Origin of the sequence: Phocaeicola oris (assembly GCF_021295095.1) — a bacterium.
Classification (GTDB): domain Bacteria; phylum Bacteroidota; class Bacteroidia; order Bacteroidales; family Bacteroidaceae; genus Phocaeicola; species Phocaeicola oris.
Genome location: NZ_JAJLQX010000016.1, coordinates 1 through 57,671, shown reverse-complemented (window position 1 = coordinate 57,671; position 57,671 = coordinate 1). Strand labels below are relative to the sequence as shown.

Here is a 57,671-nt window from a genome sequence, read left to right as displayed (position 1 = left end):
GCTATTCCCGCATGTCACAAGAATTGCATCAATTGAGCAGTGGAAATCTTTCTGTGCCGTCCGACCTTTGGGTTCCCATGACAAAAGATTTGGATGTGTCCTTATCCGATCTGTTCTCTTTGGGATATTACCATAACCTGACGGACCATATTCAACTCTCGGTGGAAGGCTATTATAAAAAGATGTCTAATTTATTGGAATATCGCGAAGGAGCATCTTATTTAAGGGGAAATGCCAATTGGTCGGAATTGGTTGCTCAAGGGAAAGGAAGATCATACGGCATAGAATTACTATTGCAAAAAAGCAAAGGGAATACCACCGGATGGATAAGCTATGCGTGGATTAGAAGTTTAAGAACGTTTGATAATCCGGGGATGGAGATAAGTGGTGGCAGAGAGTTCAAAGCCTCTACAGACCGTCCGCACAATTTTAATATCGTTGTTTCTCATCAAATGGGAAAACATTGGGATTTCTCTTTGTCATGGACTTATCAGTCCGGAAGAAGGGGAACACTGAGCAATATATCTTTCTACGGAGGACTGCTTGATGAATATAATAGTTGGGCGTATCACTATGAGGGAGGTGCCTTAGGCGCATATTTGCCTTTAGGCATGCATGGGTTAAACAGACGATATTCGCCGTACGATGAATCGTATGCCTATTTGAGAAAGTATGTCAGAGTGGCTTCATACAAAGAACGAAACGGGTACAAATTGCCGGATGTGCATCGATTAGATGTCAGCTTAAACTACCATATTAATCACGGTTGGGGAGAGAGTATTTGCAATCTTAGCATTTATAATGTTTATAATCATCAAAACATATCGAATGTATATGTCGGGTATGATAATAATCGAATGGTATTAAAGGGTATTTGTCTTTTTCCGTTGATGCCTTCTGTTAGCTATACATTAAAATTTTAAAGATATGAAATCGACGATAATAATATTTTTACTTCTGATGGGAACCTTGTTCTGTTCATGTGAGAAGACCCTGCCTTTTGAGACTCAAGAACAAATAGGCAATGAATTGGTGTTGAATAGTGCCGTCGTCGCGGACACTACGTTGACAGTGACCGTATCACGTGCTTTTCCTCTTTCTAAGGTACCATTATGGGAACATTACACATTCTGGCAGATGGAAACGTCTGAGGATACGTTGGATTATAAATGGGCGGTGATTGATGACGCGAAAGTGGAAGCTACGGTGAACGGTGAACGTCATTATGGTTTTATGTACGATGAGGAAAATTTATATTATAAATCGGATTATATACCTAAAGAAGGCGACAGGGTAGAAATTAACGTACATTCGGATTTGTATGGTGATTCTCGAGCCTCTGTAACGGTCCCGATGAAACAGTCCATAGAAATCATAGACCATAAAGTCCTTTTGGACAATTCTTTCAATGGCGTGTTGGATGAGAGCACAGATACGTATGATTCGTGTACTACGGATACGGTCATGCATATTACTTGTTCTATCACCGACCCATCCGGTCCGAATTATTATAGGTTAATGGTTCGCTCTATTGGAAACCAGAGACTCAACTCCAAAGAAGCGCTTGCTCATGCCGATTCTACGGGAATCGATATCAGCCGCAGTGACGGACTTTTCAGGTCGGATATATTTTTCTCCGACGATCTTGTTTTTGTGGATCATGGCTTGCCCGAAGCCTATGGAGGATGGCCGGCTTATTTCTCTAATGTTTTTGACGATCATCTTTTTGACGGACAATCTTTGACGTTTTCAGTCAGGATACGTGAAAGAATGTATGTTAATAATCCTCGGGTATATGTGGAATTGCAGTCTTTATCACGCGACTTCTATTATTATTTGAAATCCATTCAGCAGTATCGAATATTTCAGCATAGTGATTATTCCGAACCGATTCAGATCTATTCTAATGTGGAGAACGGTTGGGGGATTATTGGCGGTTTGTCGGGGTCTCGTCAGATAGTTCCGTTTTAAGATAGGCACAGCGTCTTTTTAGAACAACGGCCGTATGCCGTTGTTGCTTTGTGCGCAGGAACGCGAAAAGTGACGCGTATGAGTTGTTCAGTTCATGCGTATGAGTTGTCCGGTTCATGCGTATGAGTTACTCAACTGATGCGTATGAGTTGCTCGGTTCATGCGTATGAGTTTGACGAGTCATACGTATCGCTTTCCCAAATCTCTTTATGACCCATTAAAACTGTCTGACGACAAGATGAAAACATCGTTTCAACATGGTGTAATACCTCCTTTAGCGAAGGATAAGGTTTATTGCCTCCTTTCTGTTGACAAGATAAAAAATATCGTCAGTCGTGAGATATTACCGTGAAATAAGTTGCGTTATAAAAGTATGTGAAACAATACATCAAGCCTTTGCGCGATGACGTCCCCTTGCATACATGCCATAAAGAGACAGATAAAGGCGCAATTTTCAGGTAAACAAGCGGTTCTTTTCACTTTTTTTTGTTTCTTTGTGAAGAGAATCATTCCGATAGGACAAACATTGAAAGGCTTATGAAATATTCTTTTATCATTCCGGTTTATAACCGTCCGGAAGAAGTAGATGAACTGTTGAATAGTCTGATGCAACAGACGGTTCATGATTTTGAGGTGATTGTTGTTGAAGACGGGTCGAGTGTGCCATGCAAGTCGGTTGTTGAAAAGTATGCTTCCATCATTCCTATACATTATTATAATAAGGAGAATTCCGGTCCCGGACAGACACGTAATTTTGGCGCGGATAAAGCAGAGGGCGAATATCTGCTCATTTTAGATTCCGATTGCATTATCCCTTCCGGTTATTTGGCGGCTGTTGATGAAGAATTGAGTCGTGAACCGGCTGACGCATTTGGCGGACCGGACAGGGCACATGCTTCTTTTTCGGATATTCAGAAAGCTATTAACTATGCTATGACTTCGTTCTTTACCACCGGTGGAATTCGTGGAGGAAAGAAAAAGTTGGATAAATTTTATCCCCGAAGTTTTAATATGGGTGTGAAAGCGGATGTTTATAAGGCACTCGGCGGATTCTCAAAAATGCGTTTCGGAGAAGATATTGATTTTAGTATTCGTATATTTAAAGGAGGTTACCGTTGTCGCTTGTTTCCCGAAGCTTGGGTTTGGCATAAGCGTCGTACGGATTTGAAGAAATTCTTTAAGCAAGTTCATAATTCAGGGATAGCCCGCGTCAATTTGTATAAAAAATATCCTGAGTCACTGAAGATCGTACATCTGTTACCTATGGCATTTACCGTAGGTGTCGTTTTTCTTTTGCTTCTCTTTTTGCTTGGATTTATCAACTTTTTCTTTGGAACTACACACATGGAGGGAGCATTTGGCTTTGCTTGTATGGAGTTATCGTTGCTGCCTGTCATTCTTTTTGCCTTGATTATCTTTATTGACTCAATGATTAAGAATAAGAACCTAAAGATTGGAGTTTTATCCGTTGTTGCTGCGTTTATCCAATTAATTGGTTATGGCACCGGATTTATACGGGCATGGTGGAAGCGTTGCGTCTTAGGAAAGGAAGAGTTTACTGCCTTTACAAAGAACTTTTATAAATAACAGAAGGTACGGCGATGGTGGGAGGCGGGGAGCCTGTACCTTAATTATATCTTTTTTCAACTATGAAGGATAAACTGACTATTCGGGAATGGGCAGAAGAAGATCGCCCGCGTGAAAAGATGCTAAGCCATGGCATTCATTCGTTGTCGAATGCTGAGCTGTTAGCCATATTGATAGGGTCCGGAAACGGTGAAGAATCGGCTGTGGAACTTATGCGAAAAGTATTGGGCGATTTTCATAACAATTTACATGAGTTGGGGAAATGCTCGGTTGATGACCTTTGTCGATATAAGGGAATCGGGACAGCGAAAGCAATCTCTATACTTGCAGCATCGGAACTCGGGAAACGAAGGAAAGAAGAAGAGGTCAGGGAAAGGACGGTCATTCAGAGCTCAATAGACATTTATGATTATTTTTATCCTGTTATGTGTGATCTTCCTGTCGAAGAATGTTGGGTGCTTCTGATGAATCAGGCATCTAAAGTTATTGATAGCGTGAAAATGAGCATTGGAGGAATAGCCGCTACGGCAGTTGATATTCGTTGTGTGCTGCGGGAGGCCTTGCTGAAGCGTGCCGTTTCCATTGCTCTTTGCCATAATCATCCTTCGGGAAGCATTCGTCCCAGCAGGGAAGATGATAACCTTACCAATCGTCTTTCAAAAGCTGCGCAAGTCATGTGTATTCGCTTGTTAGACCATATTATTCTGACGGATGGCAAATTTTATAGCTATGCGGATGAAGGAAGAATTTAAATTTATTATCTTTGCAAAATAAAAAAAGATATGGACGAGAAAACGCGTTTGAATTTGGAAGAAAAGGTAGTAAAGATGTTGAAGACGGTTTATGATCCGGAAATTCCTGTGAATGTCTACGACCTCGGACTGATTTATAAAATAGATGTTAAGGATGATTCGTCGGTTGATATTGATATGACTATGACTGCTCCGAACTGTCCTGCAGCTGATTTTATCCTTCAGGATGTTCATCAAAAGGTTGCCTCTATTGAAGGGCTGGAGCAAGTAAATCTTAACTTGGTCTTTGAACCGGAGTGGCATCAGGATATGATGAGTGAGGAAGCCAAAGTAGAACTCGGTTTAATGTAATGATTATATGAAGAATGTATATTTCCTTTCAGATGCACATCTTGGCTCAAGAGCCATTGCTCATGGTCGTAATCAAGAACGCCGTTTGGTGAATTTCCTCGATAGCATTAAACAGAATGCTGCCGCTGTGTATCTTTTAGGTGATATGTTTGACTTTTGGTTTGAATATAAATATGTAGTTCCGAAAGGCTATTCCCGTTTTTTGGGAAAGATTTCAGAATTGACCGATTCCGGAGTTGAGGTACATTTCTTTACGGGTAATCATGATATATGGTGTGGTGATTATTTAGAGAAAGAGTGTGGAGTTATTCTACATCGTACTTCTTTAACTTGTGAGATTTACGGAAAAGAGTTTTTCCTTTCTCATGGCGATGGTCTTGGTGATAACGATAAACAGTTTAAACTTCTTCGTTGGATGTTTCATAATAAGACACTTACCCGTATATTCGCGACCATTCACCCCCGATGGAGTGTGAATTTTGGATTGGAATGGGCAAAGCATAGCAGAGAAAAGCGGGACGACGGAGGAGAACCACCCTATCTGGGAGAGGATAAGGAACCATTAGTGCTCTTTTCAAAAGAGTATTTGAGCAGTCATCCGAATATCAATTATTTTATATATGGACATCGGCATATTATGCTTGATCTGATGTTGTCCGAAACATCTCGAATGATGATTATTGGCGATTGGATTACGAACTATTCCTATGCTGTGTTTGATGGAGAGAATATATTCCTCGAACAGTATATAGAAGGAGAGACGAAGTTCTCATAATCTGCTGATTATTTAAAATAATATATTTGTAATTAAGATTTTGTCGCCATACGGTGACAATAAATATTGTTTATTATATGGAGAATGATGTTTTCTATATAAAAGTTTCAAAGCGATTCGATTGGCGGACATTAACGCTAATTAACTTTTCTTTATGCAGTCTTTTTCGATTATGTTCATTTATAATGAAAAGCTTAAAAATTGTATGAAGATAATAAGAATATAAATAACAAAAGCTTTGATTTTAATATTGAAAATAGGAAAGATTTAATATAGATTACGGATTGGCATGATTTTGAATATAGATTTCGTAACATATTTGGCCGATTCTCTGAAGAGAAATGCAGCACAACAGGCCTTTTGTATTAATGATAAGTTTTTTACTTATGCCGACTTGTTTAAAAGAATAAACAGCATCAGAGCAGAATTAGCTAAAGTGAGTGATCATTACATCGGGCTTGTAGTTAATAATGACCTCGATACGTATGCTTCTGTCATAGCTACATGGATGGAAGGAAAATGTTATGTACCTCTTCATCCTATGCAGCCTTTAGCCAGATGTCAAGATATTATTTCCCAAGTTGGCATAAGAGTCGTGTTGGACTCAAGTTCAGATTCCAGGTATAATGATGAAAAAGTGATTCAGATTGGTAATTTGCCGGATAATGAGTGCTTCGTGCCTGTTGTTTATCCTAATGTAGAAGAACCTGCTTATATTCTTTTTACTTCAGGGACAACCGGTCGTCCGAAAGGAGTGCCTATTAGTTTTGGCAATATTGATGCTTTTGTTCACGATTTTAAAGAGTTGGGTATTCAAATCAAAGAGGGAGATCGTTGCCTTCAGATGTTTGATTTAACCTTTGATCTTTCGGTTTGCTGTCTGTTGATGGCTTTGTTGAATGGTGCTTGTCTTTATACCGTTAGACCGGATATGATAAAATGGCTGGAAGCAGTTCGATTAATAAACGATTATCAGTTGTCTGTAGTTTTGATGGCTCCATCAGTGCTTCATTATGTATTGCCTTATTTAGATGAAATTGATGTTTCTCACATACGTTATTCTTTTTTTAGTGCAGAAGCTTCTAATGTGGAAGATGTAAAATGTTGGCAAAAGGTTTCGCGTTCCGAGATGTGGAATTTTTACGGACCGACAGAATGCACCATTTTCTGTACAGCCTATAAGTTTCCACAGTCGGATATTAAGAATGTAAATGGCATTATTGGTATTGGTCGTCCTTTGAGTAGAGTAAAGGCTATGATTGTTGATGACAATTATAAATTGTTGCCGAAAAACACGAAAGGAGAGCTGTGTGTGGCAGGCGACCAACTGTTTAAAGGGTATTGGAATAGTTCTGCGAATATAAATGCTTTCATAAATTATGATGGCGTAAGGTGGTACCTCACAGGAGATGTCTGTTCGGTCGATGCCGAAGGTGATATCTATTATTATGGTAGAAAAGACTCTCAGGTGAAGATTCAAGGTTACCGTATAGAACTTAGTGAAATAGACTGTATTGCACGTAAGTTTTTCAAGAACAAAGTAGCTGCTGTCGCGGTTCCTATTACCCATCAGGGAGCAACCATGATAGGATTGGCTGTTGAATGTGAGGATAATAGTCGGGATAAAGAACTGATGGATTTTATGAAACACTATTTACCCAATTACATGTTGCCATATAAAACGATTCATTTGCAAACATTCCCACAGAATTCGAATAATAAGATTGATAGAAATAAGATAAAAGAACTTTTTTAGTGATATGGAAAAAGAGGATATTCTAAAGACTTTGTCAAAAGTGATTTCTAATGTATTAAATGTAAATGATTTAGAGCTTAATTACAATATGTCCGCGAAGGATATTGATGGTTGGACATCTTTAACTAATATGCAAATTATTAGTGAGATAGAGAAAGAATTTAATATTCGTTTTAAGTTGCGTGATATTATTAAGATGCATTCTCTCGACGACATGTGTAACGAAATAAAGAATAAGCTTCAACAATAATTGCTCATGGAATTTTTATCAGCTCCGTTCGTGATATGTTTCATACTCACGTTCGTTCTTTATTATGCCAAGTCGGATAAACGCTGGCAACATGCTGTTTTATTATTGTCGAGCAGTGTGTTCATTGGTTATTATCATATAGTATATTTGGTAATAGCATGGTGTGTTACCTTTTTTACTTTTTGGGCTGGTAGGGTACTCCATAAGTATTTGAATACGTCCAAATCGGTTTGGGTGCTATGGGCGAGTATATCTATCTTGGTTGGCTTTTGGTTGATAGCCCGTTATTTTTCTCCATTGTTCCCGTTGGGAATCTCTTTTTATACTTTTCAGGCGTTATCTTATTTAATAGGTATCTATTGGGAGGAAGACCCTGAGAGAGATTTCTGGGATTTCTCTTTGTATATGATGCTTTTCATGAAATTCCTCTCCGGTCCTATCGAAAGGAGTTACGATATGTTGCCTCAATTGAAGACTGCGAAAACATTCGATTACGATAAAGTAACGAAAGGTCTGAAAATGATTGCTTGGGGTACGTTCTTGAAGCTTGTCATTGCCGACAGAATCGGACCGGCTTTAAATATCGTTTTTGATAATGTGCAAGACGCAACGAATATACAGATGATGGTTGCTACACTGCTCTATCCTATCCAGCTATATGCCGACTTTGCGGGATATACACTGATGGCTTTGGGACTGGGGCGTATGATGGGCTTTGAACTGAAACCTAATTTCAATCGACCTTTTATATCACAGTCAACGGGTGAGTTATGGCGAAGGTGGCACATGACGCTTTCTTTTTGGGTTCGTGATTATGTATTTTCTCCACTTAATATATTTTTCCGCTCTATTGGGAAATGGGGCATTGCCTTTTCTTTGCTTATTACATTTGTCGCCATAGGTGTATGGCATGGTGCTGGTTGGACTTTTGTATTGTATGGATTGTTTCAGGGAATAATTGTTATTTATGAAATGATGGCTGCGTCTTTTAGAAACAAGATGAAAGAATTTGTTGGTAACGGTGTCTGGAGTGTTATAACGATTCTTCGAACTTATTTCCTTTTTGCTCTTTCTCTTCTGTTTTTTAGGGTGAGCCGTTTGTCAGATGTTTGGTATATGTACCGTTATATGTTCCGTCCCGAGAGTTTCTCTATAAAAGAACTCCGGTTGGGTATGTCCGATTACGATTGGATTGTATTTGGAATAGCTGTGTTATTAATGTTTCTGATGGAGTATATTAATTCTAAACATGATATATTGGAACAGTGCGTACGTATGAAACCACTTACCCGATGGAGCTGTTATATAGGTTTGGCTTTGATTATATTCCTTTTTGGTGCTTTTGGCGTAGAGAATTTCATTTATATCCAGTTCTAATATGAAAAGAAATAGTATTCGCACATTTTATTTTAAGTGTTTTCTCGTTTTAATTCCGTTTATATTTCTTATTATAATATATATAGTGAAGGATCCGTTTAGAGTTGTGCGCTCTTATTCTGATTATGACCATTGTGAGGTGTGTCAAAGCGAGGGGAAGAGGAGCTGGGAAAAGTATAAGATGTATCGAAATGACATGTGTTACGATTCGTTTATAATGGGTTCTTCATGTACCAGAGCATTTCTGTGCACCGATTGGAATGAACATATACATGCTCATCCTTTCCGCTTTTTTTCGAATGCTGAGGGATTGGGAGACTTGTGCTTAAAGTTGAAAGCATTGGATAGTCAGCCTGATCAGCCGGTCAAGCATTTGCTTATTATTACAGAAAAAAGTTTTTTTCAGAAAGTTAATCCTCAACCGGGGATTATGCATATATTACCTCCGGACATTACGCATAAGAGCATGATCAGTTATCAGACAGCTTTCGCGCAAGGCTTTTTTAATCCTGTCTTCTTGATTCCTTATTTGCGTTATCAAATTACAGGAAAGTATGTGAAGTCTATGAATGGAGTCATTGGTACACCTTCTTCCGGTGTGGACAAGTATACGAATGATGCCAGTACATGTTTGGAAGATTCTATCCGCTTGGAAGGAGAGAACTATTGGAAGTCACGAGTTAATTTTAAGAAGATTGGACAAAGCCCGACTTCTTATAAATCGTTTTTTACTCCTACCCACTTAAAGCTTTTGCATGAGATTCGGGACTTTTGCCAGAAGCATCATACAGATATGAAGTTGGTTATCGGCCCTTCTCTTGAATTGAAACAGTTGAGTTCTGAAGATTTGACTATATTGAAAAATATATTGGGTAGTGATAATGTCTTTGATTACAGTAGTAATGAGTTGATGGGTGATTATCACAATTTTTATGACGGGTCGCATTATCGAGTTACAGTCGGCCGAGAAATTATGAATGAAATATATAATGCTTCCGCGGATAAAGTGAAAAGGCCGAAATAGAAATCAGCCGCGCTTAAGTGTCATCTGTTTAAGTGACACGTATAAGCCTCTTAAATCATCAGTATAAAGAGCGTAACTCATGCGGATGAGTTGTCTGTTTCATGCGGATGAGTTGCTCGATTCATCCGCATGAGTTGTTCGGTTCATCCGTATGAGTTGACTGATTCATATGCATCACTTTTATATATACTTCTGATTATTTTTTTTATTTATTTTGACGAATAAAAAGGATTATTTATTTTTGCTATAACCTTAAATCATAGCGGAATCAATTAATATTTAAATAAATTACCATGAAATTACTAAAGTATGTGATGGTTTTCTTGGGACTTATCCTCTGTATGGGGATGAAAGCTCAGGAATTTGAGCCGAAGCAAGGTTATACCATTCGCTCAGCGAATGGCTTTGCTATGGATAATCAGGAGAGTTACTCTATGAATATGCTCTCGTTGAATAAGTTCGATGCTGCACGAGAGGCTCAAGTGTGGAATATTATTTCTGTGGGCGAAGGCAAATATATTATTGTCAGCGCATTGACCGGTACAGGTCTGTCTACATTCTCGTTCGATAATATGAATGTACTTATCCAGAACACTATAGATAAGAAGCAAGTCAATAATCAGTGGACTATTGCTAAGCAGCCAAACGGAAGCTATGTTCTTTCGAGTGTCGGAATGGGTGGTATGAATGTGGGTATGCGCGATCAGGATATTTTCGGAGAACCGGTTGCTTTGGTGGAAGCTGACCCATCTAAGCCACTTCAACAGTGGACCATAGAGAGAACGAACCTTGTTATTCTTGCCGATCCGTTGAAGACTTCAAGTAAAAACGATTGGGAAAACCAGCATATTGTAGGTATTAATAAGGAACCCGGGCATGCTACCATGTTCCCATTTGCTTCAATGAGTGAGATGACAAGCGATGAATTTTATGCTAAGCCTTGGGTTCACACAAAGTCTTCTCGTGTTCAATATCTTAACGGAACATGGAAGTTTCATTGGGCAAAGCAACCGGAGGATCGTCCCGTTAATTTCTATAAGACGAATTATAATGTTGCCGACTGGGATAACATTCCTGTTCCATCGAGCTGGGAAATGCTGGGCTATGGCACGCCTATCTATACAAACATCACTTATCCGTTCCGTAACAATCCTCCGTTTATTCAGCCACAAAAGGGATATACTGTTGTTGAAGAACCGAATGCTGTAGGATCTTATCGCCGTGATTTTGATATTCAGAAGGACTGGGGTGATAAAGAAATCTTTATTCACTTCAACGGTTGTTATAGTGCCATGTATGTTTGGGTTAACGGACAGAAAGTGGGTTATAGTCAGGGTGCAAGCAATGATGCTATCTTTGATATCACCAAATATGCAAAGGTTGGGAAGAACGTGTTAGCCGTAGAAGTATATCGTTGGAGCGATGGAAGTTACTTGGAAGATCAGGATATGTTCCGCTTGAGCGGTATTCATCGTGATGTTTATTTGGAAGCCCGTCCAAAACTGATGCTTCGCGATTTGTTTTTGACAAGCGATATTTCTTCTTCTTTGGATAAGGCTGCTTTGAATATTGCCGGATCAATAAAGAGTTATGGAAAATCAGCCAATGGTTCTGTTAAAGTTACTTTGGTTGACGAAGAAGGAAAACAGCAGGGCACGGTAACTACCGGCACCGGTGCTGTCGGTAATAATCAGGAAGTGAAGATTAATAGTCAGATTACTTTGTCAAATCCTAATCTTTGGAGCGCGGAGATTCCTTATCTATATAATGTAAACGTAGAATTGCTTGACAAGGATGGTAAGACGTTGGAAGTTACTACTCAGAAATTTGGTTTCCGTAAGATAGAGCTAAAGAATAAGAAGGTTTATATAAATAATTCTTTGGTTTTGTTCAAAGGTGCCGATCGTCACGAGATTGACCCTCAGCATGGTAAGGCTGTTCCTGTAGAGACGATGATAAAAGATGTCATGCTTTATAAGAACTACAATCTGAATACCATTCGTATGAGCCATTATCCAAACGATCCGAAGATGTATGCTTTGTGCGACTATTACGGACTTTATGTAATGGATGAGGCTGATCAGGAGTGTCATGGCAATCAGTCGATTACCAATAATCCTACTTGGGAGACAGCGTATGTTGACCGTGCTGTCCGCATGGCTCAACGCGATAAGAACCACCCATCAGTTATCTTCTGGTCATTAGGAAATGAATCGGGTAAAGGATGTAATATCGTTGCCGAATACAAGGCTGTGAAAGAAATCGATCCGGGACGTATGATTCATTATGAAGGTCAGAATGAGGTGGCAGATATGGATTCACGTATGTATCCGTCTATTGAAGCTATGATGAAACAAGACCAAGAGCAGACCGATAAGCCATTCTTCCTGTGTGAGTATGCTCATGCCATGGGTAATGCCATTGGTAACTTGGAAGAGTATTGGGATTATATAGAGTATCATTCGAACAGAATGATTGGCGCATGTATCTGGGATTGGGTTGACCAAAGCATCAATCGTTATGGAGAGGATAAGAGTCATTTGTACTATGGAGGTAGTTTCGGTGATTTCCCCAATGATAACGATTTTTGTTGCAATGGTATCATTACCGGAGACCGCCGTGTCACTCCTAAATTGGAAGAAGTTAAGAAGGTTTATCAGTATATTGAATTCCACAACGAAGGTAACGGAACCATTTCTGTTAAGAATAAGTATGATTTCTTGAACTTGAATAATTTTGATTTGTATTATAAGTTTATTCAGAATGGAAAAGAAACTGCTTATAAGATGGTTAGCTTGCCAAGTTTGGGTACTGACCGGACAACAAAGGTTAAATTAGATATGCCTGCTGTAAATCAGAACGAAGACCTTTATCTTACTGTTGAGGCTCGTTTGAAAGACAATTGCCGTTGGGCAGATGCCGGACATGTGGTAGCATGCGAGCAATTCCCTGTCAATATAGCTAAGACTCAATTGGCTGCTGTCCAGACACAGGATGTTCTTCAGGGGTTTGTTGAGGAGAAGCGTTATCTCCATCTTCGTAACAGTAAAGTTGAAGTCGTATTCGATGATCAAGATGGTAGGATGTTGTTTCTTCGCTATGGCGGACGTCCGGTGGTTCAGAGAGAGCATGGACCGGTATTAAATACTTATCGTTCAATTGATAATGATAAACAGGAATGGTATGACGCAACAACCGTTATGAAGAGCTTCGAATGGCAGCAGGCCGCTGATATGCATTCTGCTACAGTAACTGTTAGTCTTGAGACGACTTTTCCTGTTGTAGCCGGTGGTGGACGTAGAGAGTTGTTTGGATCACAAACAAAGAAAGCACCTTCAGTGCTCGGACAGACAATCATTTATACTATCTATGCCGATGGTACTATTGATGTAGATGCTTCGTTTGAGACGGACGCTAATTTTGACAAGTCTCGCATCGGTTTGCAGATGGCTGTCAATAAAGACTTCGAGAATTTGGAATGGTACGGTCGTGGTCCGATAGAGAATTATCAGGATAGAAAGAACGCGGCGTTTGTCGGTCAGTATAAGTCAACTGTTACTGATATGCGTGAACATTATGTTCGTGCCCAATCAATGGGTGAACGAACAGATACTCGCTGGTTAACTCTGACAGACAATGCCGGAAAGGGAATTAAAATTACGGCAAAGGATCAGTTTGATTTCTCTGCTCTTCATTATTACGATAAGGAAATCTGGTTGGCTAAGTACGACCATGTATTGGATGATATTCAGGTTCCGGAAACTGTATTAAGTTTAGATTGTATTATGAGAGGTATTGGTAACGGAAGTTGCGGTCCGGGTCCTCGCCCGAAGTATGAGATTCAGAAAAATCATAACTACACATACGAATTTAGGATTCAACCGATGTAGTTTGTTGTGATATAGGAATAGAAAGAGGTTGTGTCATAATTGAAGTGGCACAACCTTTTTTATGCATAAAACCTAAACTTTTCCTATAAATTCAAGATAGAAGCGATCTGCGTACCGCAAATAATTCCGTGTTTTCTTTGCCATGTTAAAAAAACGTTATATCTTGTACCCGAAATTATAAAACCCATACGCTATGCGGTCACAAGGCGCACATACCACCTTTGTCACACCATTCGTTGCTTCGCGGCACGAAACCGCTATGGCGTTTTTACTCCCCCCCCCCCGTTAACATCATTTAACGAAACGAGCTTTCCGGTCGCTTATCCGGTGCCGGATATATGGTCTGCACGTGCGACCGGTGTTGCGGCACGCAATTACGTGTCGCGGTTATCTGTCTCATCGTTCCCGTCATCTGCCTTGAATGGCAAGTCATCTGCCGCAAGGTCTCGGGTATATGCCTTAGATCCCCCGCCATCTGCCTTGGACTTTGAGGCAGATGCCTCATTGTTCCCGTCACCTGCCTTGATCTTTGAGGCATCTGCCCGGTTGTTCGGGGCACGTGCCGCGGGGTTCGGGGCATCTGTTTCCGTTCCGCGCTACTCAAGTATTAAATAAATATATTAATCCATTAAAATTTAAACGTATGAACAAAAATCAAGACCAATTACCGGCGCGGGAACAGTACACCGCGCCCCAAATCGGAACCATCGACATGGAACCGGAACAGAACATTCTCAGCGGAAGCGGCACTGTACCCGATATGCCTCCGGCAGAATGGTAAAAGAGCCATGAGCGTTGAACCGTTAAACGATTAAACAACCAAACAGTTGAACATTTAAAATTACGCGTTATGAATTACAAATTATCCATTATCCTCGCCGCCGTGGCACTTATCTTTGCCGGCTGCGCCAAGAACGAACTGACAGAACAGCCGCAACCGCGTGTGATGCGCTTTACCGCCACCGTGGAAGAACCTGCCGACACCCGTGCCACATTGGAAGAAACCGATGCCGGAGCCATCCGTTTTAAGTGGAAAACCACCAACGTAGTACAGATGGCGTTTGTGCAAGGCGATACAAAGAAAACCGCCAACGCTGCCGTTACCTCGGTAAGCGCGGACGGACGCACCGCCCAGTTTAGCGTGAAAGTACCCGATGAAATCACCGGCGACTTTACCCTCTACGCTTACCGCAGCAGCCGATATATTGATAGTTCAACAGGTGGCATACTGCTTGCCACCGACCCTACCATTGCCGTACTGCCTGAAGTCCCTTGGGAATATCTTGCGACTTTTAAACATCAATCCAAGTTGGTATCGGTTTGGTGTAAAAAAGACATCACGTACAGCGGGGGCGTCCTGCCCGATGTATCGCTTGCTTTCCAACACTTGGGGGCGATGATGACCGTGAAAGTGAAAAACAGCACCGGCGTCGAAGTGATGGATATATTCAGTATTAGGTTAAAAGGCACAAAATACTGGGTGTTCAACCATGCATGGATTGGAACGGCGCAGTTCAATATGGCTACCGGCAGCTATGTAACCGGTGAAGAGTTGAAGAATATCGCCTTAGAAATTCGTACGAATATGACTAGGTATGGCGGTATCGCCGCAGGAGAAACAAAAAACTACTACACGTGGTTTGTACCCGCCCCATATACCGAGGGCAATGCCATCGCTTTGGAGGCTGAGAACAGTTCACGGAACGTTATTGGTACCGCCGGTCCTTCGGGCAGCAAAAACCAAATTGATTTCCAACCCGGCAAGAACTACCGCGTAGCTGTTGACATCATCACCAGCACCGACCCCGAATATAAATATGCACTCAATTTTGTGCCGTGGGAGTAGAAAGCCGGTCGGCAGTGAATAGCGGTCAGTGATTCGACAAATGCAGTAAATTTAAATAAAGAGGTTGTGCCAAAACGCTGGTACAACCTCTTTATTTAAGTTCTTTTTCAGGCTTTATCATTCGATTTGAAAGAATCCGGATAATAAAGGTCTTGAATAATCTCTCCTCCGTAAAGACGGATCCATGAATGGAATCCCTCTTGTCCTTCGGTTAACTCAAATACTCTTGCGCCATTAGGCAGCAGATTATTATACACCGTATCACATCCGCTGAATCGTCCATACATTAGGAACATTCCACGCCATAGCATTGCGTAGTCGTCATCGTGGTCATGTCCGCAGATGATGGCTTTCACATCGCCCATTTCTTTCATGCTGACAAACAATCCGGAATTGACATTAGGGGGACAAGGGTCTTCACCAAGATTACCTTTAAAACGACGATGGGTTTCCCAACGGAGGGCATAGGTGAACTCGGGAACCGGAATATGGAAAAAGGCTAATGCAGGAACAGGCTTACCATTGTTTTGCTTTGTAAATTCTTCCGCATGATGCCTGTACCACTCTATCTGACTGTGATGGATATAATCGTAGCCTTTTAAATCCTCATCGTTAGTGTATCCTCCGGAATCGAACAAGTATAGGACATATTTAGTTATTCCGTCAGCCGAAGTGATGGTGATTAAATCATTAGAGTCGCCATAGATACCTTCCACACCTTTATTTATGTTATACGGAATGGTTTTTATAATGTCGAACGACTGTTTTCTGGTAGTATCAAAATCTCCATCATGATTCCCCATCGCGACAGCAAAAGGAACTTTTTGGTCGGCTATTACGCCTAATATCTCGCGGAAGCATTTCTCTGCCGGTTTACCAAATATCACATCTCCGGTATGGATAACCAAATCTGGTTTTTCCAATTCAATCATTTCTTTTACATTCTGTATGGCTCTTTCCGATCGAGGATCGTCGGTAATGTAATGCGTATCGGTCAACTGCAGAATCTTGAACTTGTTGTTTTTGTTGAAAGTAAAGCTTTTTGTGATGCCTTTATCTATGGAAACATTATTTGTATCGGCTTTCATGTTTTGAGGGATAGTAGACGTGATACCGGCGAGTCCCAATGCTGCAGAACTTTTTAGAAAAGTTCTTCTGTTCATAGAATTTTTCATTTGTATTATATTGTGATTTACTTTCACAAAGATAAGAATTTTTATTTATTTTGCTTTTTCAAAAGTAGATAATATGAAAATTGGGAAGTTACTAATCGGTTGTTCCTTGTTAACAGTAGGTTCAGTTCAGGCTCAGCAAAAACCGAATATCATTTTTATTATGTGTGATGATATGGGTTATGGTGACTTAGGATGTTATGGGCAATCGTTTATTCATACACCAAACATTGATGGAATGGCTTGATAAACAGGATACCAATCAACCGTTCTTTGGGATATTCACTTATACTTTGCCACATGCCGAGTTAGCTCAACCCGATGATTCCATTTTTGATAGCAATGAAAAGGTAACCATGGATTATTTCGATGGTATTTCTTTCGTTCCTACATTGTTAAGTAAAGACGGTCAACAGAGTCATTCTTATTTATATTGGGAGTTTGAGGAAACTGACCAGATTGGTGTTCGTATGGGCGATTGGAAGATGGTAGTGCAGAAAGGCAAACCTTTTCTTTATAATCTTTCTACAGATTTGCACGAGGATAATGATATTTCCACTGTACATCCTGAAATCGTGAAACAGATGGTGGACATTATTTATAAGGAACATACACCGAGTAAATATTTTCAGGTGACACTTCCTAACAAACAGTGATATGGTATTACTGTTTGAGACAGCTCATTACATTATATAATGATTACTGTCAGTTAAATAATAATGGAGATGCGTAAAACTTGCGCATCTCCATTATTACTTTCTTTCAATGATTATTCTTTTACATAAGGAGTTAAGTTTTTGGCTTCGTTTTCATATCCCGTTGCATTTGGGTGGAGTCCGTCACCACGAAACATAGATTCAATGAGTTTTCCATTGGCATCTACAAAACCGGGAGTCATGTCAACATAAGTAACATCGGTATCTCTCAACTTTTCTTTAATCATTTTGTTGATGGTGTCCACACGCTCTTCATTATCTCTGCGCGGCATAATACCCACCTGATAAATTTTAGCCTTTGGTTGATGTTGTTTCACGGCATGAATAAGTTGCGTCATGCCACTAACAATTTCTTCATTACTGTTTATTCCAAGGTTATTCGTTCCAAGCAACAAGAATACTTTCTCGGCATCGAATCCATCTAATTCACCGTGATAAATTCTCCATAAACCGTTTTCGATACGGTCCCAACCAAATCCCATGTTATTGACAACCTTTCCTTTAAACAATTTCTCAAAACTCTTTTGGTTAGCTTTACGGATTTTTTCCGGCTGACGATCTTCATCGGTCCAAAAATGGGTGATGGAGTTTCCGATTAACACAATTTGAGGAGCATTGCCTCTGTTGCGCTGAATCATCAGATTATGACGGGATTTCCAATTATAAAAGTCACGTTGTTGAGTACAAGGTTTATAAACGGTTCGATCCTCGCTATCCTCTTGGAAAATCTCTTTCAGTTTCTTCTCATATCCGTTAGCGTATTGACGCATACCTAAATCGGTTGGGTGAGTACCCTCAACCGTGGAGTCATAGCTGAAATTGAATTCTTCGCGGCTCAAATAATAAATGTCCTTTATGCCTTTTGCTTGCAAGTCTTCATATACCCGTTTGAATTCGTTGTTGGTTTTATCATTATCTTCTTTTGCTTTTTGAGAGCTTTGCCAGTGACAATAGTTTTGTTCTACAAGTAGAATGGGAGTATTGTTCTTAGCTCGCAGAATATCCACGCCCTTCATCATCCGATCGTAAATCCGATCAGAAATATCTGTCATATTCGGTAGGCAGTCGATGATATAAAGCTTGGCATCTATTTCACTCAAGTAATTGAACATACTTTCCTCCAATTTACCGTTTCCGGAGAAACCCAGATTAATGACAGGATGTTCTGTTTCTCGTTCAATGATATTTGTCCAAGCCATGCCCGGACGAGACGCGACAGCACCTTGAGCAATGGAAGTTCCGTAAACAACAATTGGTTTCTCTAATGATTCCGGAATAAATGTTAATTCCTTATCCTGAGGGACACCAATCTCCATCCAAGTAACGGTGTTATAAAGAGGAAGATATAAATGAAACTCATAGGAGGGTGTATGATAAGTAATATCCTTATACGTATATTTGATAGTGTCGCCCCAAGCCCAGTTGAATTGTTCAGCACACCAGTATTGATTTCCGTCCTGATCGGTGGCGTACATATCAACACCTGATACTCCTGTAGCAGGCATGTGAATCATTTGTCGGTTACCGCTTGTTGTGTAACGAATACTGATTTCCGGAGAATTGCTGCGGAATACGATGGATAGCCCTGCAGAATTCTTTGATAAATCCCAGACAGGTTTACGAACATCTTTTTCTGCTCTATCCGGCATACGGTGGTAATTATCTTTTAATTCATTTTTCCACCATCGACCGTGAATTGTTCTTTCTCCTTGATTCAAAGGATTCATCCATTTGATTTGGGCTGATATTGGCAACACCAAAAGGATGCCCAATAAGATTGGTAATAATAATTTTTTCATTTATCAGATGTAAAATGTTTATTTCATTTGTTGCATGTCCACCAGCTTTTTATAATAGCCGTTTAATGCAATCAGTTCTTCATTCTTTCCCCGTTCTACAATCTGTCCCTCATGTAGGACACAGATTTCATCCGCATTGCGGATAGTTGACAAACGGTGAGCTATGGCAATGGTAGTTCGATTTTTCATCAATCGCTCCAGCGCATCTTGAACCATGTGTTCGCTTTCCGTGTCAAGAGCAGAAGTCGCCTCATCTAAGATAAGAATTGGTGGGTTCTTCAGAATGGCACGGGCAATGCTGATTCGTTGACGTTGTCCGCCGGAGAGTTTCCCTCCGCGGTCGCCAATCATGGTGTCATACTCGTTTTCTGTTGCCATGATAAAGTCGTGTGCATTGGCAATTTTCGCTGCTTCTATTACTTGCTCTTTCGTCGCGTATTCCACTCCGAATGCAATATTATGGTAGAAAGTATCATTAAACAGAATGGCTTCTTGATTCACATTGCCCATCAGATTGCGAAGATCGAAGAGAGTGGTATCTTTCACGTTTACTCCATCAATCAGAACTTCACCTTCTTGGACATCGTAGAATCGGGGGATAAGGTCGACCAATGTGGATTTCCCCGACCCCGACTGACCAACCAGAGCGATAGTCTTGCCTTTGGGAATCGTCAGGTTGATATCTTTTAGAACCCATGTATTTTCGTACTTGAATGATACATGGCGGAGTTCTATTTTATCGTTTAACGTAGAAATATGGATAGGATGTTCGCTAATCTTCATCTTGTTTTCTGCTTTCAAAATTTTATCTACACGTTCCATGCTGGCTAATCCCTTTGGAATTTGATAGCTTGCTTTTGAAAATTCTTTGAGTGGATTGATTAAACTGTAGAGCATAACCAAATAAAAGATGAATGAAGGAGCCGTGATAGAACTGTTGTTATGCAGAATCAATGTTCCTCCGAACCATAGTACAATGACTATTAATACAGTACCAAGGAATTCACTCATGGGATGAGCCATCTGTTGGCGGGTATTGACACGACCGATGGTCTTGCGGTATAAATTACTGGTATCGAGGAACCGTTTGTTCATTTTCGATTCGGCATTAAATGCTTTGATAACACGCAGTCCGCCTAATGTTTCTTCTACTTGCGACATTAAATCGCTCCATTGTCCCTGAGCGACTAATGATTTACGTTTCAATATTTTGCCTACACGTCCCATAATCCATCCCATGAAAGGCAAAACAACAATGGTGAATAAGGTTAGCTGCCAACTTACTGCAATGAGTGTTCCAAAATAGAATAAAATAAGAATAGGATTTTTGAACAACATGTCGAGAGATGACATGATACTATTCTCAATCTCATTTACATCACCACTCATGCGGGCAATAATATCACCTTTTCGTTCTTCTGAAAAGAAACTGAGTGGGAGGCTGAGAATTTTGTTGTAAAGCTGAACACGAATGTCGCGAACTACACCTGTTCGGATAGGTATGGTAGTAGCCGATGAGAGGAAATAACTTCCTGTTTTGAAAAAAGTCATCACCGCAAGGAAGAGACCTAAAAAGAGCAAAGTGGTACTGGCTCCGTAGGTGTCAATCAATTGAGTGATATAGTAGTAGAAGTTGTTAATGGCAATTGTTTTTAATGACGCTGCCGAGTCCCAAGGCATGAAAGTATAGTTAACTTCTTGAATTTTAAAAAGAATCTGCAGAATAGGGATAATGGTCATAAAAGAGAAGATATTCAGTATAGCGGAAAGTATATTGAATACGATGTTCAGTACTAAATATTTTTTATAGGGTGGAACGAAACGGCGCAGGACCTGTAAAAACTCATTCATGCTTTTTATGTCTTTTACTTAACCGAACAAAGATAATGTAAATCGGACATGGATGCAACGATTACATTTATAATGTTGATAAAAAATAAGTCAATATCTTCATTTAGGATTCGGTTGCTGTTCCGGTACATACGAATGAATAAAGTGATGTGCATGGGTGGAGTGATTCATCAGAAGTATTTGCACGGGCATGACTTATTTTAACCGTTCGGCAAGGTATTTCGTTTCCCCGTCGTGTTGTCTGTGTGGCAGAAGCGTCGGGAGTTTCGCCCGACAATGCTTTTACGGGAAAAAATGAGCTGTCGAGTGGCCCGACAATGCTTTTACGGGAAAAAATGAGCTGTCGAGTGGCCCGACAATGCTTTTACGGGAAAAAATGAACTGTCGAGTGGCTCGACAATGCTTTTACGGGAAAAAATGAGCTGTCGGAGTTCCCGAAACCACTTTTACAAGAGAAAAAGCGTTGTCGGGAACTCCGACAGCACTCCTTAATTGGAAAAAGTGCTCTCGTCACCCGACGATAAGGCTTTTTGGAAAGAAAAGGCAGTGTCGTCGCCCGACGACAGCGCTTTTACGTGAAAAGAGGACTGTCGTCGACAAAAACGATATGGAAAACGATACATCGGCTGTGGTGATAAGAGCTTGAGCCGATTATCAAATGATGTTTAACTCATCAATTCTTATAATCCTTAAATATCAGGGGCCGGTCGCGGTAACGCGCTCAGCCCCCATTTTTTATATCCTTGCTAATTCTGATGGAATGAGGTTTATTCCGAATAAGGGTGGTCAATCATTTGTTTTGATGAATTTTACTTTAGCTCTTTTAGCTTTCATTTCTGTATATTTCTCGTGGACATGCTTGATACTTGTCATGATTTGCCAGCGATAAACCAGACAGGTGGTGATAAAGTAGAATCCGGTTTGCAACCATAATGCATGATACTCGGTAAGTACTTCATAGAGGGTTGCTCCCATATCGTTAATCTTCACAAATCCGTTGATTCCAAAGGTGGAAGGGAATATCCAAGAGATTACTTTCCAGAATTCAGGAATAGCGGCTGTCGGCCATGAAATACCTGATATAAATAATAGAGGTACTGATGTGCAGACGAATATGACAAAGCATGCTTCGCGATGATGGATAAAGATAGAACATGTCATAGCGAAGAAAATACAAGCCAGCAGATAAGGCAGTGTAAATAGTGCCAATGTTGTCGGTTGAGATATTTGGACTAAATGAAAGAATTTTGGAACAAGACAAAGCATATAGGATGCTATAGCCATGTATATCATCAGATAAGCGGTCGATTTTCCAAGTACAATTCGGAATGTTCCATGGTATTGTCGGCTCATGGGTATTAAATCTCTGAAATGGTTATTCTCACGTGCAGTACCGGCAGAGAGTCCGATGCCCAAAAGCAATGTTTGTTGAATGATCAGCATTAGTACGGCGGGGATAAGAAAAGAAGCGAACCCGTTTTGCGGATTGAAGAAAGAAACCGCTTCATACTCCAATGGAGTAGCCGCAATCTCACTTTCTTCTTTTGTTGTCTTACCATATCGTTCCATCTTGATATTTTTATTCATATCAAGCGAAACATTTGTTGTAGCAGTTAGCAATGCTTTATAATATAACATTCCGGCCATGTTCACATCCACCGTGATTCGTGATTGTTCGCCTTTCACAATTTTATCGGTAAAATCGTCCGGTACGTAAACAATACCGTATATTTTCGATTCTTTCATCAACTTCTGAGCTTCAACCATATCGCTGCAGTAAGATACAATATTCACATCGGGGGTCGCGTCCAGTTTACGTAAAAACTCTCTACTCATGGATGATCGGCTATTGTCGACAACTGCGGTAGGGACTTCTTCAAGGACTTCGTTGGTATAAATAAATGAATATAGCAAAGGATATCCTAAAGGAACCAGAATGCAAAAAATCAAAACGCCCTGATCTTTGAATATATTTCTCAGTTCTTTCCAGAAGATGTAGAAAGTATCATAAAAACCTTCTTGTATTATTTTTTTGAGTTTCTTCATGCTTATGGAATATATTTATATTGGGTCAAAATTTTATTTAAGTGTTTTAGTACGATAAATGGAAGTAGTGTAAACAGGAGTAAAGCAACTACTGCCGGCCATGCATATATCAGTGAGTATCCATTTAAAGCAGAGTTCACGTAAAGTAAATAATAATGTCTTAACGGGAACAGATAAGCCAATCCTTGTAATATCGGGTGCATGGCCATTGTTGGGAAACTCATGCCACAGATAGAGAAAGAAACTACTCCCCAAAGACAGGCAACACTTAATGATAACCGGAATGAGCTGATAGCTCCATAAAGGAATATGGAGAAAGCTTGCGATGCCAATACCATAAGCAAACTGATGAATAACATGGGTACTATTCCGCTGTGACATGGGAAATGCAGGTATCCGTACAGATAGGCATTATATGCACACGACATTAAGAAATATATCATCGTTTGCGGAATGAGTTTGCCGGCTAAAGCGATGGATATATTATTATTGGCCAGTGCCATCCATTCCTTTCGCGTTTCATCCTTTATCTCACTGCCAATAGTATAAATGGTCGTCATAAAGATAAGAAGAACAAGTACTCCCGGAATCAGAATATTAGTTAAATAAACGGAGTAATTCAGCCACGGGTTGTTAATAGGATGAGTGTCAATGACAATAGGCTGCAGTATTGCTTCCGCCTGTTTATCAGTAAATCCTTTTGCTCGTAAGGTTGCTCTTCCGATAGCTCCTCCGGCCAATTCAGACATGGTTCGTTGATCTTTATAGAGCAGAGAACCTGCCACCAGATAAGTATAGTTCGAGTAGAAGGAAACAGTTGGCTGTTTGCTTGATATGGCTTTCTGAGTAGTTCCTTGGGGGATATAATAGAAGGCATAAATCTTGCCTTTTTGCATGTCGATACGCGCATCCGTAAAATTAGCGTAATGTTTCGTAATCTTTGTTTGTTGAAAAGCGTCAAGATTTCGAATAATCTGGCGGGTTGTCGCAGTATTGTCTAAATCAACTATGCCGAGTGGAAGATTTGTAGGAAGACCGTTCCACATGAGTGTAGTGAAAAATATGTAACAGAACAGTGGCGCTATAAATATACTGAACATGTATAGCGGTCGTGACGCAATGCGGATGAACTCTCGCTTTGCAATCTGCCATATTCTTATATGAAACGAAATTCGCATTCTATTTTACTTTTCTATAATTGCACTCATTCCGGGACGGAGACCTTCGATTCTATCTGTAGGAACAGCTTTTACTTCAAATGTTTTCATGTCATACTGACCTTGTGTCTTGGTAGCTTTCCAAGCTGCATAGGTTCCAAGATCTTTCATATATGTGATTTTGAATTTGTAGTCTTTCTTGAATGCAGGAACAAAAGCGGTTATTTCTGTGCCCACCTGAAAATCGTTTAGGAAATCTTCGCGGATATTGAATGTAACCCACATATCGCTCAGTCGAGCAATGTTCATAATCGGAGCTCCCGTACCGACTAATTCGCCAACCTTTGGAAAGATTTCTGTAACTTCACCGTCAGCAGCAGCAGTTAAGATTGTTTCGCTAATGTATGAATTTACTTCTGCTACAGCACCTTTTGCTCTTTCTACTTGAGCAGCGGCAGCAGCTTTGTCTTCGCGTTGGGCGCCATTTTTTGCCATTTGATATTGGGACTTGGCAGCTTGCTCTGTAGCAATGTATGCGTCATAATTCGCTTTTGCTTCGTCACGTTTTTGTGCAGACATTACACCTTGCTCAAACAGATGATTGACTCTGTTGTATGATTTTTCCGCGATATCCAGTCCGGCTTTTGCTTTCTGCCACATTTCATAGGCAGCTTGAATCTGTTCTTGACGGGTACCTTTCTGGGCTTTGTCACTGATTGCTTGAGCTGCGCTTTGGGCTGCATTAGCCTGTTCCAACTTGGCCATGACTTCGGGAGCTTCCATGATAACCAGTGTATCGCCGGCCTTTACTTGATCACCTTCTTTAACTTTGAGTTCGAGAACCCGTGAAGGAACCTTACTGGATACACGATATTCATCAGCTTCTGCTTGTCCTTGAATAATCTCAGGGCCTTTACTGAATGTAAAGAATCCCACAATCGATACTATCGCAATTACTAAACCTAATACGATAAATGCAATCAACATGTTGTTGATTTGTGCCTTCTCAGTTGTCATATTTTTATTGTTTTTATATTCCTAATTAATAATTCAATGTGCCCAAAGACTTCTGTAAATAGATGTCTGTTAGCTTCACATCAATCTGAGCATCCAATTTCTCTGATTGAGCCGATACCCAGGCTGTTTGAGCTTCGAGCAGGTTACTGGTTGGAATCACGCCTTCTTCAAAGCCTAAGTTCGCGTAACGGAGATTTTCATCGGCTTTCTCCAAATTCTTGCTTGCTTTTTCCAGCTTTTTGTTAGCTTCATTGACTTTGAATGCAGCTTGATGAACCTGAAGTTCTATTTTTTCTTTTACGTCAGCCAATTGATATTTTGCGATGTTTGCCTCAGCCTTGGCTGCTTTTACTTTATAAAAGCCTTCACCCCAATTCCAGATAGGTATTTTAACCACTACTCCGAGAGTCCACATTCCACGGAATTTATTTTCAAATCCGTTTAATAAAGAAGGATTCGTTACCAGATAATTACCTGTCAAGGCAATTGATGGTAAGTAATCAGCGCGGGTGACATTTACTTTTTGTTTATAAATCTTAGTAGCGAGTTCAAGGCTTCTCAATTCACTACGATTAGCAATAGCAATAGCTACATCGGCTGTAACTTGTTTCTCTACTATAGGAAGAGTCTCTTCGTCTTCATCGGTTAGTTTGATGTCTGTATCCAGAGGAATTCCACATAGTTGGCAGAGTACCATTTTTGAGAGGCTCAAGCCGTCTTCAACTCGTGTGAGTGTCATATCAGCTTCGTTCACTTTTACTTTTACAGTCAGACCATCGGCTTTTGTAGCAACTCCTTCGTTAATCATCTTTTGAATATCACTGTCCAAACGATTGACGAGCTCAAGATATTTCTCTGCCAGTTTCTTTTTATTAATTAAAGATATAACCTGCCAATAAGCTTGGTCAGTGTTAAGTATTAAGTCTTCCGTACCAGTCTTATACTGTGTTTTAGCTAATTCTTCCGCATACTTCGTAATTTTATTGTATGCGGCAATTTTACCACCCATAAAAATAGGTTGGGTTAATGTTAAAGTACCTGCGTATAGATTCCGTGTATCTGTATGGAATGCATCAACAACCTTACTGCCGGTAGCATTTAATGCTGTTGCTATATCGGGAATTAAGCCGGATAAAGGTTGTAATAGTTGAGCCATTGCCGGATTCTTTTGAGCGAACTGCGTTAAGACACCCGTTAGATTCTGTTGTGTGACAGTTCCAATATTTGAAATGGCTGCTTTCTGATTATCACTTAGTACTGAAATCTCTTCTGTAGAACGCATGTACGTTCCTAATGCGTTCAGCTTAGGAAGAAAATTAGTAAATGCAGCTTTATGTGTGTAATGGGCTGAAGTGATTTTCTCGCCTGCAATCATCAGTTCTTTATTGTTCTTTATGGCTAAAGCCCTACAACTGTCTAAGCTAAGTACTCGTTGGGCTGAAGTGCCTAATGAAATACTGAATAATAAAACAAAACTTAGAGTTTTTTTCATACTTCTGAATCTTGAATCAATCTAATTTCTATTATTTTGGTGCAAATATAGTTCTATTTTACTCAATAGAATATTAACAAATACAAAATAGGAGATAAATCGGTGTTTTTGGCAAAAAAAAAGGATAGTCAGACTGACTATCCTTCTAAATATAGGTAAAAATGTACTATTTCATACTGAACGACTGAGAGCCTATCATTGTTCCATCTGCAAAGATGTACACTTGATAAGTTCCTGCAGGCAAGAACTCTTCTACATTCCAATAAACCGATACATTTTGCTCTTCACCGGTATATTCTATGTATTTCTTGATAGAGTAGGTGAGTTGTTTATTTTCGTACGGGAATGTACCATTATCTTTAGTAAGAACTTCATTGTTGGGCTTAGTAATACGAACATATATAGTTCGTTCGCCGGTCTTCGCTGTAATATTCTTGACAATGGTAAAACTGATGGCGATATTCTTAACCTTCGCGACTTTCTGTTCTGCTTTACCTCTCTTATTTTTAGGAGTGATAATGATGTTGGTGGCATCAAGTTGTGAAGCCAGTTCTACTTTATCGTTAAGACTCTTCTTTTCGGCAGATAAGGAAGTAATTTGACGGGTCGCCTCATGATACTGTTGCTTAACTTGTTGGTTTTCTGTTGTCAAAGCTGCATTTATACGATTCAATGAGTCTATTTGAACAACGTAACTGCGAAGTACGGCACGAACGGTTTTTAATTCTTTCTTCAGACGCATTATTTCGTTGGCATCACTCGCTTTAACTTGACGGAGCTCCTCAAGTAAACGCTGAGTTTTTAATTTCTCTTCTTCCAACTTTTCCTTTATGGAGTCATTGTCTATTTGAACTTGTAATTCGTCATATTGGGTGGCAAACGTGCTGTACTCGTTTTCCATTTCTTCCTTTTCTACATTGTAGAGTTGTTCCATCTCTTTATTCTCCTGTTTCTGACGAAGAGCATAGAATGAAACTCCGCAGACAATGAGAATCAGAAGGATGATAACACCAATCAGTTTTTTACTTTTGTCCATAGTCTTTCTATTAAGTGACGGCGCAAAAATACAATTTTTTTAGATAGGAAAGAGCCCATAAATACTTTGTTTTTATAATTCCTGTTAAAGGGATATGAATATGGCAGGAATAGTATCATTTTCTTTCCATTTAAGGAAGTTGAATGCCGGAAAACTATCTTGATTGGCATCTACCCACCTGTTGAGACTGTCTATAACGGAATAGTTCTTCTTCGTATCTCGGAATTCGTTGTCAAAATATCTGACACCCTTATGCGTATTCTTATCCCCGCTTATATTATGCAACTTATTGTCGTCGGTGTAGCAATTCTTAAAATTCGTATGACCGCTTTTCCCTCCTATGGCTCCTACTTTTCCCTTACGTTTGTTAATGGCGCAACTATTATAGCAATTCCTTACATCTGCGTCACCATAACTCATACCAAAGATGCCACCGGCATAATTATTACCGGTCTTGATGTTATTGTTATAGAAGTAACTGTTCCATACCTTATTATATAAATAGCCAACAGCCATCCCTACAACGACAGTATTTCCCTGTCCGGTATTCCCTTTAATGGTGATATTGCTGTTTCGTACGCTGCTGTTAATGATATTTCCGTACGAAGTACCGGCTAAAGTTCCAATATAACCTTTGGTCCCTTTGATGGTCATCGCAGAATTTTGTATTGAGCAGTGGTCGATGAGTCCGTTATTGTTGGCTACTAATAGTCCTATTTCATCGTATTTTGCTGTTGTTGGATAGTAGGTTTCTTTTATGTTCAGATTCCGGATAACACCAGTTTTCCCCAATCGTGGGAATAAGGCAGTATAGCCTTTCGTTTGGACGCAGATAGAGTTTGATATCGTATGATTATTTCCTTCAAAAATATCATCAAACTTAAAAGAGGTATTATCAATAGTAATGTTCTGATATTCTGATAATGATATGTCATTTAGTAAATTGTATATCTTTCGGCCATCTTTTTCCTGATATAACCGATCTAAACTGATAGGACCATCATAGTTTGTGTCATTGTTGATGAGATGGATGAATGCGATAAATTCTTCAGCCGTACGGATTCCTTTATGCTTCTCTGCTGAAAGAACCTCACAGATATATTGATGATTACTTTGATATTGAGTGCTCGCTATTTTTTGAATAAATTCTTTTCCTTCTATTTGTATTTTTAGTTGCAATGTTTGCTGTATCGGGGGAATTATAAATTCATATTCTCCTGATACTTTTGTGTCTAAAGTAACAAAATTGTCTTGCTTCCTAATACTGATTTCCGTAGAATATGGATTAATTTCTGTGATGGTATAGGGTATTGAAAGGGTAATGGATTCCACTTTGTTCTTCAGATTTTTATTGAATCGAAAGACAATTCTGGAAAACAAATGACGGAACAGCAGATTGATGGGGTGATGGGACGGATACTCCTGACGAACAAATAGAATATCTTGTAATCTTCCTTCGTTATACAGATTATTATACGGGTATAAAGCAGGATAAAGTGCTGTCAGGTGGACTTTATTACCGTTTTCCCAACTTAATTCCGAGCCATTTGTCCATATCCCATTTTTGTAGTGGAATGTTTCATCTTGAATTTCCAGAGCTCCCGAGGCATTCAGATGGATTTTACTTCCATCCTTCAAATAGGAATAATCGAGACGTGTCATTGACTCTTTTGTAATACATTGGTTTCCGGTAATAACAGGAACTGTTAGCCCATCTTTTTCTTCGATGAGAGAGGTGCAGGAAAATAGAACTACACTGAGGATAGAAATATAGAAGATAACCTTTTTCATGATAGAATAGTTTGCAGTGGTCAAGTTAATCTGTTTTCTGTTTCAAATATACAATTTATTTTCAAAAAGAAAACATGAAACAGTATAAATATGTTATCTGACGGGTTATTTCATTACTTTTTCTGACGATAAGGAGTAAGAAAAGAATGAAGACTGTAATCGTTCATGGCTATGATTGGCATTGTGCGGAATGATATTATAAGTCACTTTCAAAAAAGCGTTGGATATTTTGCGGAAAGGATAATCTTTTTTGGGTATTAAAATGCTTTGGGCTGAAGATTTTTATATATTTGTTTTTATATTTTCAAAGAAAGATAAATAACATTTATATATATATAGACATTATGAAGCATTTACTTACAGTCCTGTTTGCCGTTCTGGGGCTGACGGTACAGGCTCAACAACAACAGCCTAAGGTGACCAGTATACTTGAAGTACTTGATATTGAGACAGGAGAGCGTACTGTAGTAAAAGAATTTCCTTATTTGATAGAGGCTCCCAACTGGACTCGTGATGGGCAGTGGCTTATTTTCAATAGCGGTGGTCTTATTTATAAGATGGATGTGCAGGGGAAAGGTGATGCCCGCCTTATTAATACGGCTTACGTGACTGCTTGCAATAACGATCATGTATTATCGGCGGACGGTAAGAGTTTGGCTGTAAGTTCATCGCCTTCGCGAAACAACTATGTGTCGCACGTATATACGCTTCCTCTTGAAGGTGGGGTGCCTAAACTGATAACTTCTTATGGGCCGAGCTATCTGCATGGTTGGAGTCATGATGGTAAACGATTAGCATATTGTGCTTCTCGTGATGGAGAATATGATGTTTACACCATCGCTGCCGATGGCAGTGAAGAGGAAATTCGTTTGACTACAACCAAAGGATTGGATGATGGACCGGAATACACTCCTGACGACCGTTATATCTGGTTTAATTCTGTACGTACGGGGCTAATGCAGGTGTGGCGTATGAAAAGCGACGGATCGGAACAAACACAGATGACGTTTGATGAAGATCTTAATTCATGGTTCCCTCATGTTTCTCCCGATGGTAAATGGATTATATATATCGCGTATCATAAAGGTGATCTTGAACCGGGGGAGCATCTTGCCAATAAGAATGTGGAACTCAGATTGATGCCTGTTGCGGGAGGAACACCAAAGACTTTAGTAAAGCTGTTTGGCGGACAAGGAACTATCAATGTAAATTCGTGGGCTCCAGACAGCCGACATCTTGCTTTTGTAAGTTATCGGTTAGAATGATATGTTTGATGTGTCACGTTAAGTGTCTTGAATGATAGGAAAAAGGAACTCCTCTTCGAATAAACCGGAGAGGAGTTCTTTATGTTATGGTACCTTATTATTATTTGCGATAATATTCCAAGCTTTCTTTATGGAAGTTCTCAATGAACGCGGCATGTTTAGCAACTTCAGCCTCGGCATAGTTAACATAAACGTGGGCAGACTTATTGAAAAGCTCTGCATTACGAGTTGCGTCCAGAAGCAGGAGATTGGACATTATGCAGTCGGCGGCAATTTCATAGAGATGACGCGCCTGCATATCTAAAAGTTCTTGATCGGCAGCTTCTTTTACCTTATTTGTGCAAGATTCAAGCTTGTCTGTCATAGCGACTACTTTAGCTTTCAATTGTTCCAATTCCGGAGCAACAGCCTCATTCTCATATTCACGTAACATATTCAGATAAGTACCGTTGGTAACATAACGGATAGCGGCAACAACCTGTAATTGAGTAGTTCCTTCGTAGATGCTGGTGATGCGGGCATCGCGATAGATACGCTGACAAGTATATTCCATCATGAAGCCTGAACCTCCATGAATTTGAATACAATCGTAAGTACTCTGATTAGCATACTCAGAGTTCATGCCTTTAGCCAGTGGAGTGAGGGCGTCGGCCAATTTAGAGAACTTCTTGTTTTCCTGACGTTCTTCAGGAGTGAGTTTGCGTTCGCAAGCAATATCATCCAAAGCCTTGTAGATATCAACATAACGAGAAGTCTGATAAAGCAATGAACGACCTGCGTCCAACTTAGCTTTTATCAGAGCTAACATGTCATATACCGCTGGAAACTCGATGATAGCTTTACCGAATTGTTTACGGTCCTTAGCGTATGCCAAGGCTTCATTATAAGCAGCTTGTTGTAAACCGACCGATTGAGCGGAGATGCCCAAGCGAGCTCCGTTCATTAAGGCCATAACGTATTTGATCAGCCCTAATTTACGGTCACCGCAGAGTTCACATTTAGCATTCTTGAATACCAACTCACAAGTTGGAGAGCCGTGAATACCTAATTTATTTTCAATACGGCGGACATCAACGCCGCCATTACGTTTGTCGTAGATAAACATGGATAGGCCACGACCATCACGAGTTCCTTCTTCACTACGTGCTAAAACAAGGTGAATGTCAGAGTCTCCATTGGTAATAAAACGTTTTACGCCATTCAGACGCCAGCAGTTGTTTTCCTCATCGAAAGTAGCTTTTAGCATCACGCTTTGTAAGTCTGAACCGGCATCAGGCTCTGTCAAGTCCATTGACATGGTTTTACCGTTACAAACAAGAGGAATGAATCGTTTGCGTTGGTCTTCGTTTCCAAATTCGTAAAGTGTTTCGATGCAATCCTGAAGCGACCAGATGTTACCAAAACCGGCATCAGCGGCAGCAACAATTTCAGCACACATGGTATACGGAGTGATAGGGAAGTTCAAGCCGCCGTACTGACGAGGCATGGTCATACCGTTTAATCCGGCTTTTACCATGGCTTCAAGGTTTTGTTTTGTTCCTTGAGCATATTCTACACGACCATTGTTTAAGTGCGGACCTTCTTGGTCAACGCTTTCTGCATTGGCTTCAATGACATTAGCTGTAATTTCGCCGGTAATCTCTAATACTTTATCGTATGAATCTAATGCGTCAGTCAAATCTTGTGGTGCATCAGCATAATTATCTTTATCGCTGTAATTGCGCTCTTTCAACTGACAGATGCGCTCCATCATCGGATGATTCAAGTGATACTTGAGTTCCGGAACTTCTTTATAAAAGTTTTCCATTATTTACTGTTCTTTTTATAATACTTAATAAGTTTTGGAATGACTTCCTCTACCGTACCGTTGATGATATAGTCGGCAATGGCATTGATAGGAGCATTCGGATCATTGTTGATAGAGATGATGATTCCTGAATCTTGCATTCCTGAGATGTGCTGAATCTGTCCGCTGATGCCGCAAGCGATATACATCTTTGGATGAACAGTTACACCTGTCTGACCAATCTGACGGTCGGCTTCACAGAAACCGGCATCAACAGCAGCACGACTGGCACCAACCTCAGCATGAAGTTCTTTAGCCAGAACGAAGAGCTGGTCGAATCCTTCCTTTGATCCCATTCCGTAGCCTCCTGAAACGATGATAGAAGCACCTTTCAGATTATTCTTCGACTTCTCTACATGGCGGTCGATGACTTTGACAACATAATCGGTTGTAGGAACATACTTTGCAACATCGTGATGGATGACTTCTCCTTTATAATTTTCATCAAGTACTTCCATCTTCATAACACCCGGACGAACAGTTGCCATTTGAGGACGATGTTCCGGGTTGACAATGGTAGCGATAATATTACCGCCGAATGCCGGACGAATCTGATAAAGCAGGTTCTGATAAGTCTTACCTGCTTTCTTATCTTCATGATCGCCAATCTCCAATTGTGTACAATCGGCAGTCAAGCCACTTGTCAGAGATGAAGAAACACGAGGGCCAAGGTCACGACCGATAACGGTTGCGCCCATTAAACAAATCTGTGGCTTTTCCTCTTTGAACAGATTAACCAAGATAGATGTATGTGGAAGAGAAGTATAAGGGAATAATCCCGGAGCATCGAACACGTGCAGGCGGTCGACACCATATTTCAATACTTGTTTCTCAACGCCTTCAAGACCGGTTCCGGCAACAACGGCTTCCATTTGGCAGCCTAACTGATTGGCTAACTTCCGGCCTTTGGTTAATAGCTCGAGACTTACTTCGGCAATAGTCGTGCCTTCAATCTCGCAATATACAAATACATTATTCATAATCTTTATCCTATTTCGTGGTTAGCTATCAGTTCAACAATTAATCCTTCAATATCAGCATCGCTTGAAGTAAGCGTTTTGCTCTCTTTTGCTTGGAAGCTGATGTTCTGCACTGTTTTGACTTTGGTTGGAGAACCTGCCAGACCGCACTGACTGAAATCGGCGTCTACATCGGCAGCCGTCCATTCCGTTAAGTTCAAATAAGGGCGTTTCGTGTAGAGGTCAGCGTATGGAAGGGTACTGCCATCCTTAGTAATAGCAGCTTTTTCCTGATAGCCTAATGCATGTTTGTATTTCATAACGAGTTTAGCATTACGAGGACGACATGGAGCAGCGCTTCCATTAACTGTGACAACGATAGGAAGCGGGCCTTCGACTGTTTCTACGCCTCCATCGATGTGACGGCGGCAAGTGATGGTACGCTTCTCTTCATCTACGTTTAGAATTTCTTCTGTGTATGTGATTTGAGTTAAGCCCAACTTTTGAGCGACTTGCGGACCTACCTGAGCTGTATCGCCATCGATAGCCTGACGACCACCGAGAATCAAATCGCAATCTCCAATCTTTTTGATAGCAGTAGCAATGGCGTACGAAGTAGCCAAAGTATCAGCACCGGCAAACGCACGGTCGGTAAGAAGATAACCGTTATCGGCACCCCTATAAAGACCTTCACGAATAATTTCTGCAGCACGTCCCGGCCCCATAGTCAACAGGGTGATAGTAGTACCCGGATGAGTATCTTTTATTCTGAGAGCCTGTTCCAAGGCATTCAGATCTTCCGGGTTGAACACTGCCGGAAGAGCAGCACGGTTTACCGTACCATCGGCGTTCATAGCGTCTTTGCCTACGTTTCGAGTATCAGGCACTTGCTTCGCCAAAACTACAATTTTTAAACTCATATACCTATTTCTTTATATATTTATAATCAAAATGGAATGCCTTTTCTCTTAAAGGCACAAATTCGGCTCCAAAGGTAGTCAAACTTATGAAAAACAGAAAGGATATTTTTAAAAATCTGCACAAATTAAACAATTTTGCGCAGTTTATCGCAGAATTTCAGAAATATATTTAGTTTTGCGGGTATAATTAACTTAATAAAATAGGAAATGAAAAAGTGGTTATTTTTGGCCGTGCTGTTTCTAATGGGAATTGCTGTTAAGGCCCAGAACGTGGTTTATGATAATACGGATGCTGCCGGTGTTCGTACGGTCATTATGGAAGGTTTGAATTTAGGTGCTGTGAGTGGTGTCGACGTATATGTCGGTCTGGCCGGATTTCAGTATAATAAGACTGTCCGCTATTCTTTGGCTGTCAGCTTTGGGGCTGACCATCCGATTGAGATTCCGGTGGGTGGCATCTGTGTGCTTTCGCTTGGAAATGGAAAAACGGTTCAGTTACCAACGGTCGCGGGAGGTGCTGCTTTGCTGAAGACGATTGATGTAAAGTTGGAGGATGTTTATTCTAAATACCGCCGTTTTGCTTATTATCGCTTCGAGAAGAATGGAACGTTGAAGAAAGCTGTTAAAAAGGGTGTTCTGGCTATTGGTTTTAATTTGAATCCTTCAGATTATGCCACCACTTCCGATTCCGATGGTGAAGAGCTCACAGCATTGTTGCAAAGTGAATATGAATCATTACAACATGCCTTTGGCAAGAAGAAATAATATACCTCAATATAATAGGAATAAGAGGGTGTGTCAAAATAGGCACATCCTCTTGTTTTATGCACAAAGCCCCGACTTTCTCAAGCCAGGGTTTTGTTATTTCCTAAAGTTTTTGTACTTTTAGGTCTTCAAATTTAAAACTATGCCAAAGGTACACTTTCATTCTTACATACACAACCAAACGGTTCTTTTTCCACAACGAATCGACAAGGATATAGCAGAAGATGACCCCGTTCGTCTTTTGAACGCCCTCGTTGACGGACTCAACATGAGCAATGTCTACAAACAGTACAATCCAAGCGGTCGCAATCCCTATCATCCTAAGATGATGCTCAAGGTAGTACTGTACGCCTACATGAACAACATCTACTCCTGCCGCCGCATAGAGACACTGCTTAAGCGCGACATCCACTTCATCTGGCTTGCAGGCTATGAGCAACCGGACTTCATTACCATCAACCGTTTCCGCAACCGCCTGAAGGAGGAAATCAACAACATCTTCACGCAGGTTGTGCTGGTACTGTCGCAAAAGGGGCTTATCAGCCTTGACGTGGAGTATATTGACGGGACGAAGATAGAATCGAAGGCCAACAAGTACACCTTTGTATGGCGCAAGACGGTGGAAAATAACCGTGCCAAGCTGATTAAGAAGATAGAGGCTTTACTGGGACAGGTAGAAGATGTCATCGCTCTGGACAACGCTCCCCGGCAGGAGACGGTGGAGATTACTCCCTCCATACTCACGGAGATTGCCCAGGAACTGAACAAGTCGCTCGATGCGGCCCCGAAACCTCAGAGCAAGGAGGAGAATCAGGCGGTAAGAGAGAAGAAAAGACAGATCAGGGAGATAGAAAAACATCGGGAAAAACTGCAGGAATATGACAGGCACCTTGATATACTGGAGGAACGAAACTCGTACAGCAAGACCGACACGGATGCCACGTTTATGCGTATGAAGGAGGATGCCATGATGAACGGGCAGACCAAGCCTGGATACAACCTTCAAATAGCTACCGAGCAGCAGTTCATCACCGACTTTGCGCTCTATCCCAATCCTACCGACACGCTTACCATGCCATCCTTCCTGGAGTCGTTCAACTCACGTTATGGTCATTACACTAAGACAGCTGTGGCTGACTCCGGATACGGGTCGGAGGAGAACTATCTGTTCATGGACGTTCACGATATGGATGCCTATGTAAAGTACAACTACTTCCATAAGGAGCAGCGCCCACGCTACACTCCCAGTCCCTTCCACCCCGCAAGCCTCTATTACAACAAGGAGGAGGACTATTACGTGTGCCCTATGGGACAGCACATGAGACGTATCGGAACAAAAAGGGATGTCACCGCCAGCGGCTTCGTTACTTACAGTGCGCGCTACAAGGCACAGCGGTGTGAGGGATGCCCGCTCAGAGGCTCATGCTTCAGAGCCAAGGGAAACAGAATCATCGAGGTCAACCACCAGTTGCAGGAATACAAGCAGAAGGCAAGGGAACTCCTAACCTCGAAGGAAGGCATAAAGCATCGAGGAAGGAGATGCATTGAACCCGAAGCTGTGTTCGGACAGATGAAATACAACAAGGCTTACAAGCGTTTCAGACATTTTGGAAAAGACAAGGTCAGAATGGACTTTGCCTTCTTTGCCATAGCCTTCAATATAGGAAAAATGTGCAGAAGGCTGAACTTGGAAGGAATTAAGGCCTTGATAAAGGCTTTTAGTACCCTTTGTAAGCTGATATATGCACCGATGGCATACCATAAGCCAATTTTTACGGATTTTGAAGTTAAGTTGGCGGCTTAAAAGAAAGTAATAGAGAAAGGACAAATAGAATAAAATAAAAGAGAGCATGTTGATTATGACACACCCTCTTGTTTCAACGGACTTGTTCATTTATGTGCCTTTTCTAATTCATCTGTATCATCGATTGAAGTGATACGTGTGAGTTGCACGTTTCATGCGGATGACTTGAGCATTTCATGCGGATGAGTTGCTCAACTGATGCGTATGAGTTTGACAAGTCATCCGCATGAGTTATCAGGTTTATCCGTATGGCTTTATTGCTTTTCGAAGTTCAAGCCCATTTTCATGCTTTTTGTGTTTTCTATTACAGCAGGTAAGCTTTTGATGATTCCCTGAATCATTTTAGAATAAGCAGCCATCTTCTTATTTTTAGCTATTGCATCGCTGATAGCGGCATTGATCTTTTCGTCACTCAATATAGGAGTAACGGTAGCTTGAAGCAATGGTTTCAACAATGTTTCGTCTAAGTAGAAAGTAGCATGTGAAGCATCAGCCATTTCGTAGTTGACCGGGATTCCGTCTTTCAGTAGAGAAGCTGCATTTGGAATCATGTTGAGAACCATTGGAATCATGGCTTTAGCCATATTATTCGTTTTACCTGCGCCTTTGTGGGCAATGGATGTCTCAGTAACCTGTTGCGGGTTCATTAACAAAAGAACTTTATTATTGCTTGGCTCAACATACATGGCCAGTGTAGTGGGAGATACCATGATGGTCTTTGATTTAGACTCCAGATAAGTAGCTTGTATGCTTCCTGCCTGAGTGAAAGCTATATTCTTTACTATTTTACCTATCATTTCGGAAACAGATATGGTAATAGAGTCACCGCTTTCGTTTACTGTCTTAATCAAAGGAAGGCGTGTAGCCAGAGTAAGCATATCGCCAATAGGCATTTTCATGTTATTTCCCGGGAATATTTCAATGGCAACGGATTCTGTTGATGACCAATCCGTAATTAGAGGAGAAGTAACTTCTTCGTCTTCTACGTTATAATTGATCAACTTCCAGTTTGATCCGGCTAAAGTGGAATTCTTCAATTTAACGTTTACCAAGTTCATGGTCATTGCACCTGTTGAAACAGTACCGTTATAATCAAATGTACAGTAATCGGTTGCTCCGTTACCGCTAAAAGAGCATTGGTCGCCCTGAATAGTTTGTGTAATATCTAATGTTACAGACGCAGAACCTGGGATAGGGCCGGTAGTAGTAAAAGTGCCTTTTGCCTCAGATCTGGAAAGAGCGGCAGACAAGTCAAATTCGTCACCTTCTAAAAGCAAAGTAGCTTTATAAGGATCACTTGCATTTGGGGTATAAGTAATTTTTTACCTATCATTATTTCGCCGTCATAAGTCAATGTCAGGCCGGCATCACCTGTATAAGTTGCTTGAGCGATAGGATTAACAACTTTGCTTTTTCCCTCATCCTTTTCACAAGAAGTGAAGAGTGTGATAGCGAGTAATAAAGTTAATAAATAAAAAGCGTTTCTTTTCATTGTGATAATAATTAGTTTTTTTGATGTGTGCAAAGATACTCAATTATTTATATTCTGTTTTTCTTTTTATATTTATTAAGTATATTCCGGAAGCATGATGATACCAATTTTTTTCTTCCCATCCATCTTGACAGTTACCGGTTTGTTGAAGTGAATATGGCGTAAATGCGCGGTTTCAGTTTCTGCCGGCAGAGTATCAAGGTAATCTTGATTGAACATGCCATCGTCCATATACGTGTTGATAGTGAAGTATCCCACTCCAAACGATGTCAGGTTTTGAAAAAAGTGTGTGCCTTGGCTTGGATCTACCCGATAGTTATTTAGGCCTTCTTCTACAATGACTCTTGCGGCTGAAATATGCGGCCATTTTACAGGAATGCCTAACCATGAGTCACTGCTTCCCCAACGCCCCGGACCTATGAGGATATAATGTTTGTTCGCATTGAGAAAATCTCGGTTTATTTTCTCTATTTCTTCAGCGATAGTCGGATTATTGCTTGCCGAGTATCCGTTTGTTTTTATATAAATAATATCTTGAATATCGTCTATCGTTCCGTGTCCCAGTGCATTTTGACTTTTTAAAATCAGTTGATTTTCCGGTATACAGTTTAAGTCGTCTGCCCAGTCTGCTTTGATGTCTACCATCGGACGGATTTGCAGCATATAGAAAATGCCTGTTCGTTCCTTTGTATTGATATTTACGGCAAATTCTATTTCTACCGGACGGTGCATCTCACTCTGTCCGTATTTCATTACCAACCGTAGAATTTTCGGTAACGGAAGAATGTCATGTTGGAGCACATTTGCAAATGTGATTATTTTCCTTCCTCCCGGATAAATACCATCCCGGATAACCATATCGTATGGGTCGTAAGTAGAAGCTATAAATGTCAGTGCTCCATCTTTATCAGCTTCTTTTACAGGGAGTTTCAGAATGTTGAATCCATCGTCAAGAGAGAAGTTACGTCCATCGTTCTTTAAATCCAAAGCATAGAAATATGTCTGAGTCTCTTTCAGGGCTAAATCCAACTCACTGGTTTGTAGTATCTGATTCGGGTGATATGGGCAAACTCTTAATGTCAGTCCACCATCAACAATGTATTTCCCCAGGCCTAATGCTAAGTTGACCGTCCCTTCTTCCGCAAGTTCATCACCAATAGGATAATAGTTAAGAGAGCGTGCTACTCCGGAGATAGAAGGGTAGAAGCGATCTCCATATTGTGATCCTGCGACTTCCTGTAAGATAACTGCCATTTTCTCCTCGTCAATTACATTGCTGGTTGCCTGCATATATGCTTTGCTATCCTTATAATATACAGAGGCGTATACACCTTTAATTGCATTGCTTAGCATGCGCAGATGCTCGTATTTATCATCCAGATACGGAATCATATAGGTGCTGTATATTCCCGCGAATGGTTGATAATGAGAATCTTCTAATAAACTTGACGAACGGATGGCGATAGGTGTTTTTACCACATCGAAGAATGTAAAAAAGTCGGCTATTAACCGGTCGGGCAGTTTGGCTTTTAAAAAAGCTTGAAGAATTGTTTCATCGTCTGCATCACTCAACGCTATTTGATACAGATTGTTTGAATCCATGAATTCGTCGAATATATCTGTACATAGTACGACTGTTTTGGGAATAACGATTTGTGTGTTCTCGAATTCCTCAAATTCGGCATGTCGTTTCAGAATATCATCAATAAAAGCCAAGCCACGTCCTTTGCCTCCTAATGATCCCTCACCGATACGGGCGAAATTGGAATAGCGGTCGAACCGGTCGCGCTGGAAAATGGCTACAACGCCTTGATTCTTCATTTTGCGGTAGCGGACTATTGCATCGAAAATAATCTGACGATGTGCATCTACATCCTGTAGTGCATCCCAACGAATCTGTCTGAGGAACTCTGCAGGAGGAAACATTGCACGGGAATAAAGCCATCGAGATACATGGTTATGACTGATATGGTATTGCAACGATTCTTTCGGAATATCAAATATAATGTTCTGAAGTTCTTTCAGATTGTGTACGCGTGCCACTTCTTCGCCTGTCTTGGGATTGCGGAATACAAAGTCTCCAAAACCAAAGTTATCGGAAACAGCTTTTCGCAGATCAATATTCATCTTCTTTGAATTCTTATCGATGAAACAAGCTTCGTATTTATCGGCAAAAGTTTTATTGTCAGTTTCTGACGACTCTAATATAATAGGTACAAATGGATTATGCTGACGGATTTCAGCCATTAGTTTGACACCGGCCATCGAGTCTTTCACTCCATCCTTCGGGAAGCGGACATCGGTAATCACACCGAGCACATTATCGTCATATTTATTATATAAAGCCATGGCTTCCTCATAGTTACGGGCGAGAACAATTTTTGATCGTCCCCTCATACGGAGCATTTTCTGATGGTTGTTCAGTGCTTCGGTAGCAAATAGCTGACTTTGTTGAAGAACAAATTTATATAAATTAGGTAATACGGAAGAATAAAAGCGGATAGAATCCTCTACTAAAAGAATCATTTGGACACCAATTTCTCTGACATCGTAATCCAGATTCAATTTATCTTCTATCAATTTAATAATAGAAACAATCAGGTCGGTATTGCCCAACCAGCAAAAGACATATTCAAAGATGCTTAGGTCTTCGTGCATCATTCGGGCTGTGATACCATGTGAGAAAGGAGTCAGTACCACCAGCGGTACATTAGGATATTTATTGTGAATGGCATGAGCGATGTCAAATGAATTGCTGTTATCCGTTGCCGGCATACAGATGACAAAGTCGAACATTCCCTTTTCCAATTCCTTTAGAGCTTTCTCTTCGGTGGAAACCTTAGTGAACCGAGGAGGGCTGCTCAAACTCAATTCCATGTATTCATTGTAAATTTTTTCTTCTATTCGCCCGTCATCTTCCAACATGAAAGCATCGTATGAATTGGCAACCAATAATACGTTATAAATACGCTTCATCATCAGATTTGCAAATTGCGTCTCTTTGAAGTATAGTTGTTTGAAATTTGGCTTATTGTCCATAAAAATTTCAATTGGATTGATAATTTCCAACAAAAGTCGTAATTTTAATTCTTTAATACAACATATTTGCTTTTTATTTAAACTTTCTGTTATGATATGTCTGTCGTGCTTGTTAACATTTTATTACGAATAGAATAAAAAAAAGCCGAAATAATTTTGGATACTCATTTAAAAACCTACCTTTGTAGGTAAAATAATTATCTATTTGTCAAAACCTTAAAGAAATAACAGACATGGACATTAAACAAATTATGGCTTCTTTGGAAGCTAAGCATCCTGGAGAATCTGAATACCTTCAGGCCGTTAAAGAGGTTCTTATCTCTATTGAAGACGTGTATAATCAGCATCCTGAGTTCGAGAAGGCATCTTTGATTGAGCGTTTGGTTGAACCGGATCGTATTTTTTCATTTAAAGTGCCTTGGGTAGACGATAAAGGCAAAGTACAGGTAAATTTGGGTTATCGTGTTCAGTTCAATAACGCTATTGGTCCGTATAAAGGCGGTATTCGTTTCCATGCGTCAGTTAATTTGTCAATTTTGAAGTTCTTAGGATTCGAGCAGACATTTAAGAATGCGTTGACTACATTACCTATGGGTGGTGGTAAAGGTGGTTCCGACTTCTCTCCGAGAGGCAAGAGTGATGCTGAGATTATGCGTTTTTGTCAGGCATTTATCCTTGAATTATGGCGTCATTTAGGTCCGGATATGGATGTTCCTGCCGGTGATATCGGTGTTGGCGGCCGTGAAGTTGGCTATATGTTTGGTATGTATAAGAAGCTTACTCGTGAGTTTACCGGTACATTTACAGGTAAGGGATTAGAATTCGGAGGCTCACTTATTCGTCCTGAAGCAACAGGTTTTGGTGCATTGTATTTTGTTAATCAGATGTTGCAGACTAAGGGCATTGATATAAAAGGTAAGACTGTTGCTGTTTCCGGTTTCGGTAATGTTGCTTGGGGAGCTGTGACAAAGGCTACCGAGTTAGGCGCAAAGGTTGTTACCATTTCCGGTCCTGATGGCTATGTTTATGATCCTGATGGTATTAGCGGTGATAAAATTGATTATATGCTTGAGCTTCGTGCTTCTGGTAATGATGTTGTTGCTCCTTATGCAGAGAAATATCCTAATGCTCAGTTCTTCGCAGGACGTAAACCATGGGAACATAAGACAGATATAGCATTGACAGCGGCTACTCAAAATGAGTTGAATGGCGTTGATGCTCAGCAGTTGATTGATAATGGTACACTTTGCATCGGTGAGATCTCTAATATGGGATGCACTCCTGAAGCTATCGATAAGTTTGTTGAGCACAAGATGCTTTATGCTCCGGGTAAAGCTGTTAACGCCGGTGGTGTTGCTACTTCCGGCCTTGAAATGAGTCAGAATGCAATGCACTTGAGTTGGTCAGCTGCCGAAGTTGATGAGAAATTACATAGCATTATGCATAACATTCATGCTCAGTGCGTGAAGTACGGAACTGAATCAGATGGATATATCAACTATGTTAAGGGGGCTAATATTGCTGGCTTCATGAAAGTTGCTCATGCAATGATGGCTCAAGGCGTTATTTGATAAGAATTATTTGTACTAAATAATATCTCGTTTAGTTGTATTTGTATTTTGTATTGTAGCTTATGCCGCTTTGCTTGTGAAGGTGAAGCGGCGTTTTTGTTACTTTCCGTACCTCATAAAGGATAAAAAGGGCTGTCGCCTCACAGCGGCAGCCCTCCAATAGTAAACTTTTAAGAGAGAGAATTGTTTAATGAACATCTGTGCGAGTGTCCCACCACACTTGCTTGCCCCAGACATAATTTTCTATTCCTTGTGAGGCTTCAGTAACATTGGCTCTATTGTAAGAGAATTGGTTATTCGGATATGGGAATCTGAAAGGAACATCATTGTGGATACCTTTATATGCGCTTCGGGCTCCAGGGTATTTAGGATAGACTTTACCTTTATCATCAGGGGCAGAAATAGAAGAATGGATGTATGTTGGGAAACCTGTTCTACGATAAAGTGACCAAGCTTCGATACCTTCCTTGAACATACTTACCCACTGTTCAAAATACAGCATATCAAATGAACCGTCGAACTTACCGGGGCCTTCCAAGTAAGCTTTGGCATTTTCATCAGATACTTCATTCTCTGCCATAGAAGTCAAAACACCCTTATTGTATGCCTCTTCAGCTGACATAGGTACATTCCAACCTCTCAATGCTGCCTCTGCCATCATATAATAAGTTTCACTTGCCTTATAAAGAGGAGAGAAACCGGAAGCATTATCACGGAACATAGCACCAATTCTGGAAATAGCATGAATGTTTGCAGGATTGAGGCTTGCACCATTTTCATAGCCACGATACTCACCATCAGTTTTGGCAGGTTTAGCGTAAACAAATAAGCGAGGGTCATTCATCTTCTTCAAGTGGTCAATAAATATGTCGGCCATACCATCATCATCACGAGTAACAGAATTGTTATACCATGGTTCAAAATATGGTCTTGTTCCCTGCCACCAGAAATATACCTGATCATCAATAGACTGAACATAAGGATACTGAGTAGGATTGTTGAAGATTTCTTCACAAGTAGCTTTGGTTATTTCCGGGGCCTTATTTACAATTCGCATAGCAATACGCAAGCGAAGAGAATTACAGAATTTCTGCCATTTCTTAATAGCATCATCTTTATTTAAGCCTTTACCTACGGCAGGATTAGTGAATAAAAAATCACCAATTCCTAAACCATAATCAGAACTTGTGTAACCATTTGCAAAACTATCAGCGATAGTCTTCAAATTTTCCAATACAGCTTTTAATACAACCTCATCAGAATCGTATTTAGACTGTAAAACGCCTTCTTTTCCCTTGAAGGCCTCTGAATAAGGAATCGGTCCAAAAGCATTTGCAACGTTGTACATCAAATAATTTTGCCATAGCATAGCTACATCTCGCATTTGCTTGTAATCTTCAGAAGCACCATCAACAGCGATTCTATCAATAATATCCTGCAACTGGGTATATCCCCAATAGGAATTATACCAACGGTTACCATACGTATTATTGGTTGGTGTATAACCTTCGTAATTGTTCAAGTACTGAACCTCGGAAACATAGCCTGCCCACTGACATACATCTAATGAAGTTCCCCATTGTTGCATTCCTTCTGTTATAACGTATCCAAGCATATTTGTATAAGGAGCACTGGTAAATGCATCCGGGTCTGTGTTGATTTCTTCGAAATCGCTTGTACAAGCTGACAGCATGAACATCATTGAAGCCGATAGGGCTATTGTTTTAAATATACTTTTCATATACAATTCTCCTAATTAAAATGTTAAACCAAGTTTTAAACCAAAACTGCGAGAGTTCGGTGTAGAAGCTTGTTCGAAACCAAGACCACGGCTATCTGATGATACACCACCGGTTTCAGGGTCCAAACGCAATGTATTTGACTTGTCTACCCAAAGTAAAGCTAAATTCGTGCCAATCAGAGAAATGGTTGCGCGGTTGAAATACTTCGCCTTTCTTAAAAGTGACATAGGTACATTCCAAGAAATGTATGCTTCACGAAGTTTCAAGAATGATCCGTCGAATACATAAGTTTCAGCCAAACCACACTTATTAAACCATGTATAAGCATCAGTCTTAACATCATTCTTTTTCCATGAAGTTGGAACTTTATTTTTGTCGTATGATGCAGGAACAACAAATCTTTCATTTTTCATCATGTCAATACCTGCGACAACATCACGCTCACGAATGCCATCAGCCGCAGTAGGAGCACCGACACCAGCAGAATAAGAATGACTCATTGTCTGTGACCAGATATCACCACCCTTACGGAAATCAAGCATAAATCCAAAGCTGATATTCTTAATGCTAAATTCATTACGCCATCCCATCAAGAAGTCCGGAGTAACATTTCCAATTTTATGAGCAGCTTGAGAGTAAGGAAAACCGTTGTCATACAACTTGATAGCACCAATCTGATCCTTCGTTGCATAACCGTTTGCTACGTCGTCTTCTGTGATACGTACATAAGCATCACCTACGATGTCTCCCCATTTTTCTCCCGGGATAGCCTTTGTGTCGATACTCCAAGTCCAACCAATTCCATACCCACCGGGTAATTGTTCTACTCCATCTTTCAGATATAAGTATTTAACCATACTCTCATCCTTAGCAAAATTCAATGTAGATGTCCAGTTCAAACCTTTCTTACTTTGGAGAATATCTGCACGAAGTTGGATTTCAACACCCTTGTTATCAATACGACCGGCGTTAATTAGCATAGAACCAAATCCGACAACATTAGAAGTCGTTACATTCAGAATTTGGTCAATGGTTTTTTTCTGATAATATGTCATATCCAAGTGTAAACGATCATGGAAAAGACCAATCTCTGTACCAATTTCCCATGTAGTTACCTTTTCAGGTTTCAAATTGTAGTTTGGTAAAGAGAAACTCTTATACATCTGACCTACACTATTAAAGGAGCCTTTCTCTGTATTGGGATAGTAGTAAGAACTATTTCTATAAGCATCGGTAGCAGAACCAACTTGAGCCCAACCGGCACGGAGTTTCAGGAATTCAAGAACAGAACTTTTTATATTTTCAAAAGAAGTTGTGGGAATCCAGCTTAATGAAATAGACGGATAGAAGAAGTCGTCATGGATAGTTGAAGACCAGTCGTTTCGAGCACTGGCGTCCAAGTACAGCTGATTCTTCCAACCCAAAGAGAAGTTACCATAAACGGAATTAGAGCGAATATGGCTATGATCTAAATTAGCAATGGCATCACCAACCTTATTACCCATTGTATATGCGCCGGGGATAAGTAATGCATTAGCACCCATTTCTTCAAATTCCCAACAAACATCACGATAGTTGGCTCCTAAAATAGCAGTCAGGTTAAAATCGCCGAATGTTTTATTGGCAGATGCGATGAAGTCGCCATTAAACTCCGTATTCTTTGTATTTCTCTGGGCGAAAGCGCCTTCAGGATCATCCGGATGATAGTATGTTCTTTCAAATGTTTTGATATCATAGTAATCAACACCAATACGGCCTTCAAACTTCAACCACTCAAATGGTTGATAGTATAAAGATGACTTACCGAAAATACGGTCACGTTGCATGCTATTGGTATTCATGTTGACATTAAAGTACGGGTTGATATGATAAACATCAATCCAGTTATAATAAGTGTAGTTACCGGCTTCATCTTTTTGGTCCCAATTCTCTTTCAAAGACTGCATGTTCATCTGACGAGCAGACCAAGCTACCAACGAATTGATAGGGTTGTTAGCACGATAACCTTGGGCATTCAAGTTGGCACTCTTAGTACGAGTATAGTTGGCACTCATATCGAATGAAACGTAGTTGTTCAATTTCATTGTTGTATTGAACTGACCTGTATACTTCTTCTGATCTGTGTTAGGAACAGTACCTTTTTGGTCTCGATAGGAAAGAGATGCGCGTGTAGATGTTTTCTCACTGTTGGCTTGAATTGATACCATGTGGTTCATGGTCACACCAGTTTGAAAGAAGTCACGAACATTATTCGGGCGAGAAACGAAGTCAGCAGGCTGACCATTGCTATCAAACTGAACAAGTTTTAAACCGACGTCTAATCTTGGTCCCCAAGATTCGTCATATCCACGGTTGAAACCAACTTCTTCAGAATATTTCTGATAATCAGTATAAGTACTATTGCGGAAATGCCATTCGTCGCCATCATGGCCTTGACCATAAGAATTTTGTAACTTTGCAATGTTTGTAACATGGTCGAATGTAAGGTTCATATCGTATGATACCGTAACGCCATTGCTTCTTTTACCACTTTTGGTAGTAATTAAGATAACACCGTTACCTGCACGCATACCGTATAAGGCTGCAGATCCGCCTTTCAATACAGAGATGGACTCAATATCCTCTGGGTTGATATCGTTTAAGCCGGAACCGTAGTCGACACCACGATAATAGTTATCGCCGGTACGCTGTGTATCATTGGCAATAGGAACACCATCGACAACAATTAACGGTTGCTGGTCGTTTGCTAAAGAACCATTTCCGCGAATGGCAATACGAGAAGATGCACCTACAGTACCACCGAATTGGTTAACCTGTACACCGGCAACTTTACCGCTTAATGAACTGGTGACACTTGGAGAGCCGGCTTGAGTCAATTCATCGGCTTTGACTTCCTGAACGGCATAACCTAAAGATTTTTTTTCACGAGAAATACCCATAGCTGTTATAACGACCTCATCAAGAACTTTATCGTCGGACTGTAAGGAAATAGTCATTCTCTCTGAACTGATGGCTACCTCGGCTGTTTTTAGACCAACGTAAGAAACGAGAAGCGTTTTTGCTGTGGCAGGAACGTTTGGAATCGTGAATTCACCTTCAATATTTGTAATAGTACCCATCTGAGTTCCTTTTACTAAGACTGAGGCCCCGATGACCGGTTCTCCGTCGTCGCCAGATATGACAACGCCAGTAACTCTCCGAGTTTGGGCAGTCGCAAGACCCGTCCATAGAAGCAGGCAGGTTAAAACAAACAACACTCTTTCTTTCATAACAATCTCATTTAATTAACACAATTTTTATCACAAAAGTTTTATATTAACTCAATTTCAATAATTGCAAATATAGTAATAAAATGAAAAAATCAAATATTTTTTAAGAAAAAACGATAGAATTGATATTTTTTTTTGTTTGTTTTCTTTCAACTTTTTTAGTGTTTGTGCATATAAATGAAATAATAGCTTTCGTTTTTCTATAGAATGTTGTAAACTGTTTCCGTTTTGTTAAGTGCATAAATAGAAAAACATTGATACGATTTTATGTAAACATATCGAATTATAAGTGTTTCATAGTTTTCAAAAGTATGCTTTTACAGAGAAACATTTTAAGATGATTTTAGCTAATGTTAAATAGTTGGGCACTAACATTCAAAGTAATGGGCATCATTCTTCAAAGTGATACGGATGAATCGATCAAATGATGCGTATGAGTTGAACGATTCATGCGTATGAGTTGATCAAGTGATGCGTATCATTCTATCATTTTATGCTCATCATCGGGAGAGTTCTTATTATGATATTAAGAAGTCGTACGGGGGAGCTTGCCGGTATATACAATAAAATAAGGGCGATCAAAAGAAAGATCGTCCTTACCTTATTATATATAAAACTATAATTCTAACTTTTAAATAATTTCCTTATGAGGATTATGCTTCTCCTGTAATCGCAGCTACGCCCGGAAGAACTTTACCCTCAATTGCCTCGAGCATGGCACCACCACCGGTTGATACATAAGAAACTTTATCTGCCAAGCCAAATTTGTTGACAGCGGCAACAGAGTCGCCACCACCTACCAATGAATAGGCACCGTTTTCTGTAGCCTCGGCAACGTACTTAGCAATTTCACCTGTACCGTGAGCGAAGCTTGGGAATTCGAATACGCCTACCGGACCGTTCCAAAGAATAGTCTTGGATGCTAAGATAATCTCCTTCCAGTTTTTTAATGATGCTTCTGAAGCATCCATGCCTTCCCAACCTTCAGGAATATTATAAATATCAACTATCTGCTTGTCGGCGTCATCAGCAAACTTGTTTCCGGCTACGGTAGCAACAGAAAGAGAAATATTCACTCCCAATTTCTTAGCTTCTTCCATAACAGAAAGAGCTTCAGGCATCAGTTCGTCCTCGTGAAGTGAATCGCCGATATGCCCACCTTGAGCCTTGATGAAAGTGTAGCCCATACCGCCACCAATGATAAGGTTATCGACTTTGGTGAGCAAGTTTTTGATTACACCAAGCTTAGAAGAAACCTTAGAGCCACCTATGATAGCAGTGAATGGATGCTGAGCATTCTTCAACACATTATCGATAGCTTTAACTTCCTTTTCCATCAGGTAGCCGAGCATTTTATTTTCTGTGTCGAATGAATCAGCGATGACTGCAGTAGAAGCATGTTTGCGGTGAGCTGTACCGAATGCGTCGTTAACGTAACAGTCGGCATAGCTTGCAAGTGTCTTGGCAAACTCTTTTTGCTTAGCTTTCATCTCTTTTTTAGCAGCGTCGTAGTTTGGATCGGTCTTCTCAATGCCAACAGGTTTTCCTTCCTCTTCAGGGTAAAAACGCAAGTTCTCGAGCAACAAAGCCTCACCGGGCTTCAGAGCAGCGGCAACATCAGCAGCATTAGCGCAGTCAGGAGCAAATTTTACCGCAACACCTAACGCTTTGGATACCGGATCAACAATTTGGCTCAATGAGAGTTTAGGGTTTACTTTTCCTTTAGGTTTACCCATGTGCGACATCATAATCAGACTTCCACCATCAGCAAGAACTTTTTTCAGTGTAGGGAGAGCGCCACGGATACGAGTGTCATCAGTTACTTTTCCGTTCTCATCCAATGGGACATTGAAGTCTACACGGACGATTGCTTTTTTACCAGCAAAATTGAATTTGTCAATTGTTTGCATAATCTATCAATTTTATTTTAGACATAATACTTCTTTTTATTGGCTGCAAAGTTACGATTTTTTTCTGTTCTTCTGATTATCAAAAAGAAAAAATAATGTAGGAGTGGAATTTACTTCTGTTACTTATGAGTTGGGATGGTTGACATTTATTGATTATATATTTTTTCCCAGACATTCAATTCGCCCGTATAGACCATTCCCTCGAATCTCCTTGAACCCACCGATACCTTTGCCTCCGCGTTATCATACACTTCGATGGTGAACGTATACGGCTCACCATCTTTTGTCGCGTTAAATCTGATGGTAGCAAGATCTGCTTTTGGATAAGTAACGGAATAGTTGGTGATTTCCACGTTGTCGAATGTCATGCCATAGTTGCTTCCTCCGAGTACAGCAGTGTGAGCTGTTCCACTATAAAGAAGGTGGGTAGAAAGTCTTTCTCCTTTTACTTGTAAGCTATAGCCTGATGATGAAATCTGTGAAGAAGACATGACACGGTTAGAAAATCCTTGTACCGTAATGGTATAGTCTTTACTTGATATCATTTTGTGAACAGTTTGCGCTACTAAGGCCGCGTGTTGTTCTTTTGTCATTTTGTTCGTTGATCCGCAACTAACAAACAGAATGGCACATACGATAATTAAAATGTTTTTCATAACCAATGCGATTTGTTATATTATGATAAAAATAAAATGCTATCATGGGCTATGGGTAAAAGTTCAAAGTGCATCCTCCTCTTAGGCATAGTTTTTTATTTATCTCCCTGATGTTTGCGATTGCATATTCTGCTTCATCCTGTTCATGTTTCGGCGGGCAGTATCAACATACTCTTTTACAAGAGGGCTGTTTTTGAAACTTTCGGGCGCGTTTTCCAGAATTTCTTCTACAAATGGAGTCATGAGTGGCATGTCATATCCACTGCATATAATGGTAAAGATGCCCGGTCCCAGGATGTTTGTATAGTTGTTCTGGATAAATTCCTTTGCCATAGCTGTCAGCTCGTCCATTAGTTTCTTACGTTCTTCATTAATGGTGGCTTCAATCTCCATTGGATCGTTACCATCCATGATCATTTGGTTTTCCCTATGCTCCAGATCGTAAGCCCTATCGTCTATTGAAATCTTCTTTGTAATAAATTCAGACAGCTTATTATTCAGTGGAGTTCCTTTGATTTCAGTACGTGCATTATCAATGCTGATGCTTATATTTCCTTTCTCTATAACAAAAGGCATAATACTTTGATCATCCATGTACAGCGCTGCCAGCATAGAAGAATCCGCTTCTCCCGTCATCGAAAAGAGTCCGTGAACTACCTCGGCAGAATCAATGTCAATCAATCGATTCGACTCAGGAATTTTCACAAATAACATCTTCCCGTCCAGGCGGGATACCGAAGAAGTACCTTTTATCTGGTATTGGCTGGCACAAGATGTAAGCAGCAGAATAGATATTAACGTAAAAGAAAATCGTTTCATGTATATTTAAAACCTCCCTCTCAAACTTTTTCATCAGGAGCAAAAATACAATCAATATTCGTTGGGTGGAAATATTTTATTATTATTTAAATCAAATAGGAATTTATTAGTTACCACCCAACAAATATTGATGTTTATACATGCGTATTTTTACAAATATTATGGAATTTACGCGGGTTATTTTTCTTTTTTCAGTTCTATTGGAATTCTCCAAGCTGTGTACAATTCAAAGATAGCAGCTATGGCCATAGCCAGAATCCATTCATTGTGGTGCATCGTGAACATAGGAATACCTGTGACGACTAGCATAATAGCACCAAAAATCTGCAGTCGACGTAAACGACGAATTACGAGGCTTTGTCCTTCGTACTTACCGTGGAACACTTGAACGTATCCGAATAACAGCGCGCCTATCGTGTACAGATAGGGGGCGATAGTCAGTTGGTTCACCATCAATACCGCTCCTATGAGAAGCAGTATAGCACCTAACATCATGAGAGATTTTAAGTTTTTTTTCATTCTTCTATAATAAATATGTCTTCATTCGGTTTCTTCATCAAGTACTTTTCTCTGGCTATTTTCTCCAGTTCTTCGGGCTTGTTCAATATATTATTGAGCTTTTCCGTATCTTCGTTATACTGTTTGCGGTATTGTTCTATCTCTGTTTTCAGTGTACTGATTTCGCGCTTATGATGGAATCGCTCTATAAGGTTATTCTCATCAAGGAAAACGATGATGATTAAAAAAAACGCAATAGTAATGAGGTACTTATGCCTGCATATAAATAACCAGATCGACTTTAATTTGCTCATTTCGAAAAAACTTATGTCAAAAAGATGAGACAAGAATCCTTGCTTTCCTTTTTATAAGGGCAAAGATAAAAGTTTTTCTTACATAATCAATAAAAAGGGGCATAAAAATTTGTATATTTGCATCAAACGTTGAAATAGAAGAGAGAAACTCATGGAGAATTATATAGTATCTGCACGGAAATATCGCCCGTCCACCTTTGAGTCGGTCATTGGACAACAGGCGCTTACTACTACACTTAAGAATGCCATCGCTTCGGGTAAATTGGCACACGCCTATCTGTTTTGTGGTCCTCGAGGAGTGGGCAAAACCACTTGCGCCCGTATCTTTGCTAAGACTATTAACTGCCAGCATCCCACTTCCGATGGTGAGGCATGTAACCAATGTGAGTCATGTCAGGCGTTTAATGAACAACGCTCGTATAACATTTTTGAGCTTGATGCCGCCAGTAACAACTCTGTGGAGGGGATTCGCAGTTTGATAGAGGAAGTGAGAATACCGCCTCAGATAGGAAAGTATAAGGTATATATTATTGACGAGGTTCACATGTTGTCTACCGCGGCTTTCAACGCATTTCTGAAGACGCTTGAGGAACCTCCGCGTCATGCTGTGTTTATTCTCGCTACCACTGAGAAACAGAAGTTGCTGCCAACCATTTTGAGCCGTTGCCAGATATATGACTTCAATCGAATCAGTGTGCAAGACATCGTAAATCATCTTCAACGCGTGGCTGATAAAGAAGGAGTGAAAGTGGAACCCGAAGCACTGATGGTCATTGCTCAGAAGGCCGATGGAGGAATGCGTGATGCTCTGTCCATCTTCGATCAGGTGGTTAGTTTTACTCGAGGGAATATTACCTATCAGGCAGTTATCGACAACTTGAATGTGCTTGATTATGAGTATTATTTTAAGCTTACCGATATGTTTCTTAGCGGACAGATAACTGATGCGCTGCTTTTGTTCAACAGCATCTTGCAGAAAGGGTTCGACGGGAATCATTTTATCACCGGACTGGCTTCCCATTTCCGCGATCTGCTGGTTAGTAAGGATGAGTCTACTCTCCCGTTGCTTGAGGTAAGCGACAGTGTGCGCCGGCGATATAGTGACCAGGCCGGACGATGCGCCACGCAGTTCTTATTTCGTGGAATGAAGATTTGCAATGACTGTGATTTGAACTATCGAATCAGTAAGAATAAACGTTTGTTGGTGGAACTTACGTTAATAGAATGTGCTCAATTGGGTTTTGATACTGATTCCGTATCGGGTGGGCAAGGTCTTACTACGCAGATAAAACCTATATTCCAGCCGACCGCTCAGGCGAAGTCTTCAACATCTAAACAGGCTCCTAAGGCTGTTGCTTCTCATTCTGCATCGCAGCCTGTGAAGCCGTCTGTTCATCATAGTCCTTTTCCTGAAAAAGATAAATCAGAGCTTCAGACTCCTGTGGTTGATATCAGTTCTATGCAAGTCTCTATCCGCCCGGAGCACCATCAGAAGATTGAGCAAAAATCGTCAACACACGAATCTGCTCTACCTGTCCAGTCCGAGGAAGAACAGAACGAATCGTTTACCTTATCTGATCTTGACTTAGCTTGGCGATCGTTTGCCGCCCAGCTCCCCCGTGAGCAGAAAGCTAATTCACGAAAGATGATGGGCATTCATCCAACTTTATCAGACCCTATTAATTTTGAGGTTAGCGTTGATAATGATATGGCTGCCGAGTCTTTGCAAGAACTTGCAGGGCAGATAGAAACTTTTATGCATGCCAAATTGCATAATAGCCATGTTAAGATGCACATCCGTGTTGCTGAGGTTAAGGAACAACACCGAGTATTTACCGGCCCGGAGAAATTACGTATGATGATGGAGAAAAATCCCTACCTTAAAGAATTGAAAGATACACTTGGTTTGGAGTTGGCTTAAGCTCTTTAAATAATTTTGTCTGAGGATGGGTTTCTATTGAAACAATTCAACTAAACTTGTTTTAAGTAATGTCCGATGAGATATTAAATGATGTTTCTTTTGTAGGGAAAAAGGGACGGGCAAATAATTAAATTTGTCTGTCCCTCGTAAAATAGAATAGTTTATTTGTGTTAAGAATAGACTAATCTTACAGCTTTAAAACGAAAGTCTTTACAGGGCGAATGAGATAAGTTGTCTTGCTTCCTGCCAGACTGATGGTTTTCCCTGTGCCAAATTGAAAACTGTAGAACCTTGATCCTTTTTTACATAGGTATCTGTATGTGGTAGAGATTTTTAATTCATTCATCCCTCTTTTATTTATCTTGTCGTTCAGCGCAAGAAGAGCATTACCTGAGAAATTCTCTCGAATAAGTTTTGCTTCATTGTATGAAGGTAGTCTCCAGTTACCTATTCCATTGACCGTATAACCATCTATTGCTTTTTCCCCGTCGGAATATTTGCCTTCCCATTCTTCTATACTGAATAGCAAGAGTTTTATACTGTTTTGTGTCACTTCGCCGGTAGCTGCTATGATGCAGTCGTTCCAGATATCACCTACTTGTGGTATATTGCTGGGTTTGGACGGTTTCTCATCATTAGCTTCATCAGCTTCTTTTTTAATGTTTCCGAATATAAATTTCACGTCAATTGGATTTTCCCATCCTTTTGATGCCAGTGAACCACTAATTTTTAATATGTCGTTATAATTGCCAATGGCATTAAATGGGTGATTAGCTTGCGGAATACCGGAATAGGTATAGCCATATACTTTCATCTTTCCATTTTTTATGATGGAAATAGAGAATATAGTTTTATCACCGTAGCCCGGGAATATGTAATATGGTCCGGCAATCCAGTTCCCTTTCTTATCTTTTGAGCAATCTAAATCTAATTTTAAAGCTTCTCCATTATATTTTCCGTCTAATGATAGATTGGGATAGTGCGATGAAAGACTTACTTTAACTTGATCGGCATCGGTAATTCCGCTTAAAACAATATTTACCTCAGCCACAGCATAGGTCATCGTTATGATAGCTTCTGTATTTTTGTCTTTCAATGTTACGTCGGCCATACCATGCATAAGCGGAGTTTTTGCATAACTATTGTTGGTGATGTTTATCACATCGCTTATTTCAGGATTATCCACTATTTCGTATTCTTGAGTAAGTCCGGAAATAGCTACCAGACGATAATCACCTTCTGCCAAACTGAAATTCATGTCGTCTTTAGCAGAGTTGATTTTTTTCATATCTACGTATTTTCCTTCTGTTGTAAAGGCATAGATATTTACGGGATACAAGATGTTGGTTTCCTCTGCTACCCTTGTAGATATACTAACTGACACAGCCTTAGAATTCTCTATTTCTTCGTCAGCTATCTTTTGGCATGAGAGAAACAATATTGAAAAGAGAATAGATAAAATTGTTATCCGGTATGTTATGAGATGCTTTTTCATATTTCTTCACCGTCAATGGTTATAATTTTTGTTTCACCGGTAGCCCATGGTTGCACTTCGGTACCAGTAATACGTAATTCCGCGCCCTTCACTTCAATGGTATATTTTTGCTGATAACCTGATTTTAAATTAGATGTCAACTCCGAAAGTGAAGCTTTATAGCTTTGTTCACCTATTTTGTATTCGATGTTCAGTGAGACTTTGCTGTCGAGTGCATTAACTATCACATTATAAGTAGTACCTGCGGCAGACGCTTGGATTGTATTATTGATGGTTAACTCCTGAGAATTGTCTGTATATGTTACTTTCCCATTGGTAAAGGAGTAAGTTGATGCTGAGATTAAATTTGTTCCATTAAGGGTGATTCTTGTAAATTCTGCATTCTCCATGCTGTCTATGCCTTTGAATGTCAGACTTAGCAAGCAAGATACATGTTTGAAACAGTTTGCCCCTGTGAAAGCAACGGTTCCATTTTCCCCGTAATCTTGATTTTTTTCAGCGATTAGAAAGTCGTATGCATGTGTGTCTTTTAGTACGCCGTTTTGTGTTTTTAAAGAAGGCATAGGAATCGAAGTTGGAGTTGTGGCTGATGTATACGGATAAAATGCGTAGAAATGGAATGAGTTGTTTTTCGATGGCCAGTACATATTAACCTCACCTTCCCATTCTGTTTTATTTTTAATCCATTTTACAGCGGGCTGATTTTCCATAAAGAGCCCAATTGCATCATTCTTTAAGAAATAATCGGTTAGATTGGTTTGTTCATCACCGTCACCACGAACATTAATTTGTTCGATAGGTTTCCCTATTTGAGCCTCTAATGATAATGGTAAAACTTGATTGTCGATAGGTTCGTTCACTGATTTGCTACAGGTAGTGAATACCATCCCTACAAATAGTAGGAAAAAGATACGTTCTTTCATATTATATTATTTAGAAAAACAGACTAATTTAGTTAACAGTCTGTTTTTGTGTTTTAATTTATTTTTTTGATAACTATCAAGAATAGTTATCAAGGGTCAAATGTATGGAATAAAAATTGTATATGCAAATTTTTAGCATATCTTTATATGTTAATGAGCGCAAAAATGGAACTTGTATAAAATAAAATGACAGTTTTTCAGTCTGTTTGTGTATGTTTTTAAATTATTTTATTGTCAAAAGGATTATTTAGGCTGATACGTTATTCTATACGTATTTTTGCATATACATATTCTTACGTGCGTGAACATTTAATTTCGTCTTTTTGTTAATGAGGAGATGGAAACATCATTTAAATATACAGTAAGCCCTTTTTGATTTCTTCCTTAGGTCAACATGACTTCTATTTTACGTGAATTCGATATAATAAAAAAATATATGGTTGATAAAAGCACCTCAAATACCATTTTTTATTCCATCCTTGTTTTTTCAAAAAAAATGTTCCTTTCCTTGCCCAATTCAAACTTAATACTTAGCTTCGCCACCGAAATCATCAACGTGGTGATTTACATCCGATTATATAAATGTGTAAAGCGCGAAATATTTTTAATTATAACGTGAATTTTAAGACAAATTATTTGGCCATTCCAAATAATTTGCTAACACACACACACACACACACACACACACATTCTAACCGCCCATCATCAAGCACATTTTTCCGTCTTTTCGTACGCGCGCGTAAGCGTGCCGAAAACATAATAAGCAAAGGCATCCCGAGAGGTTTGCCCTTGTCTGTTTTTATGTGT

Annotated in this window: 43 protein-coding genes and 1 pseudogene (1 of these 44 running past the window's edge); 20 read left to right on the top strand and 24 right to left on the bottom strand. The window is 40.1% G+C overall.

What is annotated here, in order from left to right:
- The 13 genes from LO761_RS09100 to LO761_RS09040 all read left to right on the top strand — a co-directional run.
- Positions 1 to 923: the 3' portion of a TonB-dependent receptor gene (locus tag LO761_RS09100; RefSeq protein ID WP_272817974.1), read on the top strand. It extends 1,678 nt beyond the left edge of the window; 923 of the gene's 2,601 nt are visible here — the last part of the coding sequence; its start codon lies beyond the left edge, outside the window; it ends in the stop codon at positions 921 to 923.
- Between the two features lie 4 nt (positions 924 to 927).
- On the top strand, positions 928 to 1,971 hold the full coding sequence (locus tag LO761_RS09095) for a DUF4249 domain-containing protein (protein WP_272817973.1): 1,044 nt from the start codon (positions 928 to 930) through the stop codon (positions 1,969 to 1,971).
- Positions 1,972 to 2,508: 537 nt separating this feature from the next.
- Positions 2,509 to 3,558 (top strand): glycosyltransferase, encoded by a 1,050-nt coding sequence (locus LO761_RS09090; RefSeq protein WP_272817972.1) that lies wholly within the window; start codon positions 2,509 to 2,511, stop codon positions 3,556 to 3,558.
- A 62-nt stretch (positions 3,559 to 3,620) separates the two neighbouring features.
- A complete protein-coding gene (radC, locus tag LO761_RS09085) occupies positions 3,621 to 4,310 on the top strand; it encodes a RadC family protein (protein ID WP_272817971.1) in 690 nt (229 codons plus the stop codon).
- A 30-nt stretch (positions 4,311 to 4,340) separates the two neighbouring features.
- On the top strand, positions 4,341 to 4,661 hold the full coding sequence (locus tag LO761_RS09080) for an iron-sulfur cluster assembly protein (protein WP_272817970.1): 321 nt from the start codon (positions 4,341 to 4,343) through the stop codon (positions 4,659 to 4,661).
- Between the two features lie 7 nt (positions 4,662 to 4,668).
- A complete protein-coding gene (locus LO761_RS09075; RefSeq protein ID WP_272817969.1) occupies positions 4,669 to 5,436 on the top strand; it encodes a UDP-2,3-diacylglucosamine diphosphatase in 768 nt (255 codons plus the stop codon).
- A gap of 289 nt (positions 5,437 to 5,725) precedes the next feature.
- A complete protein-coding gene (locus tag LO761_RS09070) occupies positions 5,726 to 7,192 on the top strand; it encodes an AMP-binding protein (RefSeq protein WP_272817968.1) in 1,467 nt (488 codons plus the stop codon).
- Between the two features lie 4 nt (positions 7,193 to 7,196).
- Entirely contained in the window at positions 7,197 to 7,442 is a 246-nt protein-coding gene (locus LO761_RS09065; protein ID WP_272817967.1) for an acyl carrier protein, read from the top strand.
- A 6-nt stretch (positions 7,443 to 7,448) separates the two neighbouring features.
- Positions 7,449 to 8,819, top strand: a complete 1,371-nt coding sequence (locus LO761_RS09060; protein ID WP_272817966.1) for an MBOAT family O-acyltransferase — start codon at positions 7,449 to 7,451, stop codon at positions 8,817 to 8,819.
- Between the two features lie 85 nt (positions 8,820 to 8,904).
- Complete coding sequence (locus LO761_RS09055) at positions 8,905 to 9,843, top strand: hypothetical protein (RefSeq protein WP_272817965.1); 939 nt, start codon at positions 8,905 to 8,907, stop codon at positions 9,841 to 9,843.
- A 293-nt stretch (positions 9,844 to 10,136) separates the two neighbouring features.
- Positions 10,137 to 13,733, top strand: a complete 3,597-nt coding sequence (locus LO761_RS09050) for a glycoside hydrolase family 2 TIM barrel-domain containing protein (protein WP_272817964.1) — start codon at positions 10,137 to 10,139, stop codon at positions 13,731 to 13,733.
- Between the two features lie 643 nt (positions 13,734 to 14,376).
- Positions 14,377 to 14,514 carry a hypothetical protein gene (locus tag LO761_RS09045; RefSeq protein ID WP_272817963.1) on the top strand — a complete coding sequence of 46 codons (138 nt, stop codon included), beginning with the start codon at positions 14,377 to 14,379 and terminating at the stop codon, positions 14,512 to 14,514.
- 69 nt (positions 14,515 to 14,583) lie between these two features.
- Positions 14,584 to 15,579 carry a fimbrillin family protein gene (locus tag LO761_RS09040; protein WP_272817962.1) on the top strand — a complete coding sequence of 332 codons (996 nt, stop codon included), beginning with the start codon at positions 14,584 to 14,586 and terminating at the stop codon, positions 15,577 to 15,579.
- A 107-nt stretch (positions 15,580 to 15,686) separates the two neighbouring features.
- Here LO761_RS09040 and LO761_RS09035 read toward each other — a convergent pair whose 3' ends face one another.
- The gene (locus LO761_RS09035; RefSeq protein ID WP_272817961.1) at positions 15,687 to 16,754 is read right to left on the bottom strand and encodes a metallophosphoesterase; all 1,068 of its coding nucleotides are present in this window, start codon (positions 16,752 to 16,754) and stop codon (positions 15,687 to 15,689) included.
- A 73-nt stretch (positions 16,755 to 16,827) separates the two neighbouring features.
- Between LO761_RS09035 and LO761_RS09030 the strand changes: the two genes are divergently transcribed.
- Positions 16,828 to 16,998 (top strand): sulfatase-like hydrolase/transferase, encoded by a 171-nt coding sequence (locus tag LO761_RS09030; protein ID WP_272817960.1) that lies wholly within the window; start codon positions 16,828 to 16,830, stop codon positions 16,996 to 16,998.
- Positions 16,970 to 17,407 (top strand): annotated as a pseudogene (locus LO761_RS09025) (hypothetical protein); the annotation flags it as partial. The gene LO761_RS09030 and the pseudogene LO761_RS09025, both read left to right, overlap by 29 nt.
- A 113-nt stretch (positions 17,408 to 17,520) precedes the next feature.
- Here LO761_RS09025 and LO761_RS09020 read toward each other — a convergent pair.
- From LO761_RS09020 to LO761_RS08985, 8 genes are all read right to left on the bottom strand, one after another.
- Positions 17,521 to 19,266, bottom strand: coding sequence for an SGNH/GDSL hydrolase family protein (locus tag LO761_RS09020; RefSeq protein WP_272817959.1), 1,746 nt, complete (start codon positions 19,264 to 19,266; stop codon positions 17,521 to 17,523).
- A gap of 18 nt (positions 19,267 to 19,284) precedes the next feature.
- Positions 19,285 to 21,117, bottom strand: coding sequence for an ABC transporter ATP-binding protein (locus LO761_RS09015; RefSeq protein ID WP_272817958.1), 1,833 nt, complete (start codon positions 21,115 to 21,117; stop codon positions 19,285 to 19,287).
- Between the two features lie 786 nt (positions 21,118 to 21,903).
- The gene (locus tag LO761_RS09010; RefSeq protein ID WP_442627257.1) at positions 21,904 to 23,169 is read right to left on the bottom strand and encodes an ABC transporter permease; all 1,266 of its coding nucleotides are present in this window, start codon (positions 23,167 to 23,169) and stop codon (positions 21,904 to 21,906) included.
- A complete protein-coding gene (locus tag LO761_RS09005; protein ID WP_272817956.1) occupies positions 23,166 to 24,341 on the bottom strand; it encodes an ABC transporter permease in 1,176 nt (391 codons plus the stop codon). Before LO761_RS09005 ends, LO761_RS09010 begins: the two co-directional genes overlap by 4 nt.
- 6 nt (positions 24,342 to 24,347) lie before the next feature.
- Complete coding sequence (locus LO761_RS09000; protein WP_272817955.1) at positions 24,348 to 25,337, bottom strand: HlyD family secretion protein; 990 nt, start codon at positions 25,335 to 25,337, stop codon at positions 24,348 to 24,350.
- Positions 25,338 to 25,362: 25 nt separating this feature from the next.
- Complete coding sequence (locus LO761_RS08995; RefSeq protein ID WP_272817954.1) at positions 25,363 to 26,829, bottom strand: TolC family protein; 1,467 nt, start codon at positions 26,827 to 26,829, stop codon at positions 25,363 to 25,365.
- Positions 26,830 to 26,995: 166 nt separating this feature from the next.
- Entirely contained in the window at positions 26,996 to 27,865 is an 870-nt protein-coding gene (locus LO761_RS08990; RefSeq protein ID WP_272817953.1) for a hypothetical protein, read from the bottom strand.
- An 84-nt stretch (positions 27,866 to 27,949) separates the two neighbouring features.
- Positions 27,950 to 29,656, bottom strand: coding sequence for a fimbrillin family protein (locus tag LO761_RS08985; protein ID WP_272817952.1), 1,707 nt, complete (start codon positions 29,654 to 29,656; stop codon positions 27,950 to 27,952).
- A gap of 344 nt (positions 29,657 to 30,000) precedes the next feature.
- Here LO761_RS08985 and LO761_RS08980 point away from each other — a divergent pair, with 344 nt between their 5' ends.
- Complete coding sequence (locus LO761_RS08980; protein ID WP_272817951.1) at positions 30,001 to 30,921, top strand: TolB family protein; 921 nt, start codon at positions 30,001 to 30,003, stop codon at positions 30,919 to 30,921.
- A gap of 100 nt (positions 30,922 to 31,021) precedes the next feature.
- Here the strand turns inward: LO761_RS08980 and LO761_RS08975 are convergent, their stop codons facing one another.
- The 3 genes from LO761_RS08975 to LO761_RS08965 are packed head-to-tail and all read right to left on the bottom strand — an operon-like array spanning position 31,022 to position 34,646.
- On the bottom strand, positions 31,022 to 32,728 hold the full coding sequence (locus tag LO761_RS08975) for an acyl-CoA dehydrogenase family protein (protein WP_272817950.1): 1,707 nt from the start codon (positions 32,726 to 32,728) through the stop codon (positions 31,022 to 31,024).
- Entirely contained in the window at positions 32,728 to 33,747 is a 1,020-nt protein-coding gene (locus tag LO761_RS08970; RefSeq protein ID WP_272817949.1) for an electron transfer flavoprotein subunit alpha/FixB family protein, read from the bottom strand. Before LO761_RS08970 ends, LO761_RS08975 begins: the two co-directional genes overlap by 1 nt.
- Positions 33,748 to 33,752: 5 nt before the next feature.
- Positions 33,753 to 34,646, bottom strand: a complete 894-nt coding sequence (locus LO761_RS08965) for an electron transfer flavoprotein subunit beta/FixA family protein (protein ID WP_272817948.1) — start codon at positions 34,644 to 34,646, stop codon at positions 33,753 to 33,755.
- Positions 34,647 to 34,853: 207 nt separating this feature from the next.
- Here LO761_RS08965 and LO761_RS08960 point away from each other — a divergent pair, with 207 nt between their 5' ends.
- Together LO761_RS08960 and LO761_RS08955 are read left to right on the top strand one after the other, a co-directional pair.
- Entirely contained in the window at positions 34,854 to 35,411 is a 558-nt protein-coding gene (locus LO761_RS08960; protein WP_272817947.1) for a hypothetical protein, read from the top strand.
- Between the two features lie 142 nt (positions 35,412 to 35,553).
- A complete protein-coding gene (locus LO761_RS08955; protein ID WP_272817946.1) occupies positions 35,554 to 37,215 on the top strand; it encodes an IS1182 family transposase in 1,662 nt (553 codons plus the stop codon).
- A gap of 254 nt (positions 37,216 to 37,469) precedes the next feature.
- Here the strand turns inward: LO761_RS08955 and LO761_RS08950 are convergent, their stop codons facing one another.
- The 3 genes from LO761_RS08950 to LO761_RS08940 form a co-directional block, all read right to left on the bottom strand.
- Positions 37,470 to 38,492: a DUF4925 domain-containing protein gene (locus LO761_RS08950; protein ID WP_272817945.1), complete on the bottom strand. Its 1,023-nt coding sequence runs from the start codon at positions 38,490 to 38,492 to the stop codon at positions 37,470 to 37,472.
- Positions 38,483 to 38,707 carry a hypothetical protein gene (locus tag LO761_RS08945; protein ID WP_272817944.1) on the bottom strand — a complete coding sequence of 75 codons (225 nt, stop codon included), beginning with the start codon at positions 38,705 to 38,707 and terminating at the stop codon, positions 38,483 to 38,485. The genes LO761_RS08950 and LO761_RS08945 overlap by 10 nt, the downstream gene beginning before the upstream one ends.
- 75 nt (positions 38,708 to 38,782) lie before the next feature.
- Positions 38,783 to 41,746, bottom strand: a complete 2,964-nt coding sequence (locus tag LO761_RS08940; RefSeq protein WP_272817943.1) for a PEP/pyruvate-binding domain-containing protein — start codon at positions 41,744 to 41,746, stop codon at positions 38,783 to 38,785.
- A 233-nt stretch (positions 41,747 to 41,979) separates the two neighbouring features.
- Between LO761_RS08940 and gdhA the strand changes: the two genes are divergently transcribed.
- Positions 41,980 to 43,317, top strand: coding sequence for an NADP-specific glutamate dehydrogenase (gene gdhA / locus LO761_RS08935; protein WP_272817942.1), 1,338 nt, complete (start codon positions 41,980 to 41,982; stop codon positions 43,315 to 43,317).
- A 187-nt stretch (positions 43,318 to 43,504) separates the two neighbouring features.
- On the opposite strand, the gene LO761_RS08930 is transcribed toward gdhA, so the two are convergent.
- The 7 genes from LO761_RS08930 to LO761_RS08900 form a co-directional block, all read right to left on the bottom strand.
- On the bottom strand, positions 43,505 to 45,058 hold the full coding sequence (locus tag LO761_RS08930; protein WP_272817941.1) for a SusD/RagB family nutrient-binding outer membrane lipoprotein: 1,554 nt from the start codon (positions 45,056 to 45,058) through the stop codon (positions 43,505 to 43,507).
- 15 nt (positions 45,059 to 45,073) lie between these two features.
- On the bottom strand, positions 45,074 to 48,328 hold the full coding sequence (locus tag LO761_RS08925) for a SusC/RagA family TonB-linked outer membrane protein (protein WP_272817940.1): 3,255 nt from the start codon (positions 48,326 to 48,328) through the stop codon (positions 45,074 to 45,076).
- A gap of 653 nt (positions 48,329 to 48,981) precedes the next feature.
- Positions 48,982 to 50,238 (bottom strand): phosphoglycerate kinase, encoded by a 1,257-nt coding sequence (locus LO761_RS08920; RefSeq protein ID WP_272817939.1) that lies wholly within the window; start codon positions 50,236 to 50,238, stop codon positions 48,982 to 48,984.
- Between the two features lie 146 nt (positions 50,239 to 50,384).
- Entirely contained in the window at positions 50,385 to 50,894 is a 510-nt protein-coding gene (locus tag LO761_RS08915; protein WP_272817938.1) for a DUF4251 domain-containing protein, read from the bottom strand.
- A 99-nt stretch (positions 50,895 to 50,993) separates the two neighbouring features.
- Positions 50,994 to 51,713 (bottom strand): DUF4369 domain-containing protein, encoded by a 720-nt coding sequence (locus LO761_RS08910; RefSeq protein ID WP_272817937.1) that lies wholly within the window; start codon positions 51,711 to 51,713, stop codon positions 50,994 to 50,996.
- A gap of 177 nt (positions 51,714 to 51,890) precedes the next feature.
- Complete coding sequence (locus tag LO761_RS08905; protein ID WP_272817936.1) at positions 51,891 to 52,232, bottom strand: hypothetical protein; 342 nt, start codon at positions 52,230 to 52,232, stop codon at positions 51,891 to 51,893.
- The gene (locus tag LO761_RS08900) at positions 52,229 to 52,525 is read right to left on the bottom strand and encodes an FtsB family cell division protein (RefSeq protein ID WP_272817935.1); all 297 of its coding nucleotides are present in this window, start codon (positions 52,523 to 52,525) and stop codon (positions 52,229 to 52,231) included. The genes LO761_RS08905 and LO761_RS08900 overlap by 4 nt, the downstream gene beginning before the upstream one ends.
- 151 nt (positions 52,526 to 52,676) lie before the next feature.
- Here LO761_RS08900 and LO761_RS08895 point away from each other — a divergent pair, with 151 nt between their 5' ends.
- Complete coding sequence (locus tag LO761_RS08895; protein ID WP_272817934.1) at positions 52,677 to 54,446, top strand: DNA polymerase III subunit gamma/tau; 1,770 nt, start codon at positions 52,677 to 52,679, stop codon at positions 54,444 to 54,446.
- 187 nt (positions 54,447 to 54,633) lie between these two features.
- Here the strand turns inward: LO761_RS08895 and LO761_RS08890 are convergent, their stop codons facing one another.
- The gene (locus LO761_RS08890) at positions 54,634 to 55,941 is read right to left on the bottom strand and encodes a FimB/Mfa2 family fimbrial subunit (RefSeq protein ID WP_272817933.1); all 1,308 of its coding nucleotides are present in this window, start codon (positions 55,939 to 55,941) and stop codon (positions 54,634 to 54,636) included.
- Positions 55,938 to 56,864, bottom strand: coding sequence for a fimbrillin family protein (locus LO761_RS08885; protein ID WP_272817932.1), 927 nt, complete (start codon positions 56,862 to 56,864; stop codon positions 55,938 to 55,940). The genes LO761_RS08890 and LO761_RS08885 overlap by 4 nt, the downstream gene beginning before the upstream one ends.
- Positions 56,865 to 57,671: the final 807 nt, after the last annotated feature.

Excerpts from the sequence above, each read along its gene's own strand:
- LO761_RS08985 (WP_272817952.1), bottom strand. The coding sequence starts at position 29,656 with ATGAAAAAGGTTATCTTCTATATTTCTATCCTCAGTGTAGTTCTATTT.
- LO761_RS08945 (WP_272817944.1), bottom strand. The coding sequence starts at position 38,707 with ATGAAAAGAAACGCTTTTTATTTATTAACTTTATTACTCGCTATCACA.
- LO761_RS08895 (WP_272817934.1), top strand. The coding sequence starts at position 52,677 with ATGGAGAATTATATAGTATCTGCACGGAAATATCGCCCGTCCACCTTT.
- LO761_RS09015 (WP_272817958.1), bottom strand. The coding sequence starts at position 21,117 with ATGAATGAGTTTTTACAGGTCCTGCGCCGTTTCGTTCCACCCTATAAA.
- LO761_RS09060 (WP_272817966.1), top strand. The coding sequence starts at position 7,449 with ATGGAATTTTTATCAGCTCCGTTCGTGATATGTTTCATACTCACGTTC.
- gdhA (WP_272817942.1), top strand. The coding sequence starts at position 41,980 with ATGGACATTAAACAAATTATGGCTTCTTTGGAAGCTAAGCATCCTGGA.
- LO761_RS08970 (WP_272817949.1), bottom strand. The coding sequence starts at position 33,747 with ATGAATAATGTATTTGTATATTGCGAGATTGAAGGCACGACTATTGCC.
- radC (WP_272817971.1), top strand. The coding sequence starts at position 3,621 with ATGAAGGATAAACTGACTATTCGGGAATGGGCAGAAGAAGATCGCCCG.
- LO761_RS08990 (WP_272817953.1), bottom strand. The coding sequence starts at position 27,865 with ATGGACAAAAGTAAAAAACTGATTGGTGTTATCATCCTTCTGATTCTC.
- LO761_RS08925 (WP_272817940.1), bottom strand. The coding sequence starts at position 48,328 with ATGAAAGAAAGAGTGTTGTTTGTTTTAACCTGCCTGCTTCTATGGACG.
- LO761_RS09090 (WP_272817972.1), top strand. The coding sequence starts at position 2,509 with ATGAAATATTCTTTTATCATTCCGGTTTATAACCGTCCGGAAGAAGTA.
- LO761_RS08905 (WP_272817936.1), bottom strand. The coding sequence starts at position 52,232 with ATGAAAAAAAACTTAAAATCTCTCATGATGTTAGGTGCTATACTGCTT.
- LO761_RS08915 (WP_272817938.1), bottom strand. The coding sequence starts at position 50,894 with ATGAAAAACATTTTAATTATCGTATGTGCCATTCTGTTTGTTAGTTGC.
- LO761_RS09035 (WP_272817961.1), bottom strand. The coding sequence starts at position 16,754 with ATGAAAAATTCTATGAACAGAAGAACTTTTCTAAAAAGTTCTGCAGCA.
- LO761_RS09075 (WP_272817969.1), top strand. The coding sequence starts at position 4,669 with ATGAAGAATGTATATTTCCTTTCAGATGCACATCTTGGCTCAAGAGCC.
- LO761_RS08955 (WP_272817946.1), top strand. The coding sequence starts at position 35,554 with ATGCCAAAGGTACACTTTCATTCTTACATACACAACCAAACGGTTCTT.
- LO761_RS08975 (WP_272817950.1), bottom strand. The coding sequence starts at position 32,728 with ATGGAAAACTTTTATAAAGAAGTTCCGGAACTCAAGTATCACTTGAAT.
- LO761_RS09065 (WP_272817967.1), top strand. The coding sequence starts at position 7,197 with ATGGAAAAAGAGGATATTCTAAAGACTTTGTCAAAAGTGATTTCTAAT.
- LO761_RS08980 (WP_272817951.1), top strand. The coding sequence starts at position 30,001 with ATGAAGCATTTACTTACAGTCCTGTTTGCCGTTCTGGGGCTGACGGTA.
- LO761_RS08885 (WP_272817932.1), bottom strand. The coding sequence starts at position 56,864 with ATGAAAGAACGTATCTTTTTCCTACTATTTGTAGGGATGGTATTCACT.
- LO761_RS09040 (WP_272817962.1), top strand. The coding sequence starts at position 14,584 with ATGAATTACAAATTATCCATTATCCTCGCCGCCGTGGCACTTATCTTT.
- LO761_RS09030 (WP_272817960.1), top strand. The coding sequence starts at position 16,828 with ATGAAAATTGGGAAGTTACTAATCGGTTGTTCCTTGTTAACAGTAGGT.
- LO761_RS09070 (WP_272817968.1), top strand. The coding sequence starts at position 5,726 with ATGATTTTGAATATAGATTTCGTAACATATTTGGCCGATTCTCTGAAG.
- LO761_RS08900 (WP_272817935.1), bottom strand. The coding sequence starts at position 52,525 with ATGAGCAAATTAAAGTCGATCTGGTTATTTATATGCAGGCATAAGTAC.
- LO761_RS08910 (WP_272817937.1), bottom strand. The coding sequence starts at position 51,713 with ATGAAACGATTTTCTTTTACGTTAATATCTATTCTGCTGCTTACATCT.
- LO761_RS08965 (WP_272817948.1), bottom strand. The coding sequence starts at position 34,646 with ATGAGTTTAAAAATTGTAGTTTTGGCGAAGCAAGTGCCTGATACTCGA.
- LO761_RS08995 (WP_272817954.1), bottom strand. The coding sequence starts at position 26,829 with ATGAAAAAAACTCTAAGTTTTGTTTTATTATTCAGTATTTCATTAGGC.
- LO761_RS09000 (WP_272817955.1), bottom strand. The coding sequence starts at position 25,337 with ATGACAACTGAGAAGGCACAAATCAACAACATGTTGATTGCATTTATC.
- LO761_RS09080 (WP_272817970.1), top strand. The coding sequence starts at position 4,341 with ATGGACGAGAAAACGCGTTTGAATTTGGAAGAAAAGGTAGTAAAGATG.
- LO761_RS08940 (WP_272817943.1), bottom strand. The coding sequence starts at position 41,746 with ATGGACAATAAGCCAAATTTCAAACAACTATACTTCAAAGAGACGCAA.
- LO761_RS09045 (WP_272817963.1), top strand. The coding sequence starts at position 14,377 with ATGAACAAAAATCAAGACCAATTACCGGCGCGGGAACAGTACACCGCG.
- LO761_RS08920 (WP_272817939.1), bottom strand. The coding sequence starts at position 50,238 with ATGCAAACAATTGACAAATTCAATTTTGCTGGTAAAAAAGCAATCGTC.
- LO761_RS09050 (WP_272817964.1), top strand. The coding sequence starts at position 10,137 with ATGAAATTACTAAAGTATGTGATGGTTTTCTTGGGACTTATCCTCTGT.
- LO761_RS08960 (WP_272817947.1), top strand. The coding sequence starts at position 34,854 with ATGAAAAAGTGGTTATTTTTGGCCGTGCTGTTTCTAATGGGAATTGCT.
- LO761_RS08930 (WP_272817941.1), bottom strand. The coding sequence starts at position 45,058 with ATGAAAAGTATATTTAAAACAATAGCCCTATCGGCTTCAATGATGTTC.
- LO761_RS09020 (WP_272817959.1), bottom strand. The coding sequence starts at position 19,266 with ATGAAAAAATTATTATTACCAATCTTATTGGGCATCCTTTTGGTGTTG.
- LO761_RS08890 (WP_272817933.1), bottom strand. The coding sequence starts at position 55,941 with ATGAAAAAGCATCTCATAACATACCGGATAACAATTTTATCTATTCTC.
- LO761_RS09095 (WP_272817973.1), top strand. The coding sequence starts at position 928 with ATGAAATCGACGATAATAATATTTTTACTTCTGATGGGAACCTTGTTC.
- LO761_RS09005 (WP_272817956.1), bottom strand. The coding sequence starts at position 24,341 with ATGCGAATTTCGTTTCATATAAGAATATGGCAGATTGCAAAGCGAGAG.